Origin of the sequence: Methylococcus capsulatus, from assembly GCF_036864975.1 — a bacterium.
Lineage (GTDB): Bacteria > Pseudomonadota > Gammaproteobacteria > Methylococcales > Methylococcaceae > Methylococcus.
The window spans coordinates 2,816,268-2,870,854 of sequence record NZ_CP104311.1 but is presented as its reverse complement, the minus strand read 5'-3'; the positions used below and the strand labels follow the sequence as shown (position 1 = coordinate 2,870,854).

The window sequence follows — 54,587 nt, the reverse complement described above, 5'->3', positions numbered from 1 at the left end:
TTCGACGCCGCCGCCGCGGTTCCTCACCCAGCCATCGAGGTCGAATTCGCGGGCGAGCCGGCAGACGAACGGGCGGAACCCCACGCCTTGCACACGGCCGCGGACCTCGATGCGCTGGGCGGTCCGCATGCGGCCTTTCAGGCGGCGGCGGTGTCCTTGCGCACGCCGGCCGCCCACCAGATGCGGCAGGCGCCTTCGTCCGAGACCATGCAGGGGCCGACCGGGCTGCGGGGGGTGCAGGGTTTGCCGTAGATGCGGCACTCGTCCGGCTGGATCTTGCCAAGCACGACGCGGGCGCAGTCGCAGCCCGCCGGCATCTCGCCGGCATGGCGGCGGTCGCCCGCGTTGTAGTCGGGGAAATGCAGGCGGGCGTCATGGGCGGCGAATTCCGGTTTCAGGACATAGGCCGAAGCCGCGATCGGGCCGATGCCGCGCCAGTTGCCGGCGCTGATGTCGAAGCAACGGTCCAGGAGTTCGCGTGCCTTCGGATTGCCCCCCGGCTTCACCGCCTCCGGATAGCAGTTAGCCAGCCGCGGCGTTGCCTCCAGCCACTGGACGATCGTCGAGTGTATGGCCTGGAGCAGGCTGGCGGGGGTGAAGCCGGCGATCGCCACTGGCAAGCGGTAGTCGTCGGCGACGAAGTCCCATTCTTCCGGCCCCATCACCGTGGCCACGTGGCCGGGCGCGACCAGGGCGTCCAGCACGCATTCGTCGGAATCGAGCAGCAGCTTGACTGCCGGCCAGGTCAGCCGGCTGCTGCACAGGATGTAGAGGTTGTCGGGCAGGCCTTCCGCCATCAGGGCGGCGACCGGCGCCATGGTGGTCTCGAAGCCGACCGCGAACAGTACCACCGGTTTGCCGGCCGCCTTTTCGGCGATGATCCGCGCCTCGATGGGCGAGGCGATGGGCCGGATGTCGGCGCCCGCCGCTTTGGCCTGTTCCAGCGAGCGCACGGCTTGGCGCCCGAGGTTGACCGGCACCCGCAGCATGTCGCCGAAGGTGGCGACGACGGCATCGCTCTCGAGGCCGAGTCGGATGGCCTGGTAGATGTCTTCCTCCGGGCAGATGCAGACCGGGCAGCCGGGGCCCGGAATCAGGCGGATGGCCTGCGGCAGCGCGGCACGCAATCCCGCCATGCTGATCGAGCGCTCGTGCCCGCCGCAGACGTTCATGATGCGGATCCCGTCCGGAATCGGCAGCTCCCTGATCCGTTCCAGCCAAAGCCGTGCGTCGCTCATCGCCTGGGTCCTTCAGGCCGTTTCGGGCTTCGGTGCGGGCTTGAAACGGACCTCCGGCTTGGCGAGGCCATGCAGCCTCCGGCCTTCGGACTGCACCGCCGGGCTCAGGCTGCGGTTTTCGCGCCGCAGGTTCCGGTAGTGCTCCAGCCGACGGTTCAGCCAGTCCAGCCATTCCTTCATGCCTTCGCCGGTCTTGGCAGCAAGGCGCAGCACCGGCGCGTTCGAGGCCAGGTTGCGCAGGCAGGCTTCCGCCCGTTCCGGGGAGAATTCATCGAGCACTGCCAGGAGATCGGTCTTGCTGATGACCATGGCGTCGGCCGCCCGGAACATTACCGGATATTTGGCCGGCTTATCGTCGCCTTCGGTGACGGACAGCAGGGTCAGATTGAGATGATGGCCCAGGTCGAAACTGGCGGGGCAGACCAGGTTGCCGACATTCTCGATGAACAGGACATCGATGTTTTCCAAATCGAGCTTGGGCAATACTTTGGCGACCAGATGCGCGTCGAGATGGCAGGCCGTGCCGGTAGTGATCTGGTGCGCCTCGACGCCCAGTGCGCGGATGCGCGCCGCGTCGTTTTCGGTTTCCAGGTCGCCTTCGATGACGGCGATGCGCAGGCCGCCGTTCAGCGCCTTGATGGTCGCTTCCAGCAAGGAAGTCTTGCCCGAGCCGGGCGAGGACATCAGATTGATGACCAGAACACCGTGCCGGTCGAACAGGGCGCGGTTCGCCTCGGCCTGGGCGTCGTTGTATCGTAGCAGTTTGTTCAGGATGGAGACGGCGGTGACTTTGGCGTGCGAGCCGTCGGCGCGCAGCAGATGGCGGTTGCCGTCGGTGATGTTGCAGCCGCAGGTGTCGCACATGGTGGGCTTACCTCATACAGTCTCGAAAAGCGGATTCAGTCTGCGGCCTGCAGCAATTCGACCCGGGCCAGGATCATTTCGTCGCCGGCGATCAGCATCGTGTCGGTGTCGAAGCAGGCCGGACAGCGCAGGTCGCTCGGCCCGGCGTCCGCCTCCAGGCCGCAGGCCCTGCAGCGGATGCGGGGCTCGATTCTTTCGGTGCGCAGGCTGGCGTGCTCGGCGACCGTGCCCAGCCGGGCGATTTCGAAAGCGCGTTCCAGGAGTCCCGGTTCGACGCCGGACAATACGCCGATCCTGAGGACAAGGCTTTCCACCCGCTCAGCGTCGTGGCTGCGGGCAATGGATTCGACCTGCTCGATCAGCTCCATGCAGACCGACAGCTCATGCATCGGCCTCGTCCGCGGCGAGGATCTGGTCGAAGAGTTCCCATGTCGCCTCGGCGTCTTCACGGCTGATCTTCTGGATGGCGTAGCCGACATGGACCAGTACGAAGTCCCCGGGAGCGATGCCTTCGTCCTGGAGCATGAACAGGCTGACGTCCCGCTCTACGCCGCGCGCCGAGCAGCGCGCGGAAAATCCATCGAGGCGGGTGACCTGCATTGGGACGGCGAGACACATGTCTGTCGCCTAGAGTCTGCGGACCAAATCCGCGGTCGGTTCGATTCGGAACATGGGCTGCTTGAGTCCTCGGGACCGATTCAAATGCCTGCCAATATACACCGCTTCGGCTTCAGCCTAAATCCAGCGGCACGAAAATCCTCATACCGCCGCGCTGCACCAGCAGGGCTACGTGCTTGTCCGCCCGGTCCGCCAGTTCGCGCAGCTCGCCGGGACTGGCCACCGCATGGCCGTTGAGCGCGAGGATCACATCACCCAGCCGGATGCCGGCGCGCTCGGCCGGGCCCGCGGTCGCTTCGACCAGCACGCCACCGTTGACGTCGGCCGCCTGCTGTTCTTCCGGTGCCAGGGGGCGTACCGCCAGGCCCAGCCGGCCTTTGGCGAGCCCATTGCCGGTTGCGGCGGCCTGCTGGCTGTCGGGCATTTCGCCGACCTGGACCGTGACCTCTTCGCGCTTGCCGTTGCGCCAGAGAACTAACTTGGCCTCGCTGCCTGGTTTGATGTCCGCGACCAGCGGCGGCAGCTGGCCTGAATTCTCGATCGGTTGGCCGTTGAGGCTCAGGATGACATCGCCCGGCTTGATTCCGGCCTTGGCTGCGGGTCCGTCGTTCGGTACCGAATCGATCAGGGCGCCCATCGGACGTTCCAGCCCGAAGGATTCGGCCAGTGACTGGTTCAAGTCCTGGATGCCGACGCCGAGCCGTCCGCGGCTGACCTTGCCGTCCGCCAACAGTTGTGTTTCGACCTTCAGGGCGACATCGATGGGAATGGCGAAGGACAGTCCTTGGTAGCCACCGGTACGGCTGTAGATCTGCGAGTTGATGCCGATGACTTCGCCGTTCAGATTGAACAGCGGGCCACCGGAGTTACCGGGATTCACCGCGACGTCGGTCTGGATGAACGGCACATAGGTTTCTTCGGGCAGACTGCGCGATTTCGCCGAAATGATGCCCGCCGTCACGCTGTTCTCGAAGCCGAACGGCGAGCCGATGGCCACCACCCAGTCGCCGGGACCGGATCGCGCAGGATCTCCCAGAGGCACCACCGGCAGACCATCGGCCTCGATCTTGAGCAGGGCAACGTCGGTGGGTTTGTCGATACCGATGATCCTGGCCTTGAATTCGCGCCGGTCGATCAGCTTCACCGTGACTTCCTGGGCACCATCGACCACGTGGGCATTGGTCAGAATCAGGCCGTTGGGACGGATGATGAATCCCGAGCCTTGGCCATGGCTGGGGGCCTCACCTCCGCGCGGGCTCGGGGGCTGGAACCGCCGGAAAAATTCACCGAACGGATCGTTGGGGTCGAACTGGGGCATCTCCGGCAGATTGACCCGGCTGGTGCCGGTGACGCTGATGTTGACGACTGCCGGTCCATTACGCTGGACGATGGCGGCGAAATCGGGCAGTGACCGGGGGGCATTGGAGGCAGCCACCGGCGGTTGGGCCGTCTGAGCGGTTGGCTGCACCCGATCCGATTTCGGCACCAGGGTGTAGTCTCCGTAGCGGGCATAGCCGGCACCCAGGGCGGCGATGACGGTGGTGGCGATCAGGGTGGAACGCAGGGTGTTTTTTTGCATGGCGGTTTCGTCCTCACGAATCAGCGGAATTTGCTGCTTGGTGATCAAGATAAGAAGGGCAGCTTAAAACAGGCTTAAGGCCCAATCCGAATTGCCGGGGCAATCAGCTCCCCTTGTCGGGCGCCGGCTTTTGCAAGTGCAGATGTTTCAATGCCGCGACCGAAAAGCGGACGATGTGCTCGGCGGTTCTTTCGATTTCCTCCGGCGTTGCGATGATTTCCGGATAGACGCGATCTATCAGCGAGCGCGAATGGTGGTACATCAGGCATTGGCCGACTATGCTCAGACTCAGACGATGCATGTCCGCTTCGCCGTGGCCGGGCCCGACCAGCTCTGCGATGATTCCATGCAGGAGGTCGCAATGCGGTTTCATCGTGGTTTCGATGACCTGATCGAGCGCCGTCGTGGGGGTGGGATCGGCGATCTCACGGGCCAAGAGTTTGCCGTGGCGACCAAGATAAGTGTCGTCCAGCATCCGCGCCAACAGATTACCTATGAAGTGGCGCAGCCTGATCTCGGGTGGCAGACTCGTATCGGCGGCCAAGGTATAGGGATAGCGTTCGCTGGCTTCCCGATAAGCGAAGCCGAGAACTTCGGAATAGAGCGCTTCCTTGCTGCCGAAGTGATAATTGACCGAGGCCGCATTGACCTCCGCCTTGGCACATATTTCCCGCACCGTGGCATCACGAAAACCCTTGTCGGCGAATATCTCCAATGCGGCCTGTAACAGCCGCTTGCGGGTGGGATCATGGCGCGGTGTGTCGTGAAATGCGTTCATACTGACGATTCGAGCTACGGATTCGATCGGCCACCTGGATTTTCATCCGTCCCCGCCGGTCGCTGGTGTGGCATGGCCATGGCTCCGGTCGGCGAGCCTTTGCAGGACATAGTAAAACACGGGGGTGAACAGCAGGCCGAACACCGTAACCCCGAGCATGCCGAAGAAGACCGGCACGCCCAGGGCCTGCCGCATCTCGGCGCCCGCGCCGGTGGCGAACATGAGCGGGAGAACGCCCATAATAAACGCAAATGAGGTCATGAGGATGGGGCGGAACCGGAGCCGGCAGGCTTCGATGGCAGCCGTCACCGTATCGACGCCCTCCTCACGCCGGGCCTTGGCGAATTCGACGATCAGGATGGCGTTTTTGGCGGCCAGCCCGACCAGTACCAGCAGGGCGATCTGGGTGAAGATGTTGTTGTCGCCGCCGTGCAGCCAGACGCCGCCCAGCGCGCACATCAGGGTCATGGGTACGATGAGCACGATGGCCAGCGGCAGTATCCAGCTCTCATACAGCGCCACCAGTACCAGGAACACCAGCAGGCTCGACAGGGCGAACACATAGACGGCGGTGTCGCCTGCCAAGATCTGCTGGTAGGTCAGCTCGGTCCATTCAAAATCCATGGACAGCGGCAGGGTCCTCCTCACCAGCTGTTCCATCAGAGCGATCGCCTGCCCGGAACTGACGCCGGGTGCGGGAGACCCGTTGATCTCGGCCGCTGGGTACATGTTGTAGCGAAGCACCCGGTCCGGGCCGCTGACTTCCCTCACTGTCATCAGCGCCGCCAGCGGCACCATGTCCCCCGCGGCGTTGCGGGTCTTGAGCCGGCCGATGTCCTCCGGCTCGCGGCGGAATTCGCCATCAGCCTGGGCTGTGACCTGGAAGGTGCGCCCGAACAGGTTTAAGTCGTTGACATAGAGCGATCCCAGATAGATCTGCATGGTGTCGAATATCTCCGACAGCGGGATGCCCTGGGACTTGGCTTTGACCCGGTCGATGTCGGCATAGAGCTGCGGAACATTGTTCTGGAAGCTGGTGAACAGCCCCGTCAGTCCAGGTGTCTGCCGACCCGCATTGAGGGCGGCTTGCAGCGCACCGTTCAGCGCATCGAAACCCTCGTTGCCGCGGTCCTGGATCTGCAGCTTGAACCCGCCCAGGCTGCCCAGGCCCAGGATCGGCGGTGGCGGAAAGATGCCGATGAAAGCCTCCTTCAGGCTGCTGAGCCGAGGTTGCAGCTCGCCCAGGATGCGCTGGGCCGACAGACCCTGGGCGACCCGTTCCTCGAACGGCTTCAAGGGCACGAAGATGGTGCCGGCATTGGAGGTATTGGCGCCGCTGACGACCGAAAAGCCCGGAAACGCCACCGTGCCCTTCACGCCGGGCTGGGCTAGGATGATTTCCGATGCCCGGTGCAACACCGCGTCGGTCCGCTCCAGCGAGGCGGCCTCCGGCAGTTGCGCGAACACCACCAGATAACCCTTGTCCTGCAGCGGAATGAATCCCGCCGGCACCCGCCTGAATTCATAACCGGTGAAAGCGAGCAGCGCTGTGTACAGCAAGAGCACCATACCGGACAGTCGCAGCAGCCGCTTGACCAATCTGGCATAGCCGCTGGAACTGGCCTCGAAGCCGCGGTTGAACCAGCGGAATAACCCGCCGAACAGCCGGTGGATCCAGACGCTCAACCGGTCTTCACGCGCCTGATGCGGCGTGAGCAGGACCGCGGCCAAGGCGGGACTGAGGCTCAGGGAGTTGAAGGCGGAGATCAAGGTGGAAGCGGCGATGGTGACGGCGAACTGGCGGTAGAACTGCCCGTTGATGCCAGAGACGAACGCTGCCGGAATGAACACTGCGCCCAGCACCACCGAAATGGCGATGATCGGGCCCGTCACCTCCCGCATGGCCTGGCGCGCCGCCGCTTTGACCGAAAGCCCGAGGCCGATGTGGCGCTCGACATTCTCCACCACGACAATGGCGTCGTCGACGACGATGCCAATGGCCAATACCAGCCCGAACAGCGAGAGGTTGTTCAGCGAATAACCCATGGCCGCCATGACGGCGAAGGTGCCGACGATGGAGACCGGCACCGCCAGCAGCGGGATGATCGCGGCGCGCCAGGTCTGCAGGAACACCAGCACCACCAGGACCACCAAGGCCAGGGCCTCGAAGAAGGTGCGGGTGACGGCCTCCAGCGATTGTTCGACGAAGATGGTGGTATCGTAGACGATCCGGTAATCCACCCCTTCCGGAAACCGCTTCTTCAGGGTCTGCATCGTGCTCTTGACCAGCTTGGCCGTATCGAGCGCGTTGGCTCCCGGCCGCAGCGAGATCGGGATGGCGACGGCATCTTCGTTGCTCAGCTGACTGCGCAGCGAATAGCGGTTGGCGCCCAGCTCGATCCTGGCGACATCGCGCAAGCGCACCAGGCTGCCGCCTTGTCCATACTTGACGATGATCGCCCCGAACTGCTCGACGCTGGCGAGCCGCCCCATGGTATTGACGTTGAGCTGGAAGTCCGGACCGCCGGCCAGCGGTGGCTGGCCGATCACACCGGCCGGCACCTGGATGTTTTGTTCGCGGATGGCGCGCACCACATCGCTTGCGGTCATGTTCAAGGCAGCGATCCGGGTTGGGTCCAGCCAGACCCGCATGCTGTAATCGCCGGCGCCGAAGGTCCGGACGTCGCCCACTCCCGGCAACCGCAGGAGCCGGTCGCGGATGTTGAGCAAGGCGTAGTTGGAGAGATAAAGCTGGTCGTAGCGCTGGTTCGGCGAAACCAGATGGATGACCAGCAGGATGTCGGGCGAAGACTTTTTGGTCGTTACACCCTGGCGGCGGACGTCCTCCGGCAGCTTCGGCAGGGCGTTGGAGACCCGGTTCTGCACCTGCATCTGAGCGATGTCCATATCGGTGCCGATCTGGAACGTGATCGTAAGCTGCATCTGGCCGTCGCTAGTGGACTGCGAGGACATGTACAACATATGCTCGACACCGTTGACCTCCTGTTCGATGGGCGCTGCCACGGTTTCGGCGATCACCTTGGGATTGGCGCCCGGATAGCTGGCCGACACCACGATGGTGGGCGGTACCACTTCCGGATATTGCGCGATCGGCAGCGCGAACATCGCGATGCCACCGATCAGCACCGTGATGATGGAAAGGACGATGGCGAAGCGCGGCCGGTCGATAAAAAAATGGGCGAACTTCATCGGGTCGCCCCCGGCATGTCGATGTGGGTCGCCTCGACCGGCGTGCCAGGCCGGACGAATTGCAGTCCGTTGACGATCACCCAGTCTTCGGGCGATAGACCGGCCGACACGATGCGCAGGCCATCCTGCAGCCGGCCGGTGGTGACGGGACGGTATTCTGCTCGTTGGTCGGAGGTCACGACCATCACGTACTTCTTGCCCTGATCCATCGCGATCGCCCGGTCGCTGATGAGCAGGCCCTGGTGGCGGTGGCCACCGGGAATCCGGACCCTGGCGAACAGCCCTTGTTCCATTAGGCCGTCGGGATTGGCTATGATACCGCGGGCGCGGACGGTGCCCATGTCGGCGTTGACGTTCGGATCGATGTAATCCAGATAGCCGCGATGTGGATAACCCTGCTCGTCCACCAGTCCCATTTCGAGCGGCATTCCGTCTTTTCGCTCGCCAGCAAGTTCCAGACGGCGGTACTTGAGCAGAGCACGTTCGTCGGCGTCGAAATAGACGTACATCGGATCGACCGAAACGATGCCGGCCAGCACCGTAGTATCCGCCGTGACTAGATTACCCTCGGTGATGAGCTTGCGGGAAATGCGTCCGTCGATGGGGGAGCGGACCTGGGTGAACTCGACGTTGAGCCGGGCCAGATCGACCTCGGCCTGGGCGGATTCGACGTCAGCCATGGCCTGCGCCAGGCTCTGGCGGCGGGTGTCGTATTCTTCTTCCGAGATGGCCTGCTCCTTCAGCGGACTCTCGGCCCGCTGCAGATGATTCTGCGCCAGCTTGAGCCTCGACCGGGCCCGCTCGAGGCCGGCCTGCGCCTGCTGGAGCCGGGCCATGTAAGGCCGCGGGTCGATGACGAAAAGTAGATCGCCTCTCCTGACCCGGCCGCCATCCGTGAAAAGGATTTGCTTGAGGTAGCCGGAAACCCGGGCACGGACCTCCACGGATTCCACGGCTTGCAGCCGCCCGGTGTACTCGTCCGTTTCCAGGATTTCCCGCTGCATCGGCCGGCTCACCTCCACTTTCGGCTTCGGCAGCGCCGCCGTGTCGTTTTCGCCGCTGCCGCAGCCGGCGAGCTGGAATAGGCCGGTTGCGGCCAAAATGCGAGCCAAGGCGATGGCGCGCGCAGGGAGGATGTTCTTCACAGTCAAGGATTCTCCTGAATGAAGAGGCGATTCAGCTTCCGCCAGCCCACTTGCCCGGCTCGATCAGCGCGGTTTCCCAGCCACCGCCGAGCGCCTTGTACAGCGATACCAGGTCGGCGGCCACGCTCGCCTGGCTCCTCACCAAGTCGCTCTCGGCGGAATACACCGCCCGCTCGGAATCGAGCACGTTCAGGAACGAGGTGAGGCCGGAGCGGTATCGCTCCTTCGAGAGTTTCAGCGCCAGCCGGTTCGATTCCACCGCCTGTTCCAGGGCGGCCCGGCGATCTTTTTCCTGGGCGTAAGCGACCAGGGAATTTTCCACGTCCCTCAAGGCGCCGAGCACTGCGGATTGATAGGCCAGGAAGCTCTGCTCCTGCTGCGCCTCCTTGGCGTCGATGTTGGCCCGGATCCTGCCCCAGTTGAATATCGGCGTGGTCAAGGTGCCGGCGGCCGACCAGGATTTGCTCAAGGCGGTGACGTCGGTGATCTTCATGTTTTGGAAGCCGAGGAAGGCGGCGATGTTGAATCTTGGGTAGAGATCGGCCGTGGCAACACCCACCTGAGCCGTGGCGGCGGCCAATTGGCGCTCGGCCAGGCGGATGTCCGGCCGGCGCCGCAACAGCTCCGAGGGCAGGTCGAGCAGCATACGGTCGGGCGCCGACGGCACCGGCCGCTCGGGATCAAGCAGGGGCTGCAAGGCACCGGGCGGCTTGCCCAGCAGTAGCTCGATCTGATGTATGGCCTGCTTACGCGCCGTCTCGTATACCGGCAACTGTGCCTGGGTCTGCGCGGCGAGCGCTTCGGCCTGCACCGCTTCCAGCGAGTCCGACAGACCGGCCTGGTAGCGGATCCGCATGAGGCGGGCGGTTTCGAGCTGGAGCTTGAGGTTGGCCTGACTGACGTTCAGCAGATGCTGGTTGCTGCGCATTTCGATATAGGCGCGAGCGATGTCCCCCAGTAAGGTGACCAGAACCGCACGGCTGTTTTCGACTTCGGCTTCGAGATTGGCCTCAGCCGCTTCAATCGAGCGCCGGATGCCGCCGAACAGGTCGATTTCCCATTGGACGTCGAAACCGAGCTGGAAGATGTCGATGTTGTTACCGAAACCGATGCCACCGGGCTGCCCTCCGGCGCCGCTCTGGCCGGCATTGTTGAGGCGCCGGCTCACGCTTTCCTTGTTGGATAGGATCGGCAGTCCGTTCGCGATGGCGACGAGGCGCTGCTCACGGGCAGCACGGATGCGAGTGTAGGTTTGCTTGAGATCGAGATTGGCGAGCATGGCTTCCCGGATCAGCCGGTTCAGCACCGGGTCGCCGAAGGCTTTCCACCAGGCTGCACCGGCCGCTTCCGAAGGGGCCGCTGGCGGCGGCCCGGCTTCGTGCCAGCGGTCCGGCATCGCCGTGTCGGGGCGTTGATAGTCCGGACCCACCGGCGAACAGGCGGTAAACACTGCGCCGAGCAGGCATGCAGAGATGCGCGGGACACGGCGCGGCGCCTTGCCGCGGGCGCGCTGTCCTGTGCGAACCAGCCCTGCGGATTGCGGCACGCGTTCGCGGCTCGAATTGTGATAGTCCAGCTGATTCAAGCAATTCATTCGATCAATTCAAACATATGTTTGAATCGAAAATACGAAACAAGTGTTTGGATGTCAACCCGGATCTTTCCTTACGGTGCGCACTTGCCATTTTTGCGTCAGCATGGACGATCCGATGAGGTTGGTGGAAAATCCCCTCCCATGACGCCCAAGCCGCGCGCAGCGATCATCCGAACCAGGCAATCCGGCTTTCCCCGACGACCGGCCGTCTATGCATTCGGCAGCCGTAGCCGCGGCGATGGGCGGCCGGCCAGCGATCTCGACCTTGCGGTGCTGGCCGAGGAGTGCGCCGAGCCGGTCGTTTTGTGGGAAGCCGTGTTCGCGCCGTTGGCCCAGGGTGGCCGAGCCCAGCCCGCTCTCGCCGGGGCGTTCGAATGCAGGGTGGGATTCCGCAAAACGGCCGGGCGCGATGACCAGAGCTTGCAGTTGCCCATCGCCGTCAGCGTCACCGAGAAACATCTGGACGAATTTCTGCAGTTCGCCCGCACGCTGCGCCAGCGTGACCCGGCCTGGTGATGCGCCTCTTTCGATGTGTCGTCGCCGCACTGACCGCCTGCCTGTTGCTGGAGGCCGAGGCGGGTCCAAGCCTCAGTGGACGGGTGGCGGCGGTGCTGGATGGCGACTCCATCACTGTCGTGGATGCCGGCCAGCGCGAGGTTCAAGTGCGGCTGGCGCAGATCGACGCCCCGGAATATGGACAGGCCGACTGGCAGGCGTCCAAACGATCACTGTCCGAACTCCTGCAGGGAAGCAGCGTGACCGTGGAGCGGGTGGACGCGGACCATTACGGCCGTATCGTGGGCCGGGTGTGGAAGGAGGGAATCGATGTCGGCCTGGAGCAGGTCCGGCGCGGGATGGCCTGGGTGTACCGGCAGTACGCCACCGATCCGGCTTATTTCGATGCCGAAGAACAGGCACGGCAGGAAAAACGGGGGCTGTGGTCGCAGCCTCACCCGTTTCCACCCTGGCGGTTCCGCCATCGGGCCGAATCCGCGGATTCCAGGCCCCGTCGCACGCCGGAAAAGGATATCCCCCAATGTGGGGCCAAACAGCGTTGCGCCGAGATGGTCTCCTGTGAGGAGGCGCGTTTCTACCTGTCCCGCTGCGGTGTCAGAACACTGGATCGGGACGGCGACGGTACTCCTTGCGAAGAACTGTGCTGAAACGATGGAGCTAATCCACGCCGACGCGGCATTACTGGTGCTCTCCAAGCCCAGTGGCCTGCTGGCGGTCCCCGGCCGCGGCCCCGCCAAGCAGGACTGCCTGAGCGGCCGGGCGCAGGCCCGGTATCCCGACGCCCTCATCGTGCACCGGCTCGACATGGCCACTTCGGGCCTGATGGTCATGGCGCGCGGACCGGCGGCGCAGCGCGTCCTGAGCCAGGCCTTCGCCTGCCGGGAAGTCCTCAAGCGTTACGAGGCGGTGGTACACGGCATTCTGGAGGCCCCGCCGGACAGCGAAGACGGCTGGAGCCGCATTGATCTTCCCCTGGTCCTTGACTGGCCCAATCGCCCGTTGCAAAAAGTCGACCCTCTGCACGGCAAACCCAGCCTGACCCGCTGGCGGATCCTTGGCCGTGAAACCGATGCCACCCGTGTCGAACTCGAGCCGGTCACCGGGCGCTCCCACCAGCTGCGGGTCCACCTCGCCGCCCTGGGGCATCCCATTCTCGGCGATCCGCTGTACGGGCACGAAGCGGCGAGGTTCCGGGCCGGCAGGCTGCTCCTGCACGCCAAGACCCTGGGACTTTCCCATCCGGAGAGCGGCGAATGGCTCGCCTTTGAAAGCCCGGTGCCGTTTTGACGGGGGCTCGGCAGGATTGACACCGGGCCCTGTATCGGGGAGAGACGGCCACAGGGCAGGTTGCGGGTTAGATCAGCCCGCCCATCATGGGGTCGCTGATGCTGTCCTTGCCGGTTTCGACATGGCCGGCGAGTCGATATTCGAAGCCGGCGTCGCCTTCGACGGTGACGGTCAGGTCGTACCATCCGGAGAACAGACCGAGCGACCAGCGCCTCGATGTGCTGGCTCTGCTTTGCAGTTCAAGCACTGTGACCCTGCCGGTGTATTTGTCCAGGATGCGGACCTTGGCCTTTCCGTTTGCGAGATTGGCGATGTTCAGGGTGATGCCGTTTCTCCCTTTGTCGTAGCTGGCTTTGACGTCCAGATTGGCAGGGCCGTTTGGGCTGCCTTTGAAGGACCGGAAAAAGCCGTTCGGGCCATAAACCGACAGCTCGTAGCCGGCGGAGGCGCTCCAGCTGCCGGAGAGCGATTTGGCGGGCTCGACCGTGTAGGTTCTGGGCATTTCCTGATCGTTCCCCGAACGGACCTGGAAGACTGCGGCTGCCGTACCGACGTTTTCGAAATCAATGCGGAACGCATTGCCGATGCGGGCGCCATGGGCGTGGAGCGCATAGGGCAGGGCACGCGCCCGGCGGACGCCGGACTCCTGGACGGGCAGCGTCTGGTTGACGGGCGGGGTCGGCACCTCTTTCGAATAGGCGTCCTTGTTCAGGTCGGTCGGCACATAGGCGCTGGTAGCCGGCAACCTGACCTTCCGGGCGTTGGGTCTCTTGAAGTCGAAGGCGCTGGTGAGATCACCCACTACCGCACGCCGCCATGGGGTGATATTGGGTTCGATCAGCGCGGGATGCTCGTCCGCGAAGCGCGCCTCGATGAAGCGGATCAAGGAGGTGTGATCGAACACCTGCGAATTCACCCAGCCGCCCTTGCTCCAGGGGGAGATCACCAGCATCGGCACGCGCATACCCAGGCCGTAAGGGGCGGAAGGGGGATTCCTGGGATCGCTGGGGTTGCCCGGAAAGATTTCATTGACGGTGTCGACGGTGGACAGGCCCTGGCCGTCGTTCATCGGTGGGGTTGGCGGAACGATGTGGTCGAAGTACCCGCCTTCTTCGTCGAAATTGATGAAGAAAACGGTCCTGCTCCAAACCTCCGGGTTGGCAACCAGGGCGTCCATGATCCGGGAGATGTACCATGCGCCCCAGTTGGCCGGCCAGATCGGATGTTCGCAATAGGCCTCTGGTGCGCAGATCCAGGAGACCTGGGGCAGTTTGCCCGACATGACGTCCGCGCGGAAGTCCTCCAGCAGCTTCAGCGGATCCTTGCCGTGCGCCTTGATTTCTGTTCCGGTCTTGGCGCGATCCGCCAGCGGATCGCCGGGCTGGGCGTTTTGGTATTGATGGAAATACAGTAGGGAATTGTCGCCGTAGTTGCCGATGAACGGGTCGGAGGTCCAGCCCCACCAGTTGCCATTGTCCGCGTTCAAGCCGTCGCCGATATCCTGATAAACCTTCCAGGTAATGCCGGCGTCCTGCAGTCGCTCCGGATAGGTATGCCAATCGTAGCCGGCCTCGTCGTTGAAGATCACTGGGCCGCCGCCCTGGCCGTCGTTGCCGCACCAGCCGGTCCACATGTAATAGCGGTTGGCATCGGTCCCGCCCATTAGGGAGCAATGGTAGGCGTCGCAGATCGTAAAGGCGTCCGCCAGCGCGTAGTGGTAGGGGATGTCCTTGCGGCCCAGGTAGGTCATGGCGGCGACCCCCTTGTTCGGGACCCACTGGTCGTGATTGCCCCAGTTCCAGGCGGCATGGGTGTTGTTCCAGCTGTGGGGCGGGTCCGGCGAGAACCACAGACCTGCGTTTTCGACGTCCGGGCGGAACGGCAGGAGATAGCCCGCTCCATCGGGCTGATGCCAGACCGCCTTGCCGTTGGGGAGCATCACCGCCCTGGGGTCGTTGAAGCCACGTACGCCCCGCATCGTGCCGAAATAGTGATCGAAGGAGCGGTTTTCCTGCGTCAGGATGACGACGTGCTCTACGTCCTTGATGGTGCCCGTGCGATTGTTGGCGGGAATCTCCAAGGCACGGGCGATGCTGGTCGGCATCGCTGTAGCCATTGCGCCCGAGCCCATCAACTTGAGGAATGTACGACGATCGGTGTTGCCCATGACTTGCCTCACTCTCTGGATTTGTTATCGGTCCGCGCCCATTTCCAAGCCTCTTCGCCTACCGAATCGCCCAGCCAAACAAGGAAGGCTGGGTATGGGGCTGGAAGAATTTCGAGAAGACAGGGAATTGTAGGCGGGCAAGGATGTCACCTGTGAAACAGCCCGATGACCGATCCGTTACGCCTTTCCTGTGCGGCAACGTAGTTGGTGCCGGAAGGATCACGAGGCGGCTGATAGTTGAGGAACGCCGAGTCGGTGGGGACCAACTTGCCGCTCGCTCCATCGAAATGGAGCCTCGCGGGTTTGATGAAGTAGTCAACATTGCTGACACCACGTTGTCAGGAGCCGTCCCTTACCATACAGCCTCCCGACCAACTCTACGGAGACCCTAAACATGAGCAACGTTGCGAACTGGTTCGAAATCCCGGTGAAAGATATGGCGCGGGCCAAGGCGTTTTATCAGGAAGTCCTCAAAACGACGTTCAAGGATGAGGCGATGGGCAGTTACCAGATGGCGATCTTCGCTTCCGAAGGACCGGCGGTCAGTGGCATGCTGATAGCCGGCGAACATTACGAACCCAGCCAGACCGGTGCGGTCGTCTATCTCAACGGCGGAACGGACCTAAGCCAGCCATTGCAGCGCGCGGTCGAGCACGGCGCCAGCGTGCTGGTGCCGAAAACGCCGATCCATGACGGCGCCTGCGGTTACTTCGCACAATTCCTGGACAGCGAAGGCAACCGCGTCGGCTTGTACTCGCCGGCTTGAACCTCGTCGGGACGGGCGGCTGGGCGTACTTCGGCTGCCCGCCTACGCGATGCGACGCGCCGACCGCCTGTTCCAGATCGTTCAAATCCTGCGCAACAAGCGCTTGATCACGGCCCGAGCGCTGGCCGAACGGCTGGAGGTTTCCGAACGCACGATTTACCGCGACATCCAGGATCTCAGCCTATCGGGTATTCCCGTCGAAGGAGCGGCCGGTGTCGGCTACACCTTGCGGCATGCCATCGACATACCCCCCATCATGTTCACTACAGCAGAACTGGAGGCGCTCGTGATCGGGGCCAGGATGGTGAAATCCTGGGGTGGAACCGAACTGGGCCATTCCGCGCAATCGGTACTCGACAAGGTGACGGCGGTCATCCCCGCGGAACTGAAGGCCAACATCGAGCGCAGCAAGCTGTTCTCGCTGCGCTTCAGTGAACGGGAGGATATCGACGTCACGCTCGACATCTGCCGGAAAGCCATCGACATGAAGCGTTTCCTCCTCTTTGGTTATCGCCGTGCGGACGGCGAGCAAACCCAGCGCCGCATTCGCCCTTTAGGACTGTACTTCTGGGGAAACGTCTGGTCGTTGGCCGGTTGGTGCGAATTACGGGAAGACTTCCGTAATTTCCGGCTGGACCGCATGCAGTCCATCCTGATGGAAAACGAATCCTTCGAAGATGGGGCTGGGCAGAGCCTGCAGGACTTCATCAAGCGGATGACCCGCAATCCGTGACATCACCGCGCTTTGAATCGCCATCGGCAGGTAATTAATGTCCCAGTCGTAGCCTGGGTTCGGTGTGCTGGCGCAGAGCGCCCTGGATTTGCTCCGGGCCCGCAGGGGCCGTTCGCTGCGGCGAGGACCCAGTTGGCCTTCCGCTCGCAGCACACGGTGGAAGGTCGGTTCCGTGGTGAGATAGCGTCCCTGATCGGTCAAGCTTGGGATGATCCGGCTCGGCGGTGATGGCCAAACGCCGGTGAATCGGCCAGCGCCTCGGCGCGCAAGGTCGATGACCTGGGCCAGGCGATGGGACCTTTAGAAGAATATCTATGAGCGGGTGGGCTCGTTCCTGAACCGGCCGATCGACGGCGTGTGGCCGGACCGGAGGCTGGATGCGACCGACCTGAAGGTCCGCCCAAGGGGGCTGGCGGTGTCAATGGCGGCAATCATCGCCTGTGGCGTGAACCCGGACGGCCGGCTGGAGATTCTGGGTCGGGGGCGGGGTGAACCCGAACCCATACCGGAAGACCAGTGTGATCCGTGTCACTGGCTAGGATGCCTCGAACATTGCGGCAGGAATCGTTGCTGATCCGCAGAACACCTCACGGCTGCGCGACGGGAATTGCGAGGGTGGGGCAGGGGGATTCGATCGGGCCGACTTCCGGAAGGTTCGCTTCCAAGATTTCCCTGGCCATCGATTCCGCCCTGGTCAGTTCGTCGGCGAAGATGTCTGTCGCGTATTCAGCAGCGGAGGTCTCGACGTAGGAGGTATCGGGCGGACTGCCGGGTTCTCTCACATCGATGGAGGTGATCGTGGATAAGCCCGGTCGGATGAGTCGGCCTTGAATTTCCTCCTTTTGCAGCGTGATGCGCACTGGCACGCGTTGGACGATATGGATGAAATTGCCGGTGGCGTTGTCCGGCGGAAGCAGGGCAAACACGCTGCCTGTGCCGGGAACCAACCCTTCCACCTTGCCGTGCAGGGTGTGGCTTTTCCCATAAACGTCCACGACGATGAGCGCCCGTTGGCCCGGTCGCACCCGGCGCATATCCGTCTCGCGCAGATTCGCCTCGACCCACAGGTGATCCAATGGCACGATGGTCATGAGGGGGTCGCCCGGTTTGACCCGATCGCCGACCTGCGCCTTGCGTTTGGCCACGTAGCCGGTAGCAGGGGCGACAATATGCTGGCGGTTGTATTCGAGAAAGGCCTCAATGAAGTTGTTCTTGGCCACTTCCACATCGGGATGACCTCTGCGGGTGGTACCGCCCACTTGGGCCTCGGCCGACAACAGTTCTGCGCGCGCTTCTCGAACCTCGGCTTCAAGGGCTCTGCGGTGGTCCTCGGCGTTCTGCAGCACCTGTTCGGATACTGATCCGCTGGGAACCGCTTCCCGGTAACGGATCAGATCGTGACGGACTCGCTCGAGATCGGCGGCACGGGCGGCCAGTCTCTGGCACATCTGCTGGCGCCTGGCGAAAAGGCCGGCGACACGGCGCAAAACCCGCGCTAGATTGCCTTGCGCCCGTCCCAGTGTGGCCGCGGCACGGTGTTCATCGAGGCGAACCAACAGATCGCCCTTGCGGACGTACTGGCTTTCCTCCACAAGAACCTGGGTAACGATGCCGGTCGCATCGGCTTCCACCGGGATCAGGTTGCCGGCGATGAAGGCGTTATCTGTGGTCACCCAGAAGCGGCCGTCCAGCCAAAAATAAACGGCATAGGTCGCAGCCGTGAGCAGCAGCAATAGAAACACCGCCAGTAGACGCCGGTTGCGGCGGGCACGTATCTCTTTGGGGCGAACCTTCATGGATGCGTGTTTTTCCATAGTCGTCAGGGGTTGTCGGTTACTGCGCCTCTTGCTCGAGCGGCTCCATCCGAATCTGATTGTGGTATCCGCCGCCCAATGCCTCCACCAGATCGACCGCGGCTACCAATTGGTCAGCCTCCAGTACCCTGGCGGCATACTCCTGTTCCAGTACGGCGTGCTGTTGCTCGAGCACTGGCCGGCGGTCATCCAGGCCGCTGTGCAGGCGTACCTGTACGAACGCCAGTTTCTCCCGTTGCGCAGCCAGCAGGTGTTGGTGGGCCTCCCGAATGGCGCTGGTCTCACGCCAGGCGCTCAGGCTGTCGGCGACTTCCTGGACGGCATGCAGCAGGGTGTCGTTGTAGAGCTCCACCGCGCGGTCGTATTCGGCCCGCTGAGCCGACAACTCACCGCGCAGGCGTCCGCCTTCAAACCAGGGAATCCGCACCCCCGGCGCTACGCCGTAGGTGATGCTGGATCCCGAGAACAGCAGATTCGCCAAGTGATTCGCTCCTTTGGTCAGCACCAGGGCATTGGTTCCCACGAAGGCCGTCAGGTCGACGGAAGGGAAAAAAACCGCTTTGGCTTCCTTGATCCGCTGCGCCGCGGCTTCGGTGTGGTAGAGCGCCGCAGTCAGGTCGGGGCGGTGAGCAAGTAGTTCCAAGGGTAGATGCGTGGGCCACGGGACTCTCGCCGGGATGGGTACCGGATGAGTCGTGAGGTGCGATGTCACATCGGGACCACTGCCGATCAGGCGCGCCAACAGGTTCTTTTGCAATTCCAGTTGGTCGCGAACTCCCGCTTCGCGCTTGTTGGCGGATTCCTGTTCCACCAAGGCCTGCTTAACGGCATCGGCGGAGTCCAGCCCCAGTTTGAAGCGCGTCTCGGCAAGTTCTGACAGAGTGCGCCGCAATTGGACCATGTCGCGTGTCAAATCCAGTTGCTGCCTCAGCGCTACCATCCGGAAGTAGGCGCGTGCGACAGCGGTGGTGAGCAACAGCCGAGTCTCGGCCCGCTCGGCTTCCTCGGCTGCGGCCTCACCCAAGGCGGCCTCCAGAGCCGCGCGATTCTTGCCCCAGAAGTCGAATTCATAACGGAAGCTCAGCGGACTGATCATCCCCGACATGATGCGGATTCCGGCGACCTCGGGATTGAGTGCGGCAAAGACGCCATGGGACGAAATTCTTTCGACGGTGAGTTCGGCTTCGGCATCCAGGAACGGCAGCAGTCTCGCCCCTTCCACACGCACTAGCGCCTGGGCCAGACGCAGTCGGGCCGAAGCCACCTTGAGCCCGGGATTGTCCTTCAAGGCCAAGTCCATGAGTCGGTTCAGTTCAGGACTGCGGAACTCACGCCACCATCCCTCGCGGGGCCATCGCTGGCTGAAGTTCAGCTGCTCCCGTGCGCCCGCCCGAGTTTCCTCCATGGGTACGGTCTTGGTGAATTGGGCTCGTTCTCCTTCCGAGGGAATCCAGGCACAGCCGGCAAGCAGCAACAAAAGCCCGCCGGCGGCTGCGAGAAGCAGGTGTCTTCCTCCCAGGGGTGGTGGCCTCATGGTTCTTCCATCAATTCTTCCGCCCCCCGTTCTTGTAACTGTTCGACGCGGGTCGGAGGCCGGTGGGTGGGCGCGGCGAGCCAGACGAGTCCGGCCAGTCCGATGAAGAGATGGCTCGCCAGGAGAAATGCGTCGTTCAGACCCAGAATCGCGGCGTGCTGCTTGATGGTCGCCAACAGCTTGTCCACCAAGGCATCGGGGGAGATACCGGCCTGCTCCAGCTGGGCGGAGAAACGCCCCAGTTCGTCGAAAGACACGAATTGCCGTCCGCCTAAACGATCGGCCAGCAGCAGTTGATGAAAAGGGGTACGCCGAAACAGCACCACGCCCGCAAGCGTGATGCCGAAGGCTCCTGCGGCTATGCGCAACAGGCCGGCTTCTTCGGCCGCGCGCGCTAGCCGGCGGCTGGACAGGCCGTGCAGGGTCAACAGGGTCAAGGGGGTGAAGAATGAGCCCAGAAAAAAGCCCAGCAGCAGCATGGGCCAAATGATCTGATCGAAAGATGCTGGCTTATCGAACAGACCGATCCAGTGCAGGGTGAATGCGAAACCCAGCAAGTTGACACAGGCGAAAGGGCGCGCATCCAAGCCATTGACGATTTCGTGCATGATGGCTGTCACGGGAGCCGCCAGCAGGACCATGGTGAGAAACTCCAACCCTGCGAGCCAGGATGAATACCCCAGCAGGAGTTGGAGCTGGGCGATGAACAATGAGAGCAGCCCCTGAATGGTGAGGAAGCCAAGCGTGAGGCAGGTCACGCCGATAGCGAAGTTGCGGTGGGCGAACAGGCGGATCTCGAGGGCCGGATGGCGCTCGCCCAGTTCCCATATAACGAAGCAGGGCAGCGCCACCAGAACGAGGATCAACATGCCGCGCAGGAAGGGCGAGTCGAACCAGTCGAAATCGTTGCCTTGATTCAGAATCGTCTGCAATCCGCCAAGGATTACGCATAGCAAGCTGAAACCGACGAAGTCGAAGCGGAAGTGGCGGCGTTCGAATCCACGTCCGTAGAGCAAAGCGCCTGTGATTCCGGCGACGGCCAGGGCGATGGGCACATTAAGAAAAAACAGGAAGCGCCAGCCCAATTCATCAGCGATCCAGCCGCCGACCGGGAAACCGATGGTGAATGGCATCAGGCTGAACAAAGCCCAGACTGCCAGTCCGACCGATCTGAGCCGCGCCGGGTATTCTTTCAGCAACAGCGCCTGGCCGATGGGAAGCGTGATGCCCCCGGCGAAGCCGAGCAGGATACGTGCCGGCAGGAACAGCCGCAGGGTTTCGCTGCGCGCGCACAGGCAGGAGGCCAGTGCATACGCGACGAAAGACACGACGAACAGGCGATAGTCTCCGAATCGGCCCGACAGCCAGCGGGCTATGGGGAAGGCCAGGGCCAGAGCGATCATGAAATCGGTTTGGGCCCAGGTTCCAAAGCTAGGCAAAACCCCGCCCAAGTCGCCGGCGGCATGCGGCATCAGGGCGATATAGGAACCGGCATTGAAGAGCACCACCATGTGTCCTAGGCCGAGTGCAACGTTCAGGAGGATGAACCGCCACCCGCGCAGGCGTCTGGGAAAGATCGGTGACCTCTTTTCACGCATATCCGCGGGACGCGCCGATCACCGCAGACCGGCCCTGGCCGGTGGCCGGCTCAGGCTCATTCGGACAATTGCTTCTCCCCGCGCTACGATAGCGGTCGGGGTGCTCGACCCGGTGTCGACGCCATCGCAGGAGTACGGCATCAGCAGCTGCATAGAGGGGCATGGTTTCTCCCTGGCGGTAACTGTGTCGAGGCGAAAGATATCACGCCATGATATAAAGTTGAATATTGGAGATCCCGATTGGCGACGAAAACAACCGAACAACCCTTGTCGAAAAGAGATTTCGAGGCGTTGGCCCAGTTCCGCTATCAACTGCGACGGTTCCTGCGCTTCAGCGAGAACGTGACGCGGCGGCATGGCGTCACGCCGCTGCAATATCTGTTGTTGCTCCATATCAAAGGTTTTCCGGATCGCGAGTGGGCCACCGTGGGAGAGTTGGCCGAGCGCCTGCAGGCCAAGCACCACGGGGTCGTGGCCTTGATCACGCGGTGCGAGAAGCTGGGTTTGGTGGAACGCAGTGTCGATCCCCGGGACAAGCGCCAGGTCCAAGTGCGTTTGCGGGACAAAGGTGAGGCGTGCCTGGAGCAGTTGGCCAGGCTCCATCGCGCCGAACTGCTTTCCCTGCAAGGCAAGTTCACGGTGCCGGACTTGAAATCGTTCAGCCCCAACGATTAGGTGCCGCGACGCGGTTGGATCGGGCGCGGTATGAAAAAATCTGCATGATTGAGCGCAGGACGCCAGCGATCGTCAAGGCGGAAAAGCTCGCGGCCGCGTCCGATGGTTCGATGGCTGGCGCGAACACGAGCATCTATTTTTCCCTTTCTTCCCTCTGCTCCTCCTGCAGTTCCTTGATGCGCTCCTCGATCGCCGAGTCGGTCTGAAAATCGCGTCCAGGTGCTCTTTGCGCGAGCTTGAGATGCAGAATGGCGTTGCGGGTCTGGCCGTCGGCGTAATAGGCTTCGGCCAAGTAGCGGTGGGATTCCGCTTCGTTGCCGAGCTGGGAGTGAGCCTGCGCTAGCAGCTCGTACACTTCCGGCGTTGCCGGGAACCGGAGCAGGTACTCCTGCAGCCGCTTGCGCGCCTCCGCGGGTTTACCGGACCGGACCAGGGTCTGGGCGTAGTTCAGGCTGAGCGCGCGGTTGCCGGGAAAGCGCTTCAAGGCTTCCTCGTAGGTGGCGAGGGCGGCGGGATAGTTCTTGGCTTCGCGCTCGGCGTCGGCAAGCGCGTTGTAGAATTGTGACTGCTCGGGATAGCGGCGGATGAGCTCCTGGAGCATGGGTCCGCCCTGGCCGATCTTGCCCTGGGCGATCAGGGCCAGGGCCAGGCCGTAATGGGCTACATCCTGCTGCTGGCGGGTGCCCACGTCGGAGATCGCGGTGAAATAGCTGACGCTTTCCTGAGGGTTGTGGGTCGTCTGCACGTGCAGCTTGGCTCGGATGATCTGGTAGGTGAACGAGTCGGGATACTGTTTGTAGGGATATTGTTCGGCTCGCCCGCGGGTGTCGGCGATACGGGACATGGTGACCGGGTGAGTGAGGAGAAATTCCGGCGTGCTGCGGCCGGTGGAGAAGCGGGTGGATTGCTGCATTCTTTCGAAGAAGGTGGGCATCGCACGGGGGTCGAAATTCGAACCGGAAAGTATTTTCATGCCCACCCGGTCGGCTTCGGCTTCGTTGTCTCGGGTAAAATTGATCTGCATCTGCTGGCTGGCCGCCGTAGCGGCGATGACTGCGGCCTGGCCCAACTGGCTGGAGCCGGTTCCGGCGCCCAGCAGCACACCGGCCAGCATGGCCGCCGCAGTCGGCAGCGACATTCGGCCGGCGGCCTGGAATGCTTCGTAGAGGTGGCGCTGGGTGATGTGCGCGATTTCGTGTCCGAGCACCGATGCCAGCTCACTTTCGCTTTCGGTCGTGAGGATCAGGCCCGAGTTGACGCCAATGTAGCCGCCGGGACCGGCGAATGCGTTGATAACCGGCTGGTTGACGACGAAGAAGTGAAAGGGCTGCCCCGGCGTGTCGCTGTTTTCCACCAGCTTCCGCCCCAGGGCCTGGATATAGTCGGTGACTTCCGGATCTTCGTTGATCTGTACCTGGAGGTGCAGATTGCGGTAAAAGGCTTCGCCCAGCGCCTTTTCCTGCTGCGGCGTGAAAAGCGTGCCGGTGGAATCGCCCATGTCCGGCAGCTCGAGGTTGAGCGGTTCGCCGGTCGCGGGCAAAGCGGTAATCAGCAGGGCGGCTGTCAGCATGGCGGTTGCCAGTTGAAACGGCGGACGGGCGGGGCGGCTGGGATGTGTCATGAAAGCGATTGGAATGGTCGAGCGGAAAGGGGATCGAAGCGGTTCGTGGCGGGAGCTGTGATCATGAAATTCGTCATACAGATCAATGCGAGCCCGCGCGAGGCTCAGGCGGCGAACAGCGCATATCAGTTTATCAAAGCCGCTCTGGCGAACGGGCACCATATCCTGCTGGTGTTCTTTTACTATGACGGTGTGTATAACGCACAAGTTTCATCGTTCGCCGGGGAAGATGATCTCTCCGCCCGCTGGAGCACCCTGGCGCATGAACATGGCCTGGATCTGGTCCTGTGCGTTTCGGCGGCCCAGCGCCGGGGTCTGGTTTCGACGGAAGGAAGGGATGAAGGATCGCTTGCGCCCGGCTTTCGCATCGGAGGTCTCGGCCAGTGGGTGGACGCCTGCCTGAAGGCGGACCGGCTACTCACCTTTGCCGGATGAGTCATCCCAAGAGTTTCGTATTCGTGGTGCGGCAGCCGCCATTTTGCGGCGGTCGCAATGTTGAGATGGTGGACCAGTTGCTGGCGGTTGCGGCCTTCGATCATCCCGTGGATGTCCTATTTCTCGACGACGGTGTGTGGCAGTTGCAGGTGCCGGGTTCCGTCGAGGGTGGTGCGCTCCGCCCGTTGGGGCCGCTGATTAGAACCCTGGAGTTGTACGATGTCCGCGAAGTCGCGGTGGAAACCGAATCGCTCGTCGAACGCGCGTTGTCGCCGGATGCGCTGGTCGTGCCGGTACGGTTGCTGGCGCGGAGCGAGGTTCCGGGCTGGATCGCCGGCCACGATGTCGCCGTGGGGGGCGGATGAGCGTGCTGCATCTGGTCAATGCCTCGCCCTTCGAGAGCGCAGCCCTCAGCCGTTGCCTCGCCCGGGCGGGGGAGGGTGACGCCGTGCTCCTGCTGGAAAACGGCGTCTATGGTGCTCTGGCCGGCCGCCGGTTTTCGTACGAAGTGGCCGAGGCGGCGGCGCGGCTGGACATCCGCGTGCTGGGACCGGATCTCGACGCCCGCGGTCTGTGCGCACCCGACCTGCTGCAGTCGCTCGGCCGGGTGGGTTATGACGGTTTCGTCGAACTCGCAGCGCATCACGAGCTTTCGCTGACATGGACTTGAAACCGCCTTTGCCGCTCGGCCCCGACGGTTTCCTGCTGGATTCGCGGTCCTGGGACGAAGATACGGCGGAACGTCTCGCGGAAACGATCGGTATCCGTCTGACCGATCCGCATTGGGAGATCGTCCGCTTCATCCGGGACTACCATCGCCGGTTCGATCATCTGCCGACTGCCCGCTTGTTCGTGAAGGCGGTCCGCAAGGAGCTGGGAGAAGCCAAAGGTAACAACCGTTATCTGCACGGCCTGTTCCCCGGGGGACCACTCAAGCAGGCGTGCCTGATCGCCGGCCTGCCCAAACCGCCTGGCTGCCTGTAAGCCGACCGGGGGGTGCGGTCTGCTAAAATCCGGTGTCTTTTTTTTCCACCGAGCGCGTGCCTTGTATCCCAGGAGCAAACTTTTTTCTTCCCCACCGAAATTCCGTGATGCCCATCGGGGCTGCGGCCCGGAGATGCCGCAGTCCCTGGAATCCTGGGTATTTGAAAGCGGCTCACTGACCCAGCGTTTGAAAGCCGCCTGCGGCAGCTGCTTCAATGTCCGCGTAATCCACCAGGGGTTCGCCCATCCGTTTCCGGACGAGGTGTTGCTGCTGAAACTCCGGTCCGGCCGCCATGCCCTGGTGCGCGAAGTCGAACTCAGATCCGGCGAACAGCCTTGGGTTCTGGCCCGCAGCGTCCTCCCGGTGCAAACCCTGAAGGGTGTCGGACGCCGGCTGACGCGCCTTGACAATCGTCCGCTGGGGGAAATCCTGTTCGCCTCCCGGTGTTTGCGGCGTCAAGGCCTGGAAACAGCTCAGATCGGGATCCGTCAGTGGCGCCCGGAGGTTCGTGCCGGCCTGGAACCGGATGAGACGGTCTGGGGCCGGCGCTCGCTCTATTCGATTGGGGGAAGGCCCTTGCTGGTTGCCGAGTTCTTCCTTCCCGTGCTGCTTCCGGCCATGGAGTCTGCATGAGTCTTCCTCCTTCGCTCAAGTCCCGTGCCGATGCTTACTGGCGGCTCATGCGTTTCGACAAGCCCATCGGCATCTTCCTGCTGCTCTGGCCTGCCCTGTGGGCACTGTGGATCGCCGGGCAGGGGCGACCCGATCCGGGCGTGGCGACCGTGATCGTGCTTGGCGTGGTGTTGATGCGGGCGGCGGGCTGCGTCATCAACGACTACGCCGACCGTGATTTCGACCCGCACGTCGAACGCACCCGGCTGCGACCGATCGCGGCGGGGGAGGTGACGCCGAAGGAGGCTCTGATCCTGTTCCTGGTTCTGTGCCTGACGAGCTTCGCGCTGGTGCTGACGATGAACGGCCTGACCATCGCCCTGTCGGTGCCGGGCGCGTTCCTGGCCGCCTCTTACCCCTTCACCAAACGCTATACCCATCTGCCTCAGGCCTATCTCGGCCTGGCCTTCGGCTGGGCCATTCCCATGGCTTTCGCTGCCCAGACCGGCTCGATTCCGGCCGTGGCCTGGGCGCTGTACGCGGCGACGGTACTGTGGGCACTGATCTACGACACCATGTACGCCATGGTGGACCGGGAGGACGACGTGAAAATCGGGATCAAGTCAACCGCAATCCTGTTCGGACGGCACGACCGTGAGATCATCGGCGCCTTGCAGATCGCCATGCTGGCGATCCTGTCCGGCACCGGCCGCTATCTGGGCTTGGGGTGGCCCTATGCGCTGGGCTTGGCCGCCGCGGCGGGGTTCTCGGTCTACCAGCAGGTCCTGATTTCCCGGCGGGAGAAGTCCAAGTGCTTCCGCGCCTTCCTCAATAATCACTGGTTCGGTGCGGCGGTGTTCGCCGGCTTATTCGCAGACTACGCGTGGGACGGCTGAGCCGGCCGTTCAGAGCACGAGGCCGAATCGCGCCCCGGGAGCTCTTGGGCGCAAAACCCTCAGCCTCCTCGAGGTCCTTCAGCAACTTCCCGAAGAACTGGCTCAGCCCCGGCTATTCCACGATCGAAGGCCGGTCGATCTCATGTGCCTGCTACAGCAATGGGAAGGCCTTTTCAAACTGATGGAACCGTGGCCGCCGGTGAACGTCTTCCCGACTCATCGGCTCATACCCGGTGCAGCACCAGTTCCAGCACCATCTTGCTACCGAAATAAGCCAGCATCAGCGCGGCGAAGCCGCCCAGGGTCCAGCGGATAGCGGTCCGGCCGCGCCAGCCGCGGAACCGGCGTCCACCGAGCAAGGCGGCAAACACCCCCCAGGCGGCGATGGAAAGCACGGTCTTGTGTGCCAGATGCTGGCCGAACAGGTCTTCGACGAACAGAAATCCGGTCACCAGGGACACGCTGAGCAGGACGAACCCAGTCCCGATGAGCTGGAACAGCAGTTTTTCCATGGTCTGGAGGGGCGGCAGCGAGCGCACGAACCCGCTGGCGTGGCGGGTTTTGATGCGCCAGTCCTGAACGGCGAGTACGATCGCCTGCAAGGCAGCGATGTTGAGGAAGCTGTAAGCCAGCATCGACACCACGATGTGCAGGCGCATCTCCAGAGAATGGTTCTTCAGAAAATGCGCACTCCCGGGCATTGAGAGCTTCAGGGCCAGAATCAGGGCGGCCATTGGAAACACCACGATGCCAAGTTTCTCGACCGGTCTGAAGAAGGCTCCGGCCAGCAATACGGTGGCGATCATCCAGGCCGCGGCGGACAGGGTATTCGGAAAGCCGATGTTGAGATCCCCTTCGGGGTCGAACAGCGTGGAAAGCGTCAATGCATGGCACCCCACCGCCAGAAAGCCGAACACCAGTGTCGCCCCTTTCTGACGCCGCGTCTCCAGCGCGGAGAGGTAATCGGTCCGTAGAGACTGGTAGAGGGATGCGGCGGCAGCGAGGTAGGCCAGGATCGCGGTGACGGCGAAGATCGTGGAATGCATAGGGGGTCATGTCCTCCGCAGCGTAGTCTGGCATAATGTCCGGTCTGTTTGAAGCTGCGCCAACCGCGTTGCACCGAGAGTCAAGACTTTAGGAAACCAGCCATGTTCGACAACCTGACCGACCGCCTTTCCGATTCCTTGCGCAAACTGCGCGGGCAGGGCCGTTTGACCGAGGCCAACATACAGGATGCCCTGCGCGAAGTGCGCCAGGCATTGCTCGAGGCCGATGTCGCGCTGCCGGTGGTCAAGGATTTCATCGAACAGGTGAAGGAGCGGGCGCTGGGCCAGGAGGTGCAAAAGAGCCTGACACCCGGCCAGGCCATGATCAAGATCGTCAATGAGGAACTGGTCACGATCATGGGCAAGGCCAATGAGAAACTGAATCTGGCCACCCAGCCGCCGGCTGTGATCCTCATGGCGGGCCTTCAGGGCGCAGGCAAGACCACCACCGTCGCCAAGCTGGCGCGCTGGATCAAGGAGAATCTGCGCAAGTCCGTGCTGGTGGCCAGCGCCGACGTCTACCGTCCGGCAGCTATCCAGCAGCTGGAGACATTGGCGAGCGAGGTGAAGGCCGAGTTCTTCCCCAGCGAGACGAGCGAACAGCCCGTCGATATCGCTCGCCGCGCCGTCGAACACGCACGGAAACGCTATATGGACGTGGTCATCATCGACACCGCCGGGCGCCTTCACATCGACGAAGATATGATGGACGAGATCAAGGCCGTGCACGCCGCGATCAAGCCGATTGAAACCCTGTTCGTGGTGGACAGCATGACCGGCCAGGATGCCGCCAACACTGCCAAGGCCTTCCACGACGCGCTGCCGCTGACCGGCGTCATCCTGACCAAGACCGACGGCGACGCCCGTGGTGGCGCGGCGCTGTCGATCCGTCACATCACCGGCAAGCCGATCAAGTTCATGGGCGTGGGCGAGAAGACCGCGGCTCTGGAAGTGTTCCATCCCGACCGCGTGGCTTCACGTATCCTCGGCATGGGCGACGTGCTCTCGCTGATCGAGGACGTCGAGCGCACCATGGACAAAGCCAAGGCGGAAAAACTCGCCAAGAAGATCCACAAAGGCCGCCGTTTCGACCTCAACGACTACCGCGACCAGTTACTGCAGCTCAAGAACATGGGCGGCCTCGCCGCCATGCTGGACAAGCTGCCGGGCGTGGGGAACGTACCCCAGCACGTCAAGGAGAAAATCAACGACAAGGAGATGTACCAGCAGCTGGCGATGATCGATTCCATGACCCCCGCCGAGCGGTCCGACCCCGACATCCTCAACCCGTCCCGCAAGCGTCGTATCACCCTGGGCTCAGGTACGGAGGTTCAGGACCTGAACCGCATGCTCAAACAGCATGAGCAGATGCAGAAAATGATGAAAAAGCTCAAGGGCGGCAACATCATGAATCTGATGAAAGGCATGCGCGGTCAGCTCGGCCGCCGGCTGCCGTTCTGACCGCGGCAGCTCACCAAGCGGACAAAAATCGGACGCCAAGCCCGAACTGCTCTCCGTGTCTAGCGGCAGTGCAATGCTGCGATCAACGGGCAGGAAATGTTGCCGCTATGCGCGTTGCACTCGCCAACCAACTTCGACAGCGCTGCCTCCATCCGCTGGAGGTCTGCCAAGCGGGCGCGCACATCGGCCAGCCGGTGGGCGGCCAGTTCGGCCGCTTCGCCGCAATGGGTGCCGTCCTCCAGTTTCAGGAGCTGGCCGACTTCATCCAGGCTGAACCCCAAGCGCTGGGCTGATTTCACGAACTTCACCCGCGCCACATCCGCCTGTCCATAGCGGCGGATGCTCCCATAAGGCCGCTCCGGCCGGGGCAGCAGTCCCTTGAGCTGATAGAAGCGGATCGTTTCCACGTTGACCCCGGCGGCCTTGGCGAAGGCGCCGACGGTCAGATTCTCTTGAGCGTTCTCCATGGTGCTTGACTCCGTAGTTGACTACGGAAGTAACGTTACCGTATCAAGCGAAGTCCCGGAAGGAGAATCTTATGTCGGAATCCAAGAATGGCCGCGGCGCACTGGCGACCGGCGGCATCGCGGCCGTCCTCGCCTCGGCCTGCTGCCTTGGCCCCCTCGTCCTGGTCGCGCTCGGTTTCTCGGGCGCCTGGATCGGCAATCTGACCGTGCTGGAACCCTACCGCCCGATCTTCATAGGCGCGGCGCTCATCGCGCTGTTCTTCGCCGGGCGCCGCATCTTCCGCCCGGCCCAAGCCTGCGAGCCGGGCGAGGTGTGCGCCGGGCCGGAAGTGCGGACGGCCTACAAAGTCGTTTTCTGGATCGTAGCCGCCCTGGTTCTGGTGGCCGTCGCGTTTCCCTACGTCCTGCCGCTGTTCTACTGAAAGGAGCTTGCCATGCAGAAACGAACCGCACTGATCGCCCTGGCCGCCGCCCTGAGCGGACCCGCATGGGGCGCTACCCAGACTGTCACCCTGTCCGTGCCCGGCATGACCTGCGCGGCCTGCCCGATCACGGTGAAGAAGGCGCTCACCAAGGTTGACGGCGTAAGCAAGGTCGAGGTGAGCTTCGAGAAACAGGAAGCCGTCGTCACTTTCGACGACGCCAAGACCAGCACCGCAGCCCTCGCGCAGGCCACCGCGAACGCCGGTTATCCTTCGACTGTAAAGGAATGAACCATGGATAACAAAACCTTACTGCGCACGGGCATCGTCGGTTCCATCGTCGCCGCGATTTGCTGCGCGACCCCGATACTCGTGATCCTGCTGGGTGCCGTGGGCCTTTCGGCTTGGGCGGGTTGGCTCGATTACGTTCTCATCCCCACGCTCATCGTATTCGTCGGCCTCACGGTTTATGCCTTGAATCAACGCAAGCGCGCGGTGCAGTGCTGCGCGCCCGGGACAGCGCCAAACACCGGCAATGGAGAAAAAAATGAGCACGTATGAGTTGCTCATCGATGGCATGACCTGCACGTCGTGCGCCGAGCACGTCCGGCAGGCATTGGAAAAGGTGCCCGGGGTGAGCTCGGCCGCGGTGTCGTATCCGCGCAAACGCGCCGAGATCGAGGTGGAAGCCGGCGTGTGCCTGGATCCGCTGGTCACGGCCGTGACCGCGCTCGGCTACCGCGCACGGGTTCCCGACATACCAGGCAAGTCCTCCGGCGGCTTGTTGAACGAGACGCTCGACTGGCCGGAGAGAGGAACAAAGCGCGGTAGCGGCGAGTCAGCGTTGCACGTGGCCGTGATCGGTAGCGGCGGCGCGGCGATGGCGGGCGCCTTGAAGGCCGTGGAGCTCGGCGCGCGCGTGACGCTCATCGAGCGCGGCACCATCGGCGGCACCTGCGTCAATGTCGGCTGCGTGCCTTCGAAGATCATGATCCGCGCCGCCCACATCGCCCACCTGCGCCGCGAAAGCCCGTTCGATGAGGGTCTTTCGCCCACCCCGCCGGCCATCCGGCGCAAGCGGTTGCTGGCCCAGCAGCAAGGCCGCGTCGAGGAGCTGCGCCACGCCAAGTACGAAGGCATCCTGGCGAGCATCCCGGCTATTACCGTACTGCGCGGCGAGGCCCGGTTCATGGATGCGCATACGCTCACCGTTGCGCTTGCCGACGGCGGCACGCACGAGCTGAGCTTCGACCGTTGCCTTGTCGCCGCCGGCGCGAGTCCAGCGATTCCGTCGATCCAGGGCCTTGCGGATACGCCCTACTGGACCTCCACTGAGGCGCTGGCGAGCGACACGATCCCAGAGCGGCTGGCCGTGATCGGCTCGTCGGTGGTCGCGGTCGAGCTGGCGCAAGCTTTCGCTCGCCTGGGTAGCCAAGTCACGATCCTGGCGCGCCGCACGCTGTTCTTCCGTGAGGACCCCGAGATCGGCAAGGCGCTGACGGCAGCCTTCCGTGCCGAGGGCATCGAGGTGCTGGAACACACCCAGGCCAGCCAGGTCGCCTATGCGGACGGGAAATTCGTGCTCACCACTGGGCACGGCGAGCTGCGTGCCGACAAGCTGCTCGTCGCCACCGGCCGGGCGCCGAACACGCATGGCCTGAACTGTGAGGCGGCGGGTATCGAGCTCAACGCGGAAGGGGCCATCGTTATCGACCGCGCCATGCGCACCAGCTCGCCGCACATCTTTGCCGCCGGCGACTGCACCGACCAGCCGCAGTTCGTCTATGTGGCGGCGGCGGCCGGCACCCGCGCCGCGATCAACATGACGGGAGGCAGTGCCGAGCTGGATCTGACGGCGATGCCGGCGGTAGTGTTCACCGATCCGCAGGTGGCGACAGTGGGCTACAGCGAGGCGGAAGCGCGCCACGATGGCATCGAGACCGACAGCCGGCTGCTGACCCTCGACAACGTGCCTAGGGCGCTGGCCAACTTCGACACCCGCGGCTTCATCAAGCTGGTCGCCGAGACCGGCTCGGGACGGCTGATAGGTGTCCAAGCTGTGGCCCCGGAAGCGGGCGAACTGATCCAGACGGCCGCGCTGGCGATCCGTCACCGGATGACCGTGCAGGCGCTGGCCGACCAGTTGTTTCCGTATCTCACGATGGTCGAGGGCCTGAAGCTTGCGGCGCAGACCTTCAACAAGGATGTAAAGCAACTGTCCTGCTGCGCTGGCTGAGAAAAAGGAGAGGGCAAGGTTGGTCGACTGAGAATTCACTGATCTTGATTCTGAACGCCACTGGACTGTTCATCACTGGACTGTTCATCGCAACAGCACTTGCCGGGATCATCGGCTGCTTTCTGCCTTACCTTGGGCAACGCAAAAGCGGGCCCAATTGGCTGCTGATTCCAGCAGCGATGAGTCTGGCGCTTTTTGTTTGGCTGCTTGCGTTAGACTCAGCCGCCAGTGGCCGCGTCTACGCGGCTGCCGCATTGGTTTGGCTTCGAGGCTTGGATGGCGTAACGCTGTCCGCGATGGATTGGGCGGGGGCCGGAGCCCCGCTGCTCGTCATGTCGATCACTATGCTGGGCTGGCACGACAAGGCTTAGCGGACGAGTTTTTCTTCCGTTTCGCGTGTTCGACCCTGAGCCGTCCGTTCCCTTACTGCGCGGATTGTCGCCGGTGAAGTCATGGCCGCTCGCCGGGCGGCCCCTCCTCGGTAGAGCGAAAGCCGGCTGGACAGGGGCCTTGAAATCAGGTTCCGTGTCTCTATATCGCTGGCAGCACCCGACTGAGAGTGCTAATCGCTGAATTCCGTGCATTTCGCACCATTCCTTGAAGCAACAACATAGTTAAAGGAGTTCCAAGTCATCATGAAAATCCGTCCTTTGCATGACCGTGTTGTGGTTATCCGCCGGGAAGAGGAGAAGACCTCCCCGGGCGGCATCGTGATTCCCGATACTGCGAAGGAGAAGCCGATCAAGGGCGAGGTCGTAGCCGTCGGCACCGGCAAGGCGTTGGACAATGGTCAGGTGCGCCCCTTGGCTGTGAAGGCAGGCGACACGGTACTGTTCGGCAAGTATTCCGGCACCGAGGTCAAAATCGACGGTACGGAGTACCTGATACTCCGGGAAGACGACATCATGGGTGTTATCGAATCCTGATCTTGAGCCAAGCTTTTGAACTGAACACTGGAGGAATGAACTGATGGCAGCAAAAGAAGTACGTTTTTCGGACGACGCCCGTCACCGCATGCTGGCCGGCGTGAACATCCTCGCCGACGCGGTGAAGCAGACCTTGGGGCCGAAGGGACGTAACGTCGTTCTGGAAAAAAGCTTCGGTGCTCCGGTCGTGACCAAGGACGGTGTGTCCGTCGCCAAGGAGATCGAGCTGAAGGACAAGTTCGAGAACATGGGCGCGCAAATGGTGAAGGAAGTCGCCTCCAAGACTTCCGATGTGGCCGGTGACGGCACCACCACCGCCACCGTGCTGGCCCAGGCCATCGTGCGCGAGGGTCTGAAATCGGTCGCGGCCGGCGCCAATCCGATGGACATCAAGCGCGGCATCGACCAGGCCGTCGGCGTCGTGGTGGAGGAATTGAAGAAGCTGTCCAAACCCTGCACCGATAGCAAGGCCATCGCCCAGGTCGGCACCATCTCCGCGAACTCCGACGAAAGCATCGGCCAGATCATCGCCCAGGCCATGGACACGGTCGGCAAGGAAGGCGTGATCACGGTCGAGGAGGGCTCGGGTCTGCAGAACGAGCTCGACGTCGTCGAAGGGATGCAGTTCGACCGCGGCTACTTGTCCCCGTACTTCATCAACAAGCAGGACACCATGGGCGTGGAACTCGAGAATCCTTACGTCCTCCTGCACGACAAGAAGATCTCCAACATCCGCGACCTGCTGCCGGTGCTGGAGAAAACCGCCAAGGCTGGCCGTTCGCTGTTGATCATCGCCGAAGACGTGGACGGTGAAGCACTGGCCACCCTGGTGGTCAACAATATGCGGGGCATACTCAAGGTCTGCGCAGTCAAAGCTCCTGGTTTCGGCGACCGTCGTAAAGCCATGCTGGAAGACATTGCCATCCTGACCGGCGGCCAGGTGATCTCCGAGGAGCTGGGTCTGAGCCTGGAAAAGGTCGAGCTCACCGATCTGGGGCAGGCAAAGAAAATCCAGATCAACAAGGAAACCACCACCATCGTCGACGGCGCCGGTTCCACGGATGCCATCAAGGCTCGCGTCGAGCAGATCCGCAAGCAGATCGAGGACACCACCTCCGACTACGATCGTGAGAAGCTCCAGGAACGCGTAGCCAAGCTGGCCGGCGGCGTGGCTGTCATCAAGGTTGGGGCGGCCACCGAGGTCGAGATGAAGGAGAAGAAAGCCCGCGTCGAAGACGCGCTGCACGCGACCCGCGCGGCCGTCGAAGAAGGCATCGTACCGGGCGGCGGCGTGGCGCTGATCCGGGCCCAGCAGGCGCTGAAGACCTTGGAGGGTAAGAACCACGATCAGACGGTGGGTATCGCCATTCTGCGCCGGGCGATCGAAGAGCCGTTGCGCCAGATCGTGGCCAATGCCGGCGAGGAGCCATCGGTCGTACTCGCGAAAGTCCAGGAAGGCACTGGGACCTTCGGCTACAATGCCGGTAGCGCCGAATACGGCGACATGATCGAGATGGGTATTCTGGATCCCACCAAGGTCACCCGTTCCGCTCTGCAGAACGCGGCTTCCGTCGCGGGCCTCATGTTGACCACCGAAGCGATGGTCGCGGAAATGCCCAAGAAGGAAAAAGGCGGCGTGCCGGCAGGTGGCGGCATGGATGACATGATGTGATCGGCATCGGGTTCGTGGGGCCTTAAAACGGCCCCACGACGCTAGGGAAATTACACGTGTCTGCTGTAACCCCTGGTTGCGCCATGACGTAACCGGGGGTTCGTTTATGCGTTGGTGAACCAGCCCCGCGTCCGGTTGCATAGGGCGCAGACCGAGAGCATCACCGGCACCTCGACCAGCACGCCCACCACGGTGGCCAAGGCCGCGCCGGATTCCGGGCCGAACAGGGTGATCGCGGTCGCCACTGCCAGTTCGAAGAAATTGCTGGCCCCGATCAGAGCGCCCGGCGCAGCCACGGCGTAATTCACCCCGAACAGATGCATCAGACCGTACACCAGCGATGAATTGAAGTACACCTGAAACAGGATCGGCACCGCGATCAGCGCGACATGCAGCCAACGTCCGGTGATGTTGTCGGCCTGGAAAGCGAAGATCAACATGAGCGTGACGAGCAGGGCACTGATCGCAACCGGGTGTAGCCGGGGTAGGAAAACTTGTTCGAACCAGGCGGGGCCCTTGCTGCGCAGCAGCCACAGCCGTGATATAACCCCGGCGGCCAGCGGTATCACGATGAACACCACTACCGAGTAGAACAGGACGTCGAACGGCACTTCCAGTCCCGCGGCCCCCGAAACCAGGTATTTCACGATGGGGACGAAGGCCAGCAACATGATGAGATCGTTCACCGCGACCTGGATCAGGGTGTAGGCCGGATCACCGTCGGTGAGGTAGCTCCAGACAAACACCATGGCGGTGCAAGGCGCCGCAGCGAGGATAATGACGCCCGCCAGGTACTGATCGCCCGTCTCAGGGCCGATCCACGGAAGAAACAGGTATTTGAAGAATAACCAACCGAACAGCGCCATGCTGAACGGCTTGACCAGCCAGTTGACGAAAAGTGTCACCATCAAGCCCCTGGGGTTCCTGCCCACGTTCACCACCGAAGCGAAATCCACTTTCAGCATCATAGGATAGATCATCAGCCAGATGAGACCGGCGATCGGCAGGTTGATGTGGGAGATTTCGAGCGCTCGCAGAGCCACCACGGGTTCGGGCAGTACCTTGCCGAGCAGGACGCCGGCGCCCATGCACAACGCGACCCAGAGGGTAAGGTAGCGGTCAAAGAAACTCATGCGCTTGGGCTCGATTCGAGTCGGCGTGGGCTTTTTCTTCATGCTATTTTCCCTATGCGTTCCAATTCCACCGAAAGCTCGGCGGAGCTCATTTGCTCGATCGGCAGGGCCAGCAAGGCCCGCACCCGGTTTTCCAGGGTTTCGAGTGCCGCGTCGAATACGGCGTCGATCTCCGCCAGCGTGCCCGTCGCATTGGCCGGATCCGGTAGCCCCCAATGGCCCCGGATGGCTTGGCTCAGGTAGGCCGGGCAGGTTTCGCCGGCCGCGTCGGCACAGACAGTGATCAGGATGTCGAATACGACGTCGCCGAGGGCATCCCAGGACTTGCTGCTCAGCCCTTCGGTAGGGAGGCCGTGCCTGCGCAGGGCCTCCAGCGCATGGGGATTGACCTTTCCGGTCGGATGGCTCCCGGCGCTCCATGCCCGGAGGCGGTCACTCCCCAGATGGTTGAGCAGTGCCTCAGCAAGAATGCTGCGGCAGGAATTGCCGGTGCATAGCACCAGCATGTTGATCAGCTTTCGCTTCATGAGAGTTTCCCGAACTTCAAAAGTCGCAGATGCGATCTCCTTCCAGCTTGCGTCAAGCCATCCGCCCGATGGCGCGAAGCTCCCGCTCGAGGGCTAACCGCTCTAGACTATGCGGATTGAGGGCGATGAACAGGGCAATACGCCGCTCGAGCAGCGCGAAGGTCTGGGCAAATGCGAGCCTTCGTTCGCCTTCGGAACCTTCGACGGCCGCCGGATCGGGCAGTCCCCAATGGGCGGTGATGGGCTGGCCGGGCCAAGCCGGGCATACTTCGCCGGCGGCGTTATCGCAGACCGTGATGACGAAATCCAGCGGCGGTGCCCCTGGGGCAGTGAACTCGTCCCAGCTTTTGCTGCGTGCCTCGTCCGCCGGAACGCCTTCTTTGGCCAGCCGTTCCAGCGCCAGCGGATTGACGCGACCGGTCGGATGACTGCCGGCGCTGTAGGCATGGAAACGCCCCTTGCCGAGATGGTTGAGCAGCGCCTCTGCTATGATGCTGCGGGCCGAATTGCCGGTACACAGAAAGAGCACGTTGTAGGTTCTCTCGGTCATTCAGCGGTCTCCTGATTGGTAGTGCATCGAAGCGGGGTGGACGTCGTACAGGGGGCGCCGCGGCAGCAGTTCTCGGTCAAAAACCCGATCAGCTCGTTCATCACCTCGAAATTTGCCGAATAGATGACATAGCGGCTTTCCTGACGTGATCTGACCAGACCGGCATGGGCCAATTCCTTGAGATGGAAGGACAACGATGAGGGGGCGATTCCCAATGCTTCGGCGACTCGGCCGGCGGAAAGCCCCTCGGGCCCGGCCTGGATCAGCAATCGGAATACGGCCAGACGGGATTCTTGTGCCAGGGCGGCAAGGGCGGTTACGACGGACTTTGATTCCATATTTCTATAATTATGGAATTTTTGATGTAAAGCAATACCCTCGCTGAATTCGTGTCGGCCTGAGCGGAGGGGGGTAGCCGACCCCGCGCAATAGGGGGGTCGGACGGGAGCGCGCCGGTGCTGCGCAATGGTGGAAAACCGGTCAGGCGGCGTTCTTCTGCTGCTCGTTCATGAGCACGGTCACGGCTTCACGTGCCAGCGGGCTCAATCCTTCGCCGCCGGCCTGGAGGTGGGCGATGATCTGGCGGCGCATCCTGGGCTCCCAGAACTTGTGCAGATGATCGACCACGCCCTTAACGGCGGCGGCGTGGTCGGGATCAGCCTGGAAAAAGGCGCTGATGTTGTTTGCCATCTTGACGAGGTTTTCGCTATGCATTTGCAAGCAGGGCTCCTTATTTAGTTAGATGTTATAAGTCGAAAACTCGCTTAATGTTCAAGCAGCCGGTGGGCGTGGGAATAAACCACGCATGTCTCGCCGCGGACGAAACCGACCAGGGTCAGGCCGGTTTCCAGCGCGAGCCGGATGGCGAGGCCGGTGGGTGCCGAAATCGCGGCCAGGAAGCCGACGCCGGCCTCCGCGCATTTCTGCACCATCTCATAGCTGGCGCGGCTGGTGACCAGGACAAAGCCCTCATTGCGTGGTGTATGGGTTTTCGCCAAGACTCCGATCAGTTTGTCCAGGGCATTGTGGCGGCCCACGTCTTCCCGTAGGTGGACGAGGCCCCGGCCAGGCACAATCCAGGCTGCGGCGTGCACCGCACCGGTCAGTGAATTGATGTCCTGTCGCGCACGCAGTTCGTCCTGGGCGCGGCGCAGATCGGCCATCGACACGGCCGTGTCCACCCCCACCCACGGCGGGTGGCGCACCGCTTGCTGCAGGGTCGCTGAGCCACACAGGCCGCAGCCGGTACGCCCGGTGAGATTGCGTTCCTTGCCCGGCAGGCCGGCGAAACGGTCCTCGGTGATACGCAGCCTCACCTCGATGCCTTCGCTGCGGTTGTGGGGGCGGACCGCCAGGATCTCGGACGGCGAGCGGACGATGCCCTCGGTCAGACTGAAACCGATCGCGAAATCCTCCAGGTCCAGGGGCGTCGCCAGCATGACCACATGCGGCACCCCGTTGTAGACCAGCGCAACGGGCACTTCCTCAGCCACTTCGTCGGTTTCGACGCTGACGACCCCGTCACGCAGGCGCTGGACCGTGACCCGACTGTGGCTGGGCCGGCTCCCGTCTTCCAGGGTCCATGCAGCCGGCGCGCCTTCCGCACTGCCCGGGCGAAGGACCGGATCGAAGACAGTGCCGGCTGGACCCGCCATCCCCAATCAACCCGCTGTGGCTTTTTCCAGGTAGGACAATTGCTCTTCCGTGAATCTGCGGAATCTCCGCTGCCACTCCGAAGGCGCATTCACCTTGGTGACCTGCACGGCAGTCACCTTGTATTCGGGACAGTTGGTGGCCCAGTCCGAATTGTCGGTGGTGATGACGTTGGCGCCGGATTCAGGGAAGTGGAAGGTGGTGTAGACCACCCCGGGTTGCATGCGCTCGGAGACCACTGCCCGCAGCACCGTCTCGCCCTGGCGGCTCTTGATGCCGACCCAGTCGCCGTCTTCGATTCCTCGGTTTTCGGCGTCGTGCGGATGGATTTCCAGACGGTCTTCCGAATGCCAGGCCGTGTTCGCGGTGCGGCGGGTCTGCGCGCCGACGTTATACTGCGACAGGATGCGGCCTGTAGTCAGGATCAGCGGGAATTTGCCGCTGGTGCGCTCCTCAGTGGGGACGTATTCCGTGAGCATGAACCGGCCTTTCCCCCGCACGAAATGGTCGACGTGCATGGTGGGTGTGCCGTTCGGCGCTTCCTCGTTGCATGGCCACTGCAGGCTGCCGACCTCGTCCAGGCGCTTGAAGCTGACCTTGCTGAAGGTCGGCACCAGGCTGGCGATCTCATCCAGGATCTCCGAGGCATGGCTGTAGTTCATCGGATAACCCAGGGCGTTGGCCAGCATCTGGGTCACCTGCCAGTCCTCGTAACCGGCCAACGGCGGCATTACCCGGCGCACTGGCGAAATCCGTCGCTCGGCGTTGGTGAACGTGCCGCTCTTTTCCAGGAAGGAGGCGCCGGGTAGGAAGACATGGGCGAACTTGGCGGTTTCATTCAGGAACAGGTCCTGAACGACGACGCATTCCATCGCCTCCAGCGCCGCGAATACGTGCTGGGTGTCCGGATCGGACTGGGCGATGTCCTCACCCTCGCAGTAGAGTCCCTTGAAACTGCCTTCGAGCGCCGCCGCGAACATGTTGGGAATACGCAGGCCCGGTTCGGGATCCAGCCGGGCGTTCCAGGCCGCTTCGAATTGGGCGCGTACCGTGCTGTCAGAGACATGGCGATAGCCCGGCAGCTCATGGGGGAATGAGCCCATGTCGCAGGAGCCCTGCACGTTGTTCTGCCCGCGCAGTGGATTGACGCCCACCCCCTCGCGACCGATGTTGCCGGTCGCCATTGCGAGGTTGGCGATGCCGATCACGGTGGTCGAGCCCTGGCTGTGCTCGGTGACGCCCAGGCCGTAGTAGATCGCCGCATTGCCGCCGCTGGCATAGAGCCGCGCCGCTTCGCGCAGGGTCTGTGCCGGTACGCCAGTGATCGACTCCATGGCTTCCGGCGAGTTGCGTTCCTGGGCGACGAAATCCTTCCATTTGTTGAAGGACTCCACCTCACAGCGCGTATTCACGAAGTCCTCGTCGACCAGCCCTTCCGTGACGATGACATGGGCGAGGGCGTTGACCACGGCGACGTTGGTGCCGGGTTTGAGCTTCAGGTGATAATCGGCCTTGATATGCGGAGAGCGGACCAGGTCGATGTCGCGCGGGTCGACCACGATGAGCTTGGCGCCCTGGCGCACTCGCTTCTTCATCAGCGAGCCGAACACCGGATGACCGTCGGTGGGATTGGCGCCGATGACCATGATCACGTCGGACTTCATCACCGAGTCGAAGGTCTGGGTTCCGGCCGATTCACCCAGAGTCTGCTTGAGGCCGTAACCGGTGGGGGAGTGGCAGACGCGGGCGCAGGTGTCGACGTTGTTGTTGCCGAAAGCGGCGCGTACCAGCTTCTGCACCAGGTAGGCTTCCTCGTTGGTGCAGCGGCTGGATGTGAGCCCTCCGACCGAATCCTTGCCGTATTTGGCCTGGATGCGCTTGAACTCGGATGCGGCGTAGTTGATCGCCTCGTCCCAGCTTACTTTCTGCCAGGGATCGTGGATGCTCTTGCGGATCATCGGCGAGGTGATGCGGTCCGGATGGGTCGCATAGCCGAAGGCGAAGCGGCCTTTGACGCAGGAATGGCCGTGGTTGGCCTGGCCGTTCTTGTCCGGGACCATCCGTACGACCTCGGAACCTTTCATCTCCGCCTTGAACGAACAGCCGACCCCGCAATAAGCACAGGTCGTGATGATCGAATGATCGGCCTGACCTTTTTCAACCACGGATTTTTCGATGAGTGTCGCGGTCGGGCACGCTTGGACACAGGCGCCGCAGGACACGCACTCGGAATCCATAAAGGCTTGGTTTTGTCCCGGCGAAATTTTGGACTCGAAGCCGCGGCCGTCGATGGTGAGGGCGAAGGTGCCCTGGGTCTGTTCGCAGGCGCGGACGCAGCGTGAACAGACGATGCACTTGGACGGCTCGAACTGGAAGTAGGGGTTACTCAGATCCTTCTTCGCATCGAAATGGTTTGCACCTTCGTAGCCGTAGCGTACTTCCCGCAGACCCACCACGCCGGCCATGTCTTGAAGCTCACAGTTGCCATTGGCGGAACAGGTCAGGCAATCGAGCGGGTGATCGGAGATGTACAGCTCCATGATGCCGCGGCGGACCTGGGCCAGCCGGTCGTTTTGGGTCACGACCTTCATGCCTTCGAACACGGGCGTGGTACAGGAGGCCGGAAGTCCGCGTCCGCCTTCGACCTGGACCACGCACAAACGACAGGAACCGAACGGTTCCAGACTGTCGGTGGCACAGAGCTTGGGGATATCGATGCCGATACTGGCGGCTGCCCGCATGACCGACGTGCCTTCGGGTACGGTGGCGGTGAAGCCGTCGATTTCCAGGGTGACCATTTTGTCGGAAGCGCTGGGCGGCGTGCCGAAATCTTTGTCTTGTAGTAGAGCCATGGGGCTATCTCCTCTCTTGGTCGGTGCTTGCAGGGCACCCGTCAGGGAAGGGTGGCGTCAGGCAACCTGAGCCACGTTCTTCTCACCGAAATCTTCCGGGAAATGATTGAGGGCGCTGAGTACGGGGTAGGGTGTCATGCCCCCCAGTGCGCAGAGCGAACCGGCGAGCATGGTATCGCCTAAATCCCTCAGCAGCGCCAGATTCTTCGCGCGGTCCCGGTCGCCGATGATGCGGTCGATGACTTCCATGCCGCGGGTCGAGCCGATCCGACAGGGGGTGCATTTACCGCAGGACTCGACCGCACAGAATTCCATGGCATAGCGCGCCATCTTCGCCATGTCGACCGTGTCGTCGAATACCACGACGCCGCCGTGGCCGAGCACGGCCCAGATGGCGCTGAACGCCTCATAGTCCAGTGGAGTGTCGAACTGGGATTCCGGCAGGTAGGAACCCAGCGGGCCGCCGACCTGCACGGCGCGGATCGGGCGCCCGCTGGCTGAACCACCGCCGTAGTCATACAGCAGCTCGCGCAGAGTCATGCCGAAAGCCTTCTCGATCAGACCGGGGCGCTTGATATTGCCGGCGAGCTGCAGCGGCAGGGTGCCACGCGAACGGCCCATGCCATAATCGGCATAGTAGCTGCCTCCCTTGTCCAGAATGATCGGCACCGAGGCCAGCGAGATCACATTGTTGATCACCGTCGGCTGGCCGAACAAACCCTCGATGGCCGGCAGCGGCGGCTTGAAGCGGACCATGCCCCGCTTGCCTTCGAGGCTCTCCAGCAAGGCGGTTTCTTCACCGCAGACATAGGCACCGGCGCCCAGACGGACTTCGAGATGGAAGCGCTTCCCGCTGCCGAGGATGTCATCGCCCAGGTAGCCGGCTTGGAGAGCGGCCTCGATGGCCTGATTCAAAGCCACTTCGGCATGGGGATATTCGACGCGGAGATAGATGTAACCCTGAGTCGCCCCCACCGCGAGGCCGGCGATGGTCATGCCCTCGATCAGCACGAAGGGGTCGCCTTCCATGATCATGCGGTCGGAGAAAGTGCCGGAATCGCCCTCATCGGCGTTGCAGACGATGTACTTTTGTCCGGCAGGGGTGTTGAGCACGGTCTTCCACTTGATGCCGGTAGGGAAGGCGGCGCCGCCGCGGCCCCGCAGGCCGGAAGCGGTCACTTCCTCGACGATCGCGGCGGGCTCCATCGCCAGGGCGTTACGCAGTCCGCGATAACCTTCGTGAGCCAGATATTCGTCCAGGCTGACCGGATCGGTGATGCCGACGCGGGCGAAGGTCAGGCGTTCCTGGTTCTTGAGATAGGGTATTTCCTCCGTCGCTCCCTGCCATAACGGATGGGCCTTGCCTTCGAGGAAGCCGGCGTCGAACAGACCGGCGACGTCGTCCGGCTGCACCGGCCCATAGGCGACACGACCGCCGGGGGTGGCGACCTCCACCATGGGCTCGAGCCAGTACAGACCGCGTGAGCCGTTGCGGACCAGCTTGATCGCAGCGCCGCGCCTGGCGGCCTCTAGCTGGATGGCGTTGGCCACCCGCTCGGCGCCGAGGCCGAGGGCACTGGAGTCGCGGGGAACGTAGACGGTAGTCATGCGGCGATCTCCTTCAATTCATCGATGATCGCGTCGAAGCTCTGTGGGGTAACGCGCCCATGCACCTCATGGTCGATCATCATCGATGGGGAGCAGGCGCAGTTGCCGAGACAGTACACGGGTTCCAGGCTGAAGGCACCGTCCGCGGTGGTTTCATGGTAGTCAATGCCGAGGCGCGCCTTGATGTGCGCCTCCAGGGCGTCGGAGTTCATGGCCTGGCAGGATTCGGCCCGGCACAGGTGAATCGTGCGCTTGCCCGGTGGCGTGATACGGAAATAGTGATAGAAACTGATGACGCCATGGACCTCGGCCCGCGAGACGTTCAGTGCCTTGGCGATTTGCGGAACCGCGTCTTCCGGAATGAACCCGATGCGGTCCTGGATTCCGTGAAGAATGGGCAATAGCGCCCCCGGCATGGATTTCTTCTGTTCGATGACTTCCGTCACCGCATCGCGATCCCACTCGGTCTGCGTCATGGTGCGTCTCGTGCCTGCCTAACGAAATAGTTGATTAAAGTAGTATGGATTTATAGCACAAAGGCAATCTGGTGCAATAGGAGTAAATTAGAAAATTAAAGCACTTTTGTCTTGTCCGCTCAACGACGTATGGCCTCGTCGTTCAGCGTCCCGCCAACAGTCGGGCGATTCTGGAATCCTCAAAGGCTTTGCTGTCACCTGGGAGTTCACAGGATTTCAGCCATTCGGCCGCGGTTTCGGCGAGTTGTTCGCTGCGGCGCCCGAGGTCTTCCAGCGATTGGGACACGCCGATCCCGATTTCGTCCAGGCCGGCTTCGAGGCCCGCGCGGATTCCACGCAGGGCGGCCCGTTCCGTAGACGGTTTGAGGGCCCGGTACGACAGATAGGGCAACAGCCATGCTAAGACGATCAAAAGGGCGCTGTGGATGGCGAAATCGACGCCCAGGTAACCCAGATGCTCGGTGCTGCTACGGTAATAGAACGTCACCACGTTGAACGTGACCCAGCCGGCTGCCGCCAGCGGGAGGAACAAGGAGAGTATCCGGCACAGGCGATAAAGCACCCGCTGCAGCCGGTTCCCAGGTCTGGAGAGTGCGCGACGCAGGTGTTCCTCGACCCGTTTGCCGACCGTAGCGGAAGCACCGGTTGCTAACGGTGCCAGTGCCTGCTGCAAGGGCTGCCGCGGCAGTTTTCGGTCGTCTGCGTCGACGGCCAGGGTCGCGAGAGCGTCTTCCCAACGCTGTTGTGCCCACGGGTCCCAGACGGCGTTGACGGCCGGGCCATCCCCTCCGGCGGCGGGTTCGGGCGGCGCCAGCGACTTGAGCCGGCCGGCCAGGAATTCCGCCGCGGCCCGCTCCGTGACCCAGGCGAGACCCCGTTGGACCTCAGTCGCAGCCTCTTCCCATTGTGCCACCCAGCGGGTACGCAGTGCCTCCCAAGCCGGGCGTTGCTCCAGGCGCGCCTCGACTGCGGCGAGACGGTTTTGCAGTTGCCGGGTCCGACAGGCCAGCGCCTGGGCATCGATTTGATCGACCAGATGTTTGTCTGCCAGTTCTTCGATCAGCCGTTCCAAAGCCGCGAAATCGTCCACCGCGGCGGGCGCCCCGTCGTCGCTGGCGCATTGGGTGCGGAACAGGAAGGGCTCGGCAAAACCGCCGTTTTTCAGCAGTGCGAGGAAATCCTGGATCTGCAAGGGGTCGCCGTGGTCCCACTGGTTCATGACGAAGGCCCAGGCGTGGGTGCCGCGCTGCTCCATTAACATTGCCCAGCCGCAGTCGTCGCGATAGCGCTCGGGACTGACCACATAGATCAGGAGGTCGATATGTGGGAGCCAGCGCAGCGCCAGTTCCCGGTTGGCGGGCTCGGCGCTGTCGATGTCCGGCATGTCGACCCAGACCAATCGGCGCAAGGCGTCGTTATGGTGACGGGCCAGCCGGACCCGGTCCAGGGGGAGACCTGGGGGAAAGCGGTCGAGCCGCACCGATTCATGGGCATAGAGTGAGACTTCGCGCGAGGTTGGCCGTTCGACGCTCACCCTGGCGATCGCCGCGCCGGCGAGGCGGTTCAACAGCGAGCTTTTGCCGACACCGGTTCCGCCAAAAAAGCCGATCACCAGTGGACGGTGGAGGCTACCGTCGAACAGGGTACCCGGCCTGGTGTCGTCCTGGGCGGTGAAGGGCTCGATATCCTCACGGCTGAGCCAACCGGCGTGCGCCAGCGCCTGGACCCAGGTGAAAACCTCGCTGCGGAGGATCGAATATTCCTGTTGATTCATGATTGCTCAGGGGGCAACGGCGAGTTCCCGCTCCGCTGCCTCGATGGTGTCGACGGGGATGAAGAAACCGGTGTCATGAGCCATGTCTTCTGGCAAACGGAGTAAGGTCGCCGCGAGGTGATCGTTGAACAAGTCACTCACGGCGGTGGCCTGGCGTCTTTTCAGATCCTCGGCGGCCCGCTGGACGTAATGGCCCAGGGCACTCTCGGTCAGTAGCGAGGTGAGCGACAGGATGGCCGGGGCGATCACAAAATCCTGCAAGCCGATTCCCCCGGTGTGCAATCCGACCGCAAGCGCCGCGGCGTCGGTGGTGACGCGGGTGGCTCTGAGACTGTTGAGCACCGCCGGATGTTCCCGCAGACGGTCGTACAGCGCATGCGCGGTCTTTTCGACTTCCGGCTCGAACTCCCGGGCGTAGGCCGAGGCGGCGTGGGAGAAACGGCCGACCGCACCCGCTTGCTTCTGGCCGAGCTCGCGCCCCAGCGCCAGCCACCAGGGCCGTGTTTCCGTCGCGTTCTCGGCGATCTCGGCCACTTCCTGGCGCAGCGTGAGCATGACGTGCAAGGCGATCTGCTGGAGCACCGACTGCTCGTTACCCAGACTGGCGGCATCGGGTCGCCAGCGCCGTCCGAGCTGGCCGAGCTGCCTGACCGGCCAGGTCATGATCCGTCGCATCTGCGTCAACAGACGGGCGACGCCGGGGATCTCCAGCAGGGTCAGGAGTTCGGCCAGCGCGCGCTGGAAGGTCTCGTAATGGTGGGGATGATCGAGATAGTCGCGGCGGTAGATCCGATTCGCCGTGACCATCGCTCGGCCGACCAGGGCACGCCACTCCTGTTCGGCGTTCTGCTCCAGGCGGACCGGCGCGAGCCAGCTTTCCCAATTCGCCCGCAGGAATCGTATGAGTCCCAGGGTCTGGCGCGACCGGTCCGTTTGCCGGAGCAGGGTCCGGGCGGCCTCCACCAGGGCGTCCACACCGGGAGGTTCGAGAGCGTCCGCAGTCAGATAGGGCAGGGCGATTATGGGGGGCGTGGCGTCACCTCGCACGTGGCGCCACTTGCCGGTCAGCGATCGCACCACCGTCTCCACGGCTGCGGCAGGCGTCTTGTTCAGACAGATGAAGCTGGGGATGCCGAGGGGCTCGATCATCGCCAGCAGCTCCCAGACCGATTGGTCGGCATACTTGTCCTTGCTGAGCACGCAGACCAAAAGGTCGGAGAGCGCGATGGCCCGGAGCAAGCCGCCCCGGTATCGTTCGGAATCGATTGAATCGAAATCCGGTGTGTCCCAGACGGTGACGGGACAGCCCAGCCGGGGCAGGCCGGCATGTTCCGCCTCGAAACCGAAAAACCGGAAATCCTCGGCGGGCAGATCGGCAATGCGTCTCGCCTGCAGAGGCTCGAAGTAGCGGTACAGTGCAGTCACGGCCTCCCTCTCGGCACCGTAGGCGAATCCTTGCGGATGCCGCGTGAATCCCGCCAAGGGGCTTGCCACGGCGGCATTCTCGCCCACGAGCCAGTTAATCACCGAGCTCTTGCCGGCCTGGGTCGGGCCGATCACGGTGATTTGGGGCAGCGTCGCGTCCGAGGTGAGCCAGCGCAGCCGCAGGTTCGCCAGCTGGAGCGAGTACAGGTTCCGGCGATGGTCAGCGGGCCGTGCCGCGCCGGTTTTCGCCAGATGACCGTCCTTGCGCACGTAACACTTTTCCAGCCTGGCAAGAAATTGCCTAAGCGCTGGGCCACAAGGACCGTCGCCGGTGCTCACTTGCAAGGCATTACGAACAGGGCCGCCCCTCTGCATCAAGAGAGGCTCCGCGATGTGGCATTCAAAGGGGCGGGGCCGGCTGTTTCCGGGTTTCGATAGGCTGGACTGGAATACATGAGCGGTGAGGTGGTGAGGGTGGGAGAGGGAGAATGCGGGCTTCGTGTTTTGCGAATTTTAACGCGTTTGAGCGCGGTCAGCGGTTTTCGCGCAGCAGCACGTCCTTCGCCTGATTGATCTTGGCCGCGAGATAATCCGATCCGCCCCGGTCGGGGTGCAGTTTCTGCATCAACCGCCGGTGGGCTTCGACGATGGCCTCACGCTGCGCTCCCTCCCTCAATCCCAGGATAGCCAGGGCTTCGCCCCGGCTCATTTGGCCCGAAGGCGATGGTCCGGCCGCCGAGCCTTCCGCTCCACCGCCGGCCCGCCAGGCGCCTCCGACCACGCGATCCATGTAGGCTCCCAATAAGCGGGCGGATTCGGCATCGGCCCGTAGCAGTTCGGCATGGAGTTCCTGCAAATCCTCAAGGCTCAAATCATAGAGCTGACGGCCGGCCTGGCGCCCGGCGAGCACTTCACCACCGATTTCCCCCGTGGTCCGATTCATGCGCATCCGCAGAAACGGCGTTTCCACGACGGCGTCTCCCTCGGCATCGGAGGTTCGCCGACGCCACATCCGCTGCAGGACGGGCAGCAGGGAAATCAATCCGGGCAACAGCCGCAGCAAGGCCGCTAGCAAAGCACCTGCAAGTGGTACGACCCAGCCGAGCCGGCCGGTGGCGGCCAGTACCACGATCAGAAGCAGAACGAGCCATGGCGCGATGCGCCGAAGTTCCCCGGCCAGAGCGGGGCGCATGGCGCGCAGCAAAGCCGCCAGCGCCGGTGCGACGAGTAGCAGGATGAGAAGCAGGAGGACGACCTGGATCAAGGCTGACGCAGTTGGCCGGTCAATTCGGCTATCTCGGCATTGCCGTGTTCCGGCAATGCCTGCATCGAGTCGATGCCACCTGTGGCATAGGCGGCCGCAGCCCGGAGTAGACGGGCAAGGCGATCCGGGCTGGCGGCATCGAAGCGGGCATAGGCGCCGCCGCTCGATCGAGCAATCTTGCGGAAAACGGCTTCCACTCCCGGCTCATCGCCTTCCTGGAACATAAATATGCGAACCCCGTGCAGCCCGAGTTCTCCGGCCAAGCCGCAGAGCACCGCTCCGTCCTCTTCCAGGGCATCGCCGACGAACACAAGAGCGTTCACCGGTTGCCGTCGGTGTTCCGCCAGCGTATGGCACAGTATCCGGTTCAGCTGGGTATAGCCGCTGACGCAGCCGATGCGCTCCATTTGCCGCCGCAGCGGCGCGGCCTCGGTATGCCAGGGCAGCGCTTCGAAGCGGTCGAATCCTTGATAATAGCAGACCTGTATGGCCAGCCGGCCGGTTTGCGCTGCGGCTTCGAACATCCGGGCCTGGAGGTGGGCGGCCTGTCTCCAGGTGGGTTCGCGGCTCGCCGTGGCATCGAGGGCAAAGATCAGGCGGCCGGGGACCAATACCGGTTTGAGCTGCCGAACCGCGGCCATCTCGGCCAAAAAGGCATCGACGACGGCCATGCCTCGTTGGGTCGCTGGATGCTCTTCGTTCATGTCGAACCTGCCATTCGCGGATGTTTTCTCGTCATGCGCGACAGTGTAGCGGAGACGCTGCCAGGCTTCGAATCCTGGCCGGAACTGTCCTCCTTGTTCGAAGATGGGGCGGCATGGTAACGTGCGCGTACCCTGGGAAGGGGAGACTTGATCCCAAAGAGGAGGTAATAACGAATGTCTAACGAAAACAATAGCGAAGGATCTGCAAAAGCAAATATTTTAGATACGCTCAAGGCCAATCCGAAAGCACTGTACGCGATCGGCGGAGCCGTGGTTGTGATTCTGCTCGCCCTGGCCATGGGCGGTGGCGGGAGCGGAGAAGTCCAGGTCAAGACTGCGGTCCAGGTCGGTCAGACGGTGGTGGTGTCCAATCCCAACGTGGGCGACTCCCAGCTGACCGCGGCGCCCGGGCTAATGAACGTGGCGTCGGGGGAGGAAGAAAATGATGAGCAGAAAATCTGCGTGGTCAAGTCGGGTACCCGCGCAACGGTGGAAGAAGAATCGATCGTGGGCGCTTTGCCGTTCGTGAAGCTCAAGATCCTGGACGGGGCCTGCGAAGGCAAGAGCGGCTGGACTTCCAAGGTCAACGTGTCTGCGAATTGATGATCACTGGCGATGGGCCGGGGATTGACCTTCCCATCGCCGGCACCGCAGATCCCTTTTCTCAGGGAAGGTCGCGCAGGACGTCGTTGGGGCTCGTATTAACGACCCGGCGTACACTCCATCGCCCTGCCACCCCTACTGTGATAGCGCCTAGGCAAGGGGCGGCCAGCCATAGCCAAGGGTGGGCCTGTGGTGTGAGATTCATCATTCTGGAAAACACCACGGCGCCGACCAGTTCGGTGCAGGCGGCGGCAAGAATGCCGGCGAGAAACCCCAGGCTGGCAAATTCGATCCACTGACTGCTTTTCAAAAGCGGTGTGTCCGCGCCGATGGCCCGTAACAGGGCGTCGTCCCGTAGCCGTCCCTCCGCCGTGGCGTGCACCGCCCCGAAGAGAACGGTGAAACCGGCGACCGTCGCGAAGCCCAAAACGACCTGGACCGCCAGCGTCACTTGCTGCAGGATCGATTGAAACTGTTTCAGCAAGGCATCGACATCCAGGAGCGTGATCGCCGGGAACGCCTTGACCAGGGCATTGAGCATGGTGGTCTGTTCCGAAGGAACGTGAAAGCTGGTCATATACGTGCGCGGCTGGCCCTGCAGACTGCCAGGGGAGAATATCATGTAAAAGTTCGGGGTCATAGCGTCCCAGGAAACGTTGCGTATGCTTTCGACCGTCGCCGGCACCGGAGTGCCGGCCACATCGAACGTAAGCCGCGCGCCGATTCGGATGCCCAGTTCAGCGGCGAGCTTCTCCTCCACCGAAACCCGTTGGGGCGCACCCGACCACCAGGACCCCTGAACGAGGCGATTGCCGGCAGGCAGCGCCTCGCTCCAGGTCAGACTGAGGTCCCGTTCGACGGCAGCTTCGGCCTGCGAATCCTTCGGGGCGAGCTTCCGCGCATCTGTCCCGTCCACCGTTACCAGACGTCCTCGAACGATGGGATAGATCTCGCTGCTTTCGATCGAGTCGGCCTCAAGCATTTGCCGAAATCGGTCCAGTTCAGTCTCCTGCAGATTGAGCGCGAAAAAGTTGGGTGCATTGTCCGGCAGTTGCCGTTTCCATTCGGATACGAGCTCCTTCTGGACGACGTGGCTGATCAGCATGGCGGCCATGGCCAGCCCGAACCCCATGATCTGAAACGAGGCGAGACGGCGCCGGCGCAGCAGGCTGTGCACGCCGAGACGCCAGACCAGAGGACGCTGGCGCAACAGCGCTGGCAGCGCGCGCAACATACCGCCGAGGCACAGGTGGAAGCCCGCCAGTGCCGCCGTGCCCCCAGCGAGGACGAGCCCCACCAGCACGGGATCTTGGGCGGCACGCAGCAACAGGGCGCCCAGGGCCAGGATGGCAAACCCAAGGCTCAGCCAGACGCTGGGCGGAGTCGGGCCGAGATCGCGCCGCAACACCCGCAGAGGCGGCACACGCATCAGGCCCAGCAGTGGTGGGACGGCAAATCCCGCGAGGACGATCAGTCCCATTAGCGGCGCGGTCAGCAAGCTCTCTAGGCCCGGCTGGGTCAGGCCACGGGGCAGGAGTCCAGCGACCGAGCGGGCAATGCCGGCCTGGACGAAATAACCGAGGGCGCTGCCGAGCAGCGCGCCGGGCAGGCTCACGATCATCAGGACGAAGACATGGATCGTCAGGATGTCGTTCCTCTCCGCTCCCATACATTTGAGCAAGGCGGTCATGTCGGAATGACGCTCGGTATAACGCCGGGCGCTCATACCGATCGCCACACCTGCGATCAACACGACCATCACACTGGTCATGCCGAGGTAACGTTCGGCGCGGCTCAATGCCGTGCCGACTTCGGGGCGATCCTCGTGCACGTCCAACAGCCGCTCGCCATGCTGCAGCCGGGGTTTGAGCCAACTCTTGAACCGCCTCACGGCGGTGTCCTCCCCGGCGAACATGTCGTAGTGGTGCACCCGGCTGCCGGGCTGAATGATCCGGGTGACCGGCAGATCGCCGAGGTTCATGATCACGCGCGGCGAGAGGCTGTAAAGGTCTCCGCGCCGGTCCGGCTCATGCGTGAGGAGCCGTGCGATGCGAAACTGCGCGCTGCCGACCGTGAGCGAAGCACCGAGCGTGAGGTCCAGGGTACCCAGCACCCGCGATTCGACCCACACGGTACCCAGGGGCGGAATGCCTCCTGCCGGCTTATCCTCCGCCGCCTCCGCATCCCGGGTGCGGAGCTCGCCGCGCAAGGGGTAGGCGGGGCTCACCGCCTTGACCCCTGTCAGCAAGATCTGGTCGTTTTCCATAAGCACACTGGGGAATTCCACGCTGGCCGCGTGCTTCAAGCCCAGAATCTCCGCTTGCCGAATCCACTCCGGCGGGATCTGGCGATGGCTGGCCAGCGTGAGGTCGCCGGCGATGAACTCCGCCGCATGATCGACCATGGTGCGGGCCAGCCGGTCGCTGAACAACCGGGTCGCGGCGGTGGCGGCTACGGCGATCACCAGGGCCGAGAGCAGAACGCCAAGTTCACCGCTCCGCCAGTCACGCCTGGCAAGCCGCCAGGCCAGGAGGAAGTAGCGGCCGGCGCTCATGATTCGAGGATCCGTCCGGCCTCCAGCCGGATCAGGCGGTTGCAACGCGAGGCGAGCCGGGCGTCGTGCGTCACCAGAACCAGCGTCGTGCAATGCTCGTGGTTGAGATCGAACAGCATATCGATGACGGTCTGGCTGGTACGGTCGTCGAGGTTCCCGGTTGGCTCGTCGGCGAAGAGGATCGCCGGTACCGTCACGAAGGCGCGGGCGAGGGCCACTCGCTGCTGTTCCCCGCCGGAAAGCTGGCGGGGATAATGCCCCAAGCGATGCTGGAGTCCGACCCGAGTCAGTAGCCGCCGGGCACGGTCCTGGGCTTCCTCGAGACGGCCAGTCAGTTCCAGTGGCAGCATGACGTTTTCCAGGGCAGTGAAGCTCGGCAAAAGCTGGAACGACTGGAATACGAAACCGATGCGCTCGGCTCTCAGCCGTGCCAAAGCGTCTTCGTCCAATTGTGAAAGGCGGTGGCCAGCAAGCTCGATTTCGCCTGCGGACGGCCTGTCGAGGCCGGCGAGTAGGCCGAGCAGGGTCGATTTGCCGGAACCGGAGGTACCGACGATTCCGACACTCTCGCCCGGTTTGATCGCCAGGTCCACACCTGTCAAGATATCGAGCCTTTCACCGGCGTTCACGACCCACTTGTCCACTTGTCTCGCCATGATCAAAGCGCGCGCGCTCTCCGGCCCGGCATTGTTGCTGTTCTTATCCATTATGTTCGGTTTCATCTCGGGGTTCCCCTCTGCGGCGGATTCCGCAGATGCAGGTTCGGTGCTCATCCTGGGCGACAGCCTCAGTGCCGGCTATGGTCTCTCGGACAGCCGCCAAGGGTGGGTGGCATTACTGCAGGAAAGATTGCGGCCGCGGAACATCACCGTGGTCAACGCCAGCATTCCCGGTGATACCAGTGCCGGCGGAGTAGCCCGCCTGCCTGCGGCGCTGGCAGCGCACCATCCCAGGATCGTGATCCTGGAACTCGGCGCCAACGATGGCCTGCGCGGCCTGCCTCCGGCGGCGTTGAAAGCCAACCTCGGCGCCATGATCGATGAAGCGCGATTGGCCGGGGCAGAGGTCCTGCTTTTGGGCATGAAACTTCCACCGAATTACGGCTTCCGCTATGCGGACGCCTTCGAACGGGTGTACCAGGAACTCGCCGGAGAGAAACAGGTTCAGCTTCTACCATTTTTTCTCGACGGGGTAGGGGGTAATGAACACCTATTACAGTCCGATGGCCTGCACCCGAACGCCGAAGCGCAACCCATTCTGATGAAAAACGTGCTTGACAAGCTCGAGCCACTCCTGACTTCGATCAAACGACCATGACGACAGAAGAACTCATTGCCCGCGTACGGCAAGGCGAACGCATCGCCTTCACCGACACCGTCGATGCGATCGATTCGGCCTATTATTTTACTCCGACCGAATTTCGCAACGGACTGGGGAACGACGTCGTGATCAATCCGGCCGGTATCAATTCGGGTTCATGCAAGATTTTTGGTTTCGCCCACTTGCATGGGCTGTCGGTCGCTGAAACCCTCGCATTGTTCGGCGACTATTACTGGGAAGACGTGCTCGGTCATCCGGACGGCGACGATCATCGCAACATCCGGACTTTCATGAAATACGGCTGGGAGGGGATCGACTTTCCGGAAGAAAGTCCTCTGGCACCGCGCTGAGCCGCTAACCGTGCCCGGAATGGCGGCTGAGAGCCGACAGCGTGGCACCGCGCCGGCCGCCGTTTTTCCGGAATGTTACCGGTTTTGTGCCGTCGAGACAGGAGGCCAGCGCCGCGGCGCTTTCGACCGGCAGCAGGACATCGTAGCGTCTTTTGGGCGGTTGCACGCCGGGTTTGAGGGCAGGGTTCATCTTGAAAAATTCCTGCTCAGGGAGTCCTGAGCCAGCGACGACCTCGGCCACACGCACCTTCGAATCGACTTCCACCCTCGTTAGGTAGGGCTTGTTCTGGATTTTCCTGAGCTTCAGGCCATAACCTTCCGGATGGGCGATGATGCTGGACAAGGCCAGTATACGAGGCACGTAGGCTCGGGTTTCGGCCGGCAGATCGAGCGTCCAGAAGCTGCCATCGCGGCCGGCTTTGAGACTGGCCGCGACCGCCCGTTGCACCGCCCCCTCGCCGGCATTATAGGCAGCCAAGGCCAGCAGCCAGTCGCCGTTGAAAACGGTGCCGAGATGTTTCAGGTACGACAGGGCCGCGGACGTCGAGGCAGGTATGTCGTAACGGCCATCATAGTTTTCGTCCACGGTGAGTCCGTGTTCCTCGCCCGTGCTGCGCACGATCTGCCACAGGCCGGCGGCATCGCGGGGGGAAACCGCCAAGGGATCGAATGCACTTTCGACCATGGGGACGACAAGCACGTCCATGGGCAACCCTTTGCGCTCGATTTCGCTTGCCAGATAATGCAGAAAAGGTTCTCCCCGCCGTGCAAGCGCATCGAGATGCGCCGGATTGTGTCTGAAGGATTCGATTTCGGCATCCACCGCTTCATGCCGAATGTCGCCCAGAACCAGCTTTTGCCTGATATGCTGCCATAAGCCGTCTTTCCCCGGCGGGCCG

Annotated in this window: 57 protein-coding genes (2 of these 57 cut by a window edge); 24 read left to right on the top strand and 33 right to left on the bottom strand. The window is 62.9% G+C overall.

Annotated features, from left to right (window positions below):
- The 10 genes from hypF to N4J17_RS13990 all read right to left on the bottom strand — a co-directional run.
- Positions 1–129 carry the beginning of a carbamoyltransferase HypF gene (gene hypF / locus N4J17_RS14035; protein WP_198322034.1) on the bottom strand. 2,136 nt of this gene lie to the left of the window's left edge, so the window shows 129 of its 2,265 coding nt (coding positions 1–129); the start codon lies at positions 127–129; its stop codon lies off the left edge, out of view.
- Between the two features lie 8 nt (positions 130–137).
- Positions 138–1,238, bottom strand: coding sequence for a hydrogenase formation protein HypD (hypD, locus tag N4J17_RS14030; RefSeq protein ID WP_198322033.1), 1,101 nt, complete (start codon positions 1,236–1,238; stop codon positions 138–140).
- A gap of 12 nt (positions 1,239–1,250) precedes the next feature.
- Entirely contained in the window at positions 1,251–2,102 is an 852-nt protein-coding gene (gene hypB / locus N4J17_RS14025; protein ID WP_198322032.1) for a hydrogenase nickel incorporation protein HypB, read from the bottom strand.
- Positions 2,103–2,137: 35 nt separating this feature from the next.
- Positions 2,138–2,491 carry a hydrogenase maturation nickel metallochaperone HypA gene (locus N4J17_RS14020; RefSeq protein ID WP_198322031.1) on the bottom strand — a complete coding sequence of 118 codons (354 nt, stop codon included), beginning with the start codon at positions 2,489–2,491 and terminating at the stop codon, positions 2,138–2,140.
- Positions 2,484–2,720, bottom strand: coding sequence for a HypC/HybG/HupF family hydrogenase formation chaperone (locus N4J17_RS14015; RefSeq protein WP_198322030.1), 237 nt, complete (start codon positions 2,718–2,720; stop codon positions 2,484–2,486). The genes N4J17_RS14020 and N4J17_RS14015 overlap by 8 nt, the downstream gene beginning before the upstream one ends.
- A gap of 112 nt (positions 2,721–2,832) precedes the next feature.
- The gene (locus N4J17_RS14010) at positions 2,833–4,299 is read right to left on the bottom strand and encodes a DegQ family serine endoprotease (protein ID WP_198322029.1); all 1,467 of its coding nucleotides are present in this window, start codon (positions 4,297–4,299) and stop codon (positions 2,833–2,835) included.
- A gap of 103 nt (positions 4,300–4,402) precedes the next feature.
- Positions 4,403–5,077, bottom strand: coding sequence for a CerR family C-terminal domain-containing protein (locus N4J17_RS14005; RefSeq protein ID WP_198322028.1), 675 nt, complete (start codon positions 5,075–5,077; stop codon positions 4,403–4,405).
- Positions 5,078–5,119: 42 nt separating this feature from the next.
- Positions 5,120–8,287, bottom strand: coding sequence for an efflux RND transporter permease subunit (locus tag N4J17_RS14000; protein ID WP_198322027.1), 3,168 nt, complete (start codon positions 8,285–8,287; stop codon positions 5,120–5,122).
- Positions 8,284–9,432 (bottom strand): efflux RND transporter periplasmic adaptor subunit, encoded by a 1,149-nt coding sequence (locus N4J17_RS13995; RefSeq protein ID WP_277458251.1) that lies wholly within the window; start codon positions 9,430–9,432, stop codon positions 8,284–8,286. The genes N4J17_RS14000 and N4J17_RS13995 overlap by 4 nt, the downstream gene beginning before the upstream one ends.
- 31 nt (positions 9,433–9,463) lie before the next feature.
- Positions 9,464–11,026: an efflux transporter outer membrane subunit gene (locus N4J17_RS13990; protein WP_232470268.1), complete on the bottom strand. Its 1,563-nt coding sequence runs from the start codon at positions 11,024–11,026 to the stop codon at positions 9,464–9,466.
- 141 nt (positions 11,027–11,167) lie between these two features.
- On the opposite strand from N4J17_RS13990, the gene N4J17_RS13985 reads away from it, so the two are divergent.
- Genes N4J17_RS13985 through N4J17_RS13975 form a run of 3 tightly spaced genes read left to right on the top strand, consistent with a single transcriptional unit; the run spans position 11,168 to position 12,829 of the window.
- Entirely contained in the window at positions 11,168–11,542 is a 375-nt protein-coding gene (locus N4J17_RS13985; RefSeq protein ID WP_198322026.1) for a nucleotidyltransferase domain-containing protein, read from the top strand.
- The gene (locus N4J17_RS13980; protein ID WP_198322025.1) at positions 11,542–12,189 is read left to right on the top strand and encodes a thermonuclease family protein; all 648 of its coding nucleotides are present in this window, start codon (positions 11,542–11,544) and stop codon (positions 12,187–12,189) included. Before N4J17_RS13985 ends, N4J17_RS13980 begins: the two co-directional genes overlap by 1 nt.
- A gap of 4 nt (positions 12,190–12,193) precedes the next feature.
- On the top strand, positions 12,194–12,829 hold the full coding sequence (locus tag N4J17_RS13975) for an RluA family pseudouridine synthase (protein WP_198322024.1): 636 nt from the start codon (positions 12,194–12,196) through the stop codon (positions 12,827–12,829).
- A gap of 67 nt (positions 12,830–12,896) precedes the next feature.
- Here N4J17_RS13975 and N4J17_RS13970 read toward each other — a convergent pair whose 3' ends face one another.
- Entirely contained in the window at positions 12,897–14,996 is a 2,100-nt protein-coding gene (locus N4J17_RS13970) for a phosphocholine-specific phospholipase C (RefSeq protein WP_198322023.1), read from the bottom strand.
- A gap of 394 nt (positions 14,997–15,390) precedes the next feature.
- Here N4J17_RS13970 and N4J17_RS13965 point away from each other — a divergent pair, with 394 nt between their 5' ends.
- The 3 genes from N4J17_RS13965 to N4J17_RS16620 all read left to right on the top strand — a co-directional run bounded on the left by N4J17_RS13965 (position 15,391) and on the right by N4J17_RS16620 (position 17,069).
- Positions 15,391–15,762 carry a VOC family protein gene (locus N4J17_RS13965; RefSeq protein WP_198322022.1) on the top strand — a complete coding sequence of 124 codons (372 nt, stop codon included), beginning with the start codon at positions 15,391–15,393 and terminating at the stop codon, positions 15,760–15,762.
- A 49-nt stretch (positions 15,763–15,811) separates the two neighbouring features.
- Complete coding sequence (locus N4J17_RS13960) at positions 15,812–16,495, top strand: helix-turn-helix transcriptional regulator (protein ID WP_198322021.1); 684 nt, start codon at positions 15,812–15,814, stop codon at positions 16,493–16,495.
- Between the two features lie 322 nt (positions 16,496–16,817).
- A complete protein-coding gene (locus tag N4J17_RS16620; RefSeq protein WP_198322020.1) occupies positions 16,818–17,069 on the top strand; it encodes a transposase in 252 nt (83 codons plus the stop codon).
- A gap of 13 nt (positions 17,070–17,082) precedes the next feature.
- Here N4J17_RS16620 and N4J17_RS13950 read toward each other — a convergent pair whose 3' ends face one another.
- Genes N4J17_RS13950 through N4J17_RS13940 form a run of 3 tightly spaced genes read right to left on the bottom strand, consistent with a single transcriptional unit; the run spans position 17,083 to position 21,441 of the window.
- Complete coding sequence (locus N4J17_RS13950) at positions 17,083–18,291, bottom strand: HlyD family efflux transporter periplasmic adaptor subunit (RefSeq protein WP_198322056.1); 1,209 nt, start codon at positions 18,289–18,291, stop codon at positions 17,083–17,085.
- Between the two features lie 37 nt (positions 18,292–18,328).
- A complete protein-coding gene (locus N4J17_RS13945) occupies positions 18,329–19,843 on the bottom strand; it encodes an efflux transporter outer membrane subunit (RefSeq protein ID WP_198322019.1) in 1,515 nt (504 codons plus the stop codon).
- On the bottom strand, positions 19,840–21,441 hold the full coding sequence (locus tag N4J17_RS13940) for a DHA2 family efflux MFS transporter permease subunit (RefSeq protein WP_198322018.1): 1,602 nt from the start codon (positions 21,439–21,441) through the stop codon (positions 19,840–19,842). Before N4J17_RS13940 ends, N4J17_RS13945 begins: the two co-directional genes overlap by 4 nt.
- 240 nt (positions 21,442–21,681) lie before the next feature.
- Here N4J17_RS13940 and N4J17_RS13935 point away from each other — a divergent pair, with 240 nt between their 5' ends.
- Positions 21,682–22,116: a MarR family winged helix-turn-helix transcriptional regulator gene (locus tag N4J17_RS13935; RefSeq protein ID WP_198322017.1), complete on the top strand. Its 435-nt coding sequence runs from the start codon at positions 21,682–21,684 to the stop codon at positions 22,114–22,116.
- A gap of 133 nt (positions 22,117–22,249) precedes the next feature.
- Here N4J17_RS13935 and N4J17_RS13930 read toward each other — a convergent pair whose 3' ends face one another.
- Complete coding sequence (locus tag N4J17_RS13930) at positions 22,250–23,737, bottom strand: M48 family metalloprotease (protein ID WP_338457607.1); 1,488 nt, start codon at positions 23,735–23,737, stop codon at positions 22,250–22,252.
- Positions 23,738–23,800: 63 nt separating this feature from the next.
- Between N4J17_RS13930 and tusD the strand changes: the two genes are divergently transcribed.
- The 6 genes from tusD to ubiA all read left to right on the top strand — a co-directional run bounded on the left by tusD (position 23,801) and on the right by ubiA (position 26,665).
- The gene (tusD, locus tag N4J17_RS13925; RefSeq protein ID WP_198322054.1) at positions 23,801–24,172 is read left to right on the top strand and encodes a sulfurtransferase complex subunit TusD; all 372 of its coding nucleotides are present in this window, start codon (positions 23,801–23,803) and stop codon (positions 24,170–24,172) included.
- Positions 24,169–24,537, top strand: coding sequence for a DsrE family protein (locus N4J17_RS13920; protein WP_198322016.1), 369 nt, complete (start codon positions 24,169–24,171; stop codon positions 24,535–24,537). Before tusD ends, N4J17_RS13920 begins: the two co-directional genes overlap by 4 nt.
- Entirely contained in the window at positions 24,534–24,842 is a 309-nt protein-coding gene (gene tusB / locus N4J17_RS13915; RefSeq protein WP_198322015.1) for a sulfurtransferase complex subunit TusB, read from the top strand. The genes N4J17_RS13920 and tusB overlap by 4 nt, the downstream gene beginning before the upstream one ends.
- Positions 24,833–25,156 carry a TusE/DsrC/DsvC family sulfur relay protein gene (locus N4J17_RS13910; RefSeq protein ID WP_198322014.1) on the top strand — a complete coding sequence of 108 codons (324 nt, stop codon included), beginning with the start codon at positions 24,833–24,835 and terminating at the stop codon, positions 25,154–25,156. The genes tusB and N4J17_RS13910 overlap by 10 nt, the downstream gene beginning before the upstream one ends.
- A gap of 133 nt (positions 25,157–25,289) precedes the next feature.
- The gene (locus N4J17_RS13905; protein ID WP_232470265.1) at positions 25,290–25,790 is read left to right on the top strand and encodes a chorismate--pyruvate lyase family protein; all 501 of its coding nucleotides are present in this window, start codon (positions 25,290–25,292) and stop codon (positions 25,788–25,790) included.
- Entirely contained in the window at positions 25,787–26,665 is an 879-nt protein-coding gene (gene ubiA / locus N4J17_RS13900) for a 4-hydroxybenzoate octaprenyltransferase (RefSeq protein ID WP_198322013.1), read from the top strand. Before N4J17_RS13905 ends, ubiA begins: the two co-directional genes overlap by 4 nt.
- Positions 26,666–26,889: 224 nt before the next feature.
- Here ubiA and N4J17_RS13895 read toward each other — a convergent pair whose 3' ends face one another.
- A complete protein-coding gene (locus N4J17_RS13895) occupies positions 26,890–27,711 on the bottom strand; it encodes a cytochrome C assembly family protein (protein ID WP_198322012.1) in 822 nt (273 codons plus the stop codon).
- A gap of 102 nt (positions 27,712–27,813) precedes the next feature.
- Between N4J17_RS13895 and ffh the strand changes: the two genes are divergently transcribed.
- Positions 27,814–29,172: a signal recognition particle protein gene (gene ffh, locus N4J17_RS13890; RefSeq protein ID WP_198322011.1), complete on the top strand. Its 1,359-nt coding sequence runs from the start codon at positions 27,814–27,816 to the stop codon at positions 29,170–29,172.
- A gap of 59 nt (positions 29,173–29,231) precedes the next feature.
- On the opposite strand, the gene merR is transcribed toward ffh, so the two are convergent.
- Entirely contained in the window at positions 29,232–29,639 is a 408-nt protein-coding gene (gene merR, locus N4J17_RS13885) for an Hg(II)-responsive transcriptional regulator (protein WP_198322010.1), read from the bottom strand.
- Between the two features lie 71 nt (positions 29,640–29,710).
- Between merR and merT the strand changes: the two genes are divergently transcribed.
- The 7 genes from merT to groL all read left to right on the top strand — a co-directional run bounded on the left by merT (position 29,711) and on the right by groL (position 34,895).
- Positions 29,711–30,061 carry a mercuric ion transporter MerT gene (gene merT, locus N4J17_RS13880; RefSeq protein ID WP_198322009.1) on the top strand — a complete coding sequence of 117 codons (351 nt, stop codon included), beginning with the start codon at positions 29,711–29,713 and terminating at the stop codon, positions 30,059–30,061.
- 12 nt (positions 30,062–30,073) lie between these two features.
- Positions 30,074–30,352, top strand: coding sequence for a mercury resistance system periplasmic binding protein MerP (gene merP / locus N4J17_RS13875; RefSeq protein WP_198322008.1), 279 nt, complete (start codon positions 30,074–30,076; stop codon positions 30,350–30,352).
- Between the two features lie 3 nt (positions 30,353–30,355).
- Positions 30,356–30,622 (top strand): mercury resistance system transport protein MerF, encoded by a 267-nt coding sequence (merF, locus tag N4J17_RS13870; RefSeq protein WP_198322007.1) that lies wholly within the window; start codon positions 30,356–30,358, stop codon positions 30,620–30,622.
- Positions 30,609–32,297, top strand: a complete 1,689-nt coding sequence (merA, locus tag N4J17_RS13865; RefSeq protein WP_198322006.1) for a mercury(II) reductase — start codon at positions 30,609–30,611, stop codon at positions 32,295–32,297. The genes merF and merA overlap by 14 nt, the downstream gene beginning before the upstream one ends.
- A 44-nt stretch (positions 32,298–32,341) precedes the next feature.
- Positions 32,342–32,668, top strand: a complete 327-nt coding sequence (locus N4J17_RS13860) for a YnfA family protein (protein ID WP_425326309.1) — start codon at positions 32,342–32,344, stop codon at positions 32,666–32,668.
- A gap of 264 nt (positions 32,669–32,932) precedes the next feature.
- Entirely contained in the window at positions 32,933–33,223 is a 291-nt protein-coding gene (gene groES, locus N4J17_RS13855; RefSeq protein ID WP_198322005.1) for a co-chaperone GroES, read from the top strand.
- 43 nt (positions 33,224–33,266) lie between these two features.
- Positions 33,267–34,895: a chaperonin GroEL gene (groL, locus tag N4J17_RS13850; RefSeq protein ID WP_198322004.1), complete on the top strand. Its 1,629-nt coding sequence runs from the start codon at positions 33,267–33,269 to the stop codon at positions 34,893–34,895.
- A gap of 104 nt (positions 34,896–34,999) precedes the next feature.
- Here groL and arsB read toward each other — a convergent pair whose 3' ends face one another.
- From arsB to N4J17_RS13785, 13 genes are all read right to left on the bottom strand, one after another.
- Positions 35,000–36,070 (bottom strand): ACR3 family arsenite efflux transporter, encoded by a 1,071-nt coding sequence (gene arsB / locus N4J17_RS13845; protein WP_198322003.1) that lies wholly within the window; start codon positions 36,068–36,070, stop codon positions 35,000–35,002.
- Positions 36,067–36,555: an arsenate reductase ArsC gene (locus tag N4J17_RS13840; RefSeq protein ID WP_198322002.1), complete on the bottom strand. Its 489-nt coding sequence runs from the start codon at positions 36,553–36,555 to the stop codon at positions 36,067–36,069. Before N4J17_RS13840 ends, arsB begins: the two co-directional genes overlap by 4 nt.
- Before the next feature lie 52 nt (positions 36,556–36,607).
- Positions 36,608–37,105 carry an arsenate reductase ArsC gene (locus N4J17_RS13835; RefSeq protein WP_198322001.1) on the bottom strand — a complete coding sequence of 166 codons (498 nt, stop codon included), beginning with the start codon at positions 37,103–37,105 and terminating at the stop codon, positions 36,608–36,610.
- Positions 37,102–37,443 (bottom strand): ArsR/SmtB family transcription factor, encoded by a 342-nt coding sequence (locus N4J17_RS13830; protein WP_198322000.1) that lies wholly within the window; start codon positions 37,441–37,443, stop codon positions 37,102–37,104. The genes N4J17_RS13835 and N4J17_RS13830 overlap by 4 nt, the downstream gene beginning before the upstream one ends.
- A 142-nt stretch (positions 37,444–37,585) precedes the next feature.
- The gene (locus N4J17_RS13825; RefSeq protein WP_198322051.1) at positions 37,586–37,819 is read right to left on the bottom strand and encodes a formate dehydrogenase subunit delta; all 234 of its coding nucleotides are present in this window, start codon (positions 37,817–37,819) and stop codon (positions 37,586–37,588) included.
- A gap of 50 nt (positions 37,820–37,869) precedes the next feature.
- Positions 37,870–38,760, bottom strand: coding sequence for a formate dehydrogenase accessory sulfurtransferase FdhD (gene fdhD, locus N4J17_RS13820; protein WP_198321999.1), 891 nt, complete (start codon positions 38,758–38,760; stop codon positions 37,870–37,872).
- Between the two features lie 6 nt (positions 38,761–38,766).
- A complete protein-coding gene (gene fdhF / locus N4J17_RS13815) occupies positions 38,767–41,610 on the bottom strand; it encodes a formate dehydrogenase subunit alpha (protein WP_198321998.1) in 2,844 nt (947 codons plus the stop codon).
- Positions 41,611–41,667: 57 nt separating this feature from the next.
- Positions 41,668–43,218: a formate dehydrogenase beta subunit gene (locus tag N4J17_RS13810; RefSeq protein WP_198321997.1), complete on the bottom strand. Its 1,551-nt coding sequence runs from the start codon at positions 43,216–43,218 to the stop codon at positions 41,668–41,670.
- The gene (locus tag N4J17_RS13805; protein WP_198321996.1) at positions 43,215–43,694 is read right to left on the bottom strand and encodes a formate dehydrogenase subunit gamma; all 480 of its coding nucleotides are present in this window, start codon (positions 43,692–43,694) and stop codon (positions 43,215–43,217) included. The genes N4J17_RS13810 and N4J17_RS13805 overlap by 4 nt, the downstream gene beginning before the upstream one ends.
- A 142-nt stretch (positions 43,695–43,836) precedes the next feature.
- Entirely contained in the window at positions 43,837–45,468 is a 1,632-nt protein-coding gene (locus N4J17_RS13800) for a GTPase (RefSeq protein WP_198321995.1), read from the bottom strand.
- A 6-nt stretch (positions 45,469–45,474) separates the two neighbouring features.
- Complete coding sequence (locus tag N4J17_RS13795; RefSeq protein ID WP_198321994.1) at positions 45,475–47,163, bottom strand: GTPase domain-containing protein; 1,689 nt, start codon at positions 47,161–47,163, stop codon at positions 45,475–45,477.
- A 262-nt stretch (positions 47,164–47,425) separates the two neighbouring features.
- Positions 47,426–48,157, bottom strand: coding sequence for a molecular chaperone DnaJ (locus N4J17_RS13790; RefSeq protein WP_232470264.1), 732 nt, complete (start codon positions 48,155–48,157; stop codon positions 47,426–47,428).
- A complete protein-coding gene (locus tag N4J17_RS13785) occupies positions 48,154–48,861 on the bottom strand; it encodes a hypothetical protein (protein WP_198321993.1) in 708 nt (235 codons plus the stop codon). The genes N4J17_RS13790 and N4J17_RS13785 overlap by 4 nt, the downstream gene beginning before the upstream one ends.
- Before the next feature lie 174 nt (positions 48,862–49,035).
- On the opposite strand from N4J17_RS13785, the gene N4J17_RS13780 reads away from it, so the two are divergent.
- On the top strand, positions 49,036–49,464 hold the full coding sequence (locus N4J17_RS13780; RefSeq protein ID WP_198321992.1) for a hypothetical protein: 429 nt from the start codon (positions 49,036–49,038) through the stop codon (positions 49,462–49,464).
- Positions 49,465–49,525: 61 nt separating this feature from the next.
- Here N4J17_RS13780 and N4J17_RS13775 read toward each other — a convergent pair whose 3' ends face one another.
- Both N4J17_RS13775 and N4J17_RS13770 read right to left on the bottom strand, forming a co-directional pair.
- Complete coding sequence (locus tag N4J17_RS13775) at positions 49,526–52,018, bottom strand: ABC transporter permease (RefSeq protein WP_198321991.1); 2,493 nt, start codon at positions 52,016–52,018, stop codon at positions 49,526–49,528.
- Complete coding sequence (locus tag N4J17_RS13770) at positions 52,015–52,725, bottom strand: ABC transporter ATP-binding protein (RefSeq protein ID WP_305076275.1); 711 nt, start codon at positions 52,723–52,725, stop codon at positions 52,015–52,017. The genes N4J17_RS13775 and N4J17_RS13770 overlap by 4 nt, the downstream gene beginning before the upstream one ends.
- A 1-nt stretch (position 52,726) precedes the next feature.
- Between N4J17_RS13770 and N4J17_RS13765 the strand changes: the two genes are divergently transcribed.
- Entirely contained in the window at positions 52,727–53,335 is a 609-nt protein-coding gene (locus N4J17_RS13765) for an arylesterase (protein WP_277458225.1), read from the top strand.
- Positions 53,332–53,688, top strand: a complete 357-nt coding sequence (locus N4J17_RS13760) for a HopJ type III effector protein (RefSeq protein ID WP_198321988.1) — start codon at positions 53,332–53,334, stop codon at positions 53,686–53,688. Before N4J17_RS13765 ends, N4J17_RS13760 begins: the two co-directional genes overlap by 4 nt.
- A 4-nt stretch (positions 53,689–53,692) precedes the next feature.
- Here the strand turns inward: N4J17_RS13760 and N4J17_RS13755 are convergent, their stop codons facing one another.
- A protein-coding gene (locus N4J17_RS13755; protein WP_277458223.1) for a transglycosylase SLT domain-containing protein crosses the window boundary here: on the bottom strand, positions 53,693–54,587 show its 3' portion. Its footprint extends 197 nt past the window's final position; 895 of the gene's 1,092 nt are visible here — the last part of the coding sequence; its start codon lies beyond the right edge, outside the window; it ends in the stop codon at positions 53,693–53,695.

What these genes read in the sequence shown, in the direction of transcription:
- N4J17_RS13770 (WP_305076275.1), bottom strand. Translation starts at nt 52,725, where the DNA reads ATGGATAAGAACAGCAACAATGCCGGGCCGGAGAGCGCGCGCGCTTTG.
- N4J17_RS13975 (WP_198322024.1), top strand. Translation starts at nt 12,194, where the DNA reads ATGGAGCTAATCCACGCCGACGCGGCATTACTGGTGCTCTCCAAGCCC.
- merA (WP_198322006.1), top strand. Translation starts at nt 30,609, where the DNA reads ATGAGCACGTATGAGTTGCTCATCGATGGCATGACCTGCACGTCGTGC.
- N4J17_RS13785 (WP_198321993.1), bottom strand. Translation starts at nt 48,861, where the DNA reads ATGAACGAAGAGCATCCAGCGACCCAACGAGGCATGGCCGTCGTCGAT.
- groL (WP_198322004.1), top strand. Translation starts at nt 33,267, where the DNA reads ATGGCAGCAAAAGAAGTACGTTTTTCGGACGACGCCCGTCACCGCATG.
- merT (WP_198322009.1), top strand. Translation starts at nt 29,711, where the DNA reads ATGTCGGAATCCAAGAATGGCCGCGGCGCACTGGCGACCGGCGGCATC.
- N4J17_RS13775 (WP_198321991.1), bottom strand. Translation starts at nt 52,018, where the DNA reads ATGAGCGCCGGCCGCTACTTCCTCCTGGCCTGGCGGCTTGCCAGGCGT.
- N4J17_RS13980 (WP_198322025.1), top strand. Translation starts at nt 11,542, where the DNA reads ATGCGCCTCTTTCGATGTGTCGTCGCCGCACTGACCGCCTGCCTGTTG.
- merF (WP_198322007.1), top strand. Translation starts at nt 30,356, where the DNA reads ATGGATAACAAAACCTTACTGCGCACGGGCATCGTCGGTTCCATCGTC.
- N4J17_RS13825 (WP_198322051.1), bottom strand. Translation starts at nt 37,819, where the DNA reads ATGCATAGCGAAAACCTCGTCAAGATGGCAAACAACATCAGCGCCTTT.
- tusB (WP_198322015.1), top strand. Translation starts at nt 24,534, where the DNA reads ATGAGCGTGCTGCATCTGGTCAATGCCTCGCCCTTCGAGAGCGCAGCC.
- arsB (WP_198322003.1), bottom strand. Translation starts at nt 36,070, where the DNA reads ATGAAGAAAAAGCCCACGCCGACTCGAATCGAGCCCAAGCGCATGAGT.
- N4J17_RS13950 (WP_198322056.1), bottom strand. Translation starts at nt 18,291, where the DNA reads ATGAAGGTTCGCCCCAAAGAGATACGTGCCCGCCGCAACCGGCGTCTA.
- N4J17_RS13780 (WP_198321992.1), top strand. Translation starts at nt 49,036, where the DNA reads ATGTCTAACGAAAACAATAGCGAAGGATCTGCAAAAGCAAATATTTTA.
- tusD (WP_198322054.1), top strand. Translation starts at nt 23,801, where the DNA reads ATGAAATTCGTCATACAGATCAATGCGAGCCCGCGCGAGGCTCAGGCG.
- N4J17_RS13895 (WP_198322012.1), bottom strand. Translation starts at nt 27,711, where the DNA reads ATGCATTCCACGATCTTCGCCGTCACCGCGATCCTGGCCTACCTCGCT.
- ubiA (WP_198322013.1), top strand. Translation starts at nt 25,787, where the DNA reads ATGAGTCTTCCTCCTTCGCTCAAGTCCCGTGCCGATGCTTACTGGCGG.
- N4J17_RS13765 (WP_277458225.1), top strand. Translation starts at nt 52,727, where the DNA reads ATGTTCGGTTTCATCTCGGGGTTCCCCTCTGCGGCGGATTCCGCAGAT.
- N4J17_RS13940 (WP_198322018.1), bottom strand. Translation starts at nt 21,441, where the DNA reads ATGCGTGAAAAGAGGTCACCGATCTTTCCCAGACGCCTGCGCGGGTGG.
- N4J17_RS13810 (WP_198321997.1), bottom strand. Translation starts at nt 43,218, where the DNA reads ATGACTACCGTCTACGTTCCCCGCGACTCCAGTGCCCTCGGCCTCGGC.
- N4J17_RS13970 (WP_198322023.1), bottom strand. Translation starts at nt 14,996, where the DNA reads ATGGGCAACACCGATCGTCGTACATTCCTCAAGTTGATGGGCTCGGGC.
- N4J17_RS13830 (WP_198322000.1), bottom strand. Translation starts at nt 37,443, where the DNA reads ATGGAATCAAAGTCCGTCGTAACCGCCCTTGCCGCCCTGGCACAAGAA.
- N4J17_RS13835 (WP_198322001.1), bottom strand. Translation starts at nt 37,105, where the DNA reads ATGACCGAGAGAACCTACAACGTGCTCTTTCTGTGTACCGGCAATTCG.
- fdhF (WP_198321998.1), bottom strand. Translation starts at nt 41,610, where the DNA reads ATGGCTCTACTACAAGACAAAGATTTCGGCACGCCGCCCAGCGCTTCC.
- N4J17_RS14010 (WP_198322029.1), bottom strand. Translation starts at nt 4,299, where the DNA reads ATGCAAAAAAACACCCTGCGTTCCACCCTGATCGCCACCACCGTCATC.
- N4J17_RS13800 (WP_198321995.1), bottom strand. Translation starts at nt 45,468, where the DNA reads ATGAATCAACAGGAATATTCGATCCTCCGCAGCGAGGTTTTCACCTGG.
- N4J17_RS13905 (WP_232470265.1), top strand. Translation starts at nt 25,290, where the DNA reads ATGCCGCAGTCCCTGGAATCCTGGGTATTTGAAAGCGGCTCACTGACC.
- merP (WP_198322008.1), top strand. Translation starts at nt 30,074, where the DNA reads ATGCAGAAACGAACCGCACTGATCGCCCTGGCCGCCGCCCTGAGCGGA.
- N4J17_RS13985 (WP_198322026.1), top strand. Translation starts at nt 11,168, where the DNA reads ATGACGCCCAAGCCGCGCGCAGCGATCATCCGAACCAGGCAATCCGGC.
- N4J17_RS13960 (WP_198322021.1), top strand. Translation starts at nt 15,812, where the DNA reads ATGCGACGCGCCGACCGCCTGTTCCAGATCGTTCAAATCCTGCGCAAC.
- groES (WP_198322005.1), top strand. Translation starts at nt 32,933, where the DNA reads ATGAAAATCCGTCCTTTGCATGACCGTGTTGTGGTTATCCGCCGGGAA.
- N4J17_RS13840 (WP_198322002.1), bottom strand. Translation starts at nt 36,555, where the DNA reads ATGAAGCGAAAGCTGATCAACATGCTGGTGCTATGCACCGGCAATTCC.
- N4J17_RS13805 (WP_198321996.1), bottom strand. Translation starts at nt 43,694, where the DNA reads ATGACGCAGACCGAGTGGGATCGCGATGCGGTGACGGAAGTCATCGAA.
- hypD (WP_198322033.1), bottom strand. Translation starts at nt 1,238, where the DNA reads ATGAGCGACGCACGGCTTTGGCTGGAACGGATCAGGGAGCTGCCGATT.
- N4J17_RS14000 (WP_198322027.1), bottom strand. Translation starts at nt 8,287, where the DNA reads ATGAAGTTCGCCCATTTTTTTATCGACCGGCCGCGCTTCGCCATCGTC.
- fdhD (WP_198321999.1), bottom strand. Translation starts at nt 38,760, where the DNA reads ATGGCGGGTCCAGCCGGCACTGTCTTCGATCCGGTCCTTCGCCCGGGC.
- N4J17_RS14020 (WP_198322031.1), bottom strand. Translation starts at nt 2,491, where the DNA reads ATGCATGAGCTGTCGGTCTGCATGGAGCTGATCGAGCAGGTCGAATCC.
- hypB (WP_198322032.1), bottom strand. Translation starts at nt 2,102, where the DNA reads ATGTGCGACACCTGCGGCTGCAACATCACCGACGGCAACCGCCATCTG.
- N4J17_RS14015 (WP_198322030.1), bottom strand. Translation starts at nt 2,720, where the DNA reads ATGTGTCTCGCCGTCCCAATGCAGGTCACCCGCCTCGATGGATTTTCC.
- N4J17_RS14005 (WP_198322028.1), bottom strand. Translation starts at nt 5,077, where the DNA reads ATGAACGCATTTCACGACACACCGCGCCATGATCCCACCCGCAAGCGG.
- ffh (WP_198322011.1), top strand. Translation starts at nt 27,814, where the DNA reads ATGTTCGACAACCTGACCGACCGCCTTTCCGATTCCTTGCGCAAACTG.
- N4J17_RS13930 (WP_338457607.1), bottom strand. Translation starts at nt 23,737, where the DNA reads ATGACACATCCCAGCCGCCCCGCCCGTCCGCCGTTTCAACTGGCAACC.
- N4J17_RS13910 (WP_198322014.1), top strand. Translation starts at nt 24,833, where the DNA reads ATGGACTTGAAACCGCCTTTGCCGCTCGGCCCCGACGGTTTCCTGCTG.
- N4J17_RS13990 (WP_232470268.1), bottom strand. Translation starts at nt 11,026, where the DNA reads ATGAATTGCTTGAATCAGCTGGACTATCACAATTCGAGCCGCGAACGC.
- N4J17_RS13920 (WP_198322016.1), top strand. Translation starts at nt 24,169, where the DNA reads ATGAGTCATCCCAAGAGTTTCGTATTCGTGGTGCGGCAGCCGCCATTT.
- N4J17_RS13760 (WP_198321988.1), top strand. Translation starts at nt 53,332, where the DNA reads ATGACGACAGAAGAACTCATTGCCCGCGTACGGCAAGGCGAACGCATC.
- merR (WP_198322010.1), bottom strand. Translation starts at nt 29,639, where the DNA reads ATGGAGAACGCTCAAGAGAATCTGACCGTCGGCGCCTTCGCCAAGGCC.
- N4J17_RS13945 (WP_198322019.1), bottom strand. Translation starts at nt 19,843, where the DNA reads ATGAGGCCACCACCCCTGGGAGGAAGACACCTGCTTCTCGCAGCCGCC.
- N4J17_RS13965 (WP_198322022.1), top strand. Translation starts at nt 15,391, where the DNA reads ATGAGCAACGTTGCGAACTGGTTCGAAATCCCGGTGAAAGATATGGCG.